50 protein-coding genes and 11 tRNA genes are annotated in these 55,239 nt (G+C 62.0%); 43 read left to right on the top strand and 18 right to left on the bottom strand.

The features are described 5' to 3' along the window. Positions 1–167 precede the first annotated feature (167 nt). The gene (locus C4K40_RS10265; RefSeq protein WP_053138699.1) at positions 168–1,724 is read left to right on the top strand and encodes a GGDEF domain-containing protein; all 1,557 of its coding nucleotides are present in this window, start codon (positions 168–170) and stop codon (positions 1,722–1,724) included. Positions 1,725–1,727: 3 nt separating this feature from the next. On the opposite strand, the gene C4K40_RS10270 is transcribed toward C4K40_RS10265, so the two are convergent. Both C4K40_RS10270 and C4K40_RS10275 read right to left on the bottom strand, forming a co-directional pair. Then, positions 1,728–2,252: a GNAT family N-acetyltransferase gene (locus C4K40_RS10270; protein WP_053138701.1), complete on the bottom strand. Its 525-nt coding sequence runs from the start codon at positions 2,250–2,252 to the stop codon at positions 1,728–1,730. A 30-nt stretch (positions 2,253–2,282) separates the two neighbouring features. Further along, positions 2,283–2,867, bottom strand: a complete 585-nt coding sequence (locus C4K40_RS10275) for a GNAT family N-acetyltransferase (RefSeq protein WP_053138703.1) — start codon at positions 2,865–2,867, stop codon at positions 2,283–2,285. Positions 2,868–3,100: 233 nt separating this feature from the next. Between C4K40_RS10275 and C4K40_RS10280 the strand changes: the two genes are divergently transcribed. Next, a complete protein-coding gene (locus C4K40_RS10280) occupies positions 3,101–3,940 on the top strand; it encodes an arylamine N-acetyltransferase (protein ID WP_022643418.1) in 840 nt (279 codons plus the stop codon). A gap of 389 nt (positions 3,941–4,329) precedes the next feature. Further along, positions 4,330–5,865 (top strand): nucleobase:cation symporter-2 family protein, encoded by a 1,536-nt coding sequence (locus C4K40_RS10285; protein ID WP_031321355.1) that lies wholly within the window; start codon positions 4,330–4,332, stop codon positions 5,863–5,865. A gap of 47 nt (positions 5,866–5,912) precedes the next feature. On the opposite strand, the gene C4K40_RS10290 is transcribed toward C4K40_RS10285, so the two are convergent. The 5 genes from C4K40_RS10290 to C4K40_RS10310 all read right to left on the bottom strand — a co-directional run bounded on the left by C4K40_RS10290 (position 5,913) and on the right by C4K40_RS10310 (position 9,987). Continuing rightward, a complete protein-coding gene (locus tag C4K40_RS10290; RefSeq protein ID WP_022643420.1) occupies positions 5,913–6,494 on the bottom strand; it encodes a hypothetical protein in 582 nt (193 codons plus the stop codon). 89 nt (positions 6,495–6,583) lie between these two features. Beyond that, positions 6,584–7,738, bottom strand: a complete 1,155-nt coding sequence (locus C4K40_RS10295) for an MFS transporter (protein WP_053138705.1) — start codon at positions 7,736–7,738, stop codon at positions 6,584–6,586. A 570-nt stretch (positions 7,739–8,308) separates the two neighbouring features. Continuing rightward, positions 8,309–8,384, bottom strand: a tRNA-Asn gene (locus tag C4K40_RS10300). An 87-nt stretch (positions 8,385–8,471) separates the two neighbouring features. Next, positions 8,472–8,669: a hypothetical protein gene (locus C4K40_RS10305; RefSeq protein ID WP_053138707.1), complete on the bottom strand. Its 198-nt coding sequence runs from the start codon at positions 8,667–8,669 to the stop codon at positions 8,472–8,474. 121 nt (positions 8,670–8,790) lie between these two features. Continuing rightward, positions 8,791–9,987, bottom strand: coding sequence for an amino acid aminotransferase (locus tag C4K40_RS10310; protein ID WP_022643423.1), 1,197 nt, complete (start codon positions 9,985–9,987; stop codon positions 8,791–8,793). A gap of 336 nt (positions 9,988–10,323) precedes the next feature. Between C4K40_RS10310 and uvrB the strand changes: the two genes are divergently transcribed. From uvrB to C4K40_RS10370, 12 genes are all read left to right on the top strand, one after another. Next, positions 10,324–12,339, top strand: a complete 2,016-nt coding sequence (gene uvrB, locus C4K40_RS10315; RefSeq protein ID WP_053138709.1) for an excinuclease ABC subunit UvrB — start codon at positions 10,324–10,326, stop codon at positions 12,337–12,339. A gap of 155 nt (positions 12,340–12,494) precedes the next feature. Then, entirely contained in the window at positions 12,495–13,976 is a 1,482-nt protein-coding gene (gene gltX, locus C4K40_RS10320; protein WP_053138712.1) for a glutamate--tRNA ligase, read from the top strand. Between the two features lie 280 nt (positions 13,977–14,256). Next, a tRNA-Ala gene (locus C4K40_RS10325) sits at positions 14,257–14,332 on the top strand. A gap of 79 nt (positions 14,333–14,411) precedes the next feature. Continuing rightward, positions 14,412–14,487 (top strand) — tRNA-Glu (locus C4K40_RS10330). Positions 14,488–14,540: 53 nt separating this feature from the next. Continuing rightward, positions 14,541–14,616 (top strand) — tRNA-Ala (locus tag C4K40_RS10335). Positions 14,617–14,694: 78 nt separating this feature from the next. Next, positions 14,695–14,770 (top strand) — tRNA-Glu (locus C4K40_RS10340). Between the two features lie 53 nt (positions 14,771–14,823). Next, positions 14,824–14,899, top strand: a tRNA-Ala gene (locus tag C4K40_RS10345). Between the two features lie 78 nt (positions 14,900–14,977). After that, positions 14,978–15,053, top strand: a tRNA-Glu gene (locus tag C4K40_RS10350). 183 nt (positions 15,054–15,236) lie between these two features. After that, positions 15,237–15,776, top strand: coding sequence for a TetR/AcrR family transcriptional regulator (locus tag C4K40_RS10355; RefSeq protein ID WP_022643430.1), 540 nt, complete (start codon positions 15,237–15,239; stop codon positions 15,774–15,776). A gap of 212 nt (positions 15,777–15,988) precedes the next feature. Next, entirely contained in the window at positions 15,989–16,423 is a 435-nt protein-coding gene (locus C4K40_RS10360; protein WP_053138900.1) for a thioesterase family protein, read from the top strand. A gap of 125 nt (positions 16,424–16,548) precedes the next feature. Then, positions 16,549–17,508: a tRNA-dihydrouridine synthase gene (locus C4K40_RS10365; RefSeq protein ID WP_022643432.1), complete on the top strand. Its 960-nt coding sequence runs from the start codon at positions 16,549–16,551 to the stop codon at positions 17,506–17,508. A gap of 114 nt (positions 17,509–17,622) precedes the next feature. After that, complete coding sequence (locus C4K40_RS10370) at positions 17,623–18,069, top strand: Hsp20 family protein (protein WP_022643433.1); 447 nt, start codon at positions 17,623–17,625, stop codon at positions 18,067–18,069. Between the two features lie 48 nt (positions 18,070–18,117). Here C4K40_RS10370 and C4K40_RS10375 read toward each other — a convergent pair whose 3' ends face one another. Together C4K40_RS10375 and C4K40_RS10380 are read right to left on the bottom strand one after the other, a co-directional pair. Beyond that, positions 18,118–21,396: an EAL domain-containing protein gene (locus C4K40_RS10375; protein ID WP_022643436.1), complete on the bottom strand. Its 3,279-nt coding sequence runs from the start codon at positions 21,394–21,396 to the stop codon at positions 18,118–18,120. Between the two features lie 85 nt (positions 21,397–21,481). Continuing rightward, the gene (locus tag C4K40_RS10380) at positions 21,482–22,372 is read right to left on the bottom strand and encodes a LysR family transcriptional regulator (protein WP_053138897.1); all 891 of its coding nucleotides are present in this window, start codon (positions 22,370–22,372) and stop codon (positions 21,482–21,484) included. Positions 22,373–22,524: 152 nt separating this feature from the next. Here C4K40_RS10380 and leuC point away from each other — a divergent pair, with 152 nt between their 5' ends. The 7 genes from leuC to C4K40_RS10415 all read left to right on the top strand — a co-directional run bounded on the left by leuC (position 22,525) and on the right by C4K40_RS10415 (position 31,694). Further along, a complete protein-coding gene (leuC, locus tag C4K40_RS10385; RefSeq protein ID WP_053138894.1) occupies positions 22,525–23,952 on the top strand; it encodes a 3-isopropylmalate dehydratase large subunit in 1,428 nt (475 codons plus the stop codon). A gap of 11 nt (positions 23,953–23,963) precedes the next feature. After that, entirely contained in the window at positions 23,964–24,608 is a 645-nt protein-coding gene (gene leuD / locus C4K40_RS10390) for a 3-isopropylmalate dehydratase small subunit (RefSeq protein ID WP_022643438.1), read from the top strand. A gap of 78 nt (positions 24,609–24,686) precedes the next feature. Then, complete coding sequence (locus tag C4K40_RS10395) at positions 24,687–25,451, top strand: class I SAM-dependent methyltransferase (protein WP_053138891.1); 765 nt, start codon at positions 24,687–24,689, stop codon at positions 25,449–25,451. A gap of 51 nt (positions 25,452–25,502) precedes the next feature. Continuing rightward, on the top strand, positions 25,503–26,585 hold the full coding sequence (gene leuB / locus C4K40_RS10400; protein WP_053138888.1) for a 3-isopropylmalate dehydrogenase: 1,083 nt from the start codon (positions 25,503–25,505) through the stop codon (positions 26,583–26,585). Positions 26,586–26,639: 54 nt separating this feature from the next. Then, positions 26,640–27,752, top strand: coding sequence for an aspartate-semialdehyde dehydrogenase (gene asd, locus C4K40_RS10405; protein ID WP_053138885.1), 1,113 nt, complete (start codon positions 26,640–26,642; stop codon positions 27,750–27,752). A 147-nt stretch (positions 27,753–27,899) separates the two neighbouring features. After that, on the top strand, positions 27,900–28,910 hold the full coding sequence (locus C4K40_RS10410) for an aspartate-semialdehyde dehydrogenase (protein WP_053138882.1): 1,011 nt from the start codon (positions 27,900–27,902) through the stop codon (positions 28,908–28,910). Positions 28,911–29,114: 204 nt separating this feature from the next. Further along, the gene (locus tag C4K40_RS10415; protein ID WP_053138878.1) at positions 29,115–31,694 is read left to right on the top strand and encodes a FimV/HubP family polar landmark protein; all 2,580 of its coding nucleotides are present in this window, start codon (positions 29,115–29,117) and stop codon (positions 31,692–31,694) included. A 67-nt stretch (positions 31,695–31,761) separates the two neighbouring features. Here the strand turns inward: C4K40_RS10415 and C4K40_RS10420 are convergent, their stop codons facing one another. Further along, the gene (locus C4K40_RS10420) at positions 31,762–32,421 is read right to left on the bottom strand and encodes a M24 family metallopeptidase (RefSeq protein ID WP_022643443.1); all 660 of its coding nucleotides are present in this window, start codon (positions 32,419–32,421) and stop codon (positions 31,762–31,764) included. 196 nt (positions 32,422–32,617) lie between these two features. Between C4K40_RS10420 and truA the strand changes: the two genes are divergently transcribed. From truA to C4K40_RS10480, 12 genes are all read left to right on the top strand, one after another. Beyond that, on the top strand, positions 32,618–33,442 hold the full coding sequence (gene truA, locus C4K40_RS10425) for a tRNA pseudouridine(38-40) synthase TruA (protein WP_022643444.1): 825 nt from the start codon (positions 32,618–32,620) through the stop codon (positions 33,440–33,442). Positions 33,443–33,505: 63 nt separating this feature from the next. Further along, positions 33,506–34,138 carry a phosphoribosylanthranilate isomerase gene (locus C4K40_RS10430; RefSeq protein ID WP_022643445.1) on the top strand — a complete coding sequence of 211 codons (633 nt, stop codon included), beginning with the start codon at positions 33,506–33,508 and terminating at the stop codon, positions 34,136–34,138. A 259-nt stretch (positions 34,139–34,397) separates the two neighbouring features. Further along, positions 34,398–35,318 (top strand): acetyl-CoA carboxylase, carboxyltransferase subunit beta, encoded by a 921-nt coding sequence (gene accD, locus C4K40_RS10435; protein WP_053138124.1) that lies wholly within the window; start codon positions 34,398–34,400, stop codon positions 35,316–35,318. Further along, positions 35,315–36,622 (top strand): bifunctional tetrahydrofolate synthase/dihydrofolate synthase, encoded by a 1,308-nt coding sequence (folC, locus tag C4K40_RS10440; RefSeq protein WP_053138127.1) that lies wholly within the window; start codon positions 35,315–35,317, stop codon positions 36,620–36,622. The genes accD and folC overlap by 4 nt, the downstream gene beginning before the upstream one ends. After that, positions 36,606–37,256, top strand: a complete 651-nt coding sequence (locus C4K40_RS10445) for an SPOR domain-containing protein (RefSeq protein WP_031321372.1) — start codon at positions 36,606–36,608, stop codon at positions 37,254–37,256. The genes folC and C4K40_RS10445 overlap by 17 nt, the downstream gene beginning before the upstream one ends. Before the next feature lie 84 nt (positions 37,257–37,340). Further along, positions 37,341–37,898, top strand: coding sequence for a CvpA family protein (locus C4K40_RS10450; protein WP_022643449.1), 558 nt, complete (start codon positions 37,341–37,343; stop codon positions 37,896–37,898). A gap of 41 nt (positions 37,899–37,939) precedes the next feature. Then, positions 37,940–39,445 (top strand): amidophosphoribosyltransferase, encoded by a 1,506-nt coding sequence (gene purF / locus C4K40_RS10455; protein ID WP_031321374.1) that lies wholly within the window; start codon positions 37,940–37,942, stop codon positions 39,443–39,445. A 36-nt stretch (positions 39,446–39,481) separates the two neighbouring features. Continuing rightward, positions 39,482–40,693 carry an O-succinylhomoserine sulfhydrylase gene (locus C4K40_RS10460; protein ID WP_053138130.1) on the top strand — a complete coding sequence of 404 codons (1,212 nt, stop codon included), beginning with the start codon at positions 39,482–39,484 and terminating at the stop codon, positions 40,691–40,693. Between the two features lie 5 nt (positions 40,694–40,698). Next, entirely contained in the window at positions 40,699–41,466 is a 768-nt protein-coding gene (locus C4K40_RS10465; RefSeq protein ID WP_053138390.1) for an SDR family oxidoreductase, read from the top strand. A 157-nt stretch (positions 41,467–41,623) separates the two neighbouring features. Beyond that, positions 41,624–41,699, top strand: a tRNA-Val gene (locus tag C4K40_RS10470). Between the two features lie 59 nt (positions 41,700–41,758). Next, positions 41,759–41,835: transfer RNA gene (locus tag C4K40_RS10475), tRNA-Asp, on the top strand. A 98-nt stretch (positions 41,836–41,933) separates the two neighbouring features. Further along, positions 41,934–42,010, top strand: a tRNA-Asp gene (locus C4K40_RS10480). 165 nt (positions 42,011–42,175) lie between these two features. Here C4K40_RS10480 and C4K40_RS10485 read toward each other — a convergent pair. Continuing rightward, the gene (locus tag C4K40_RS10485) at positions 42,176–43,459 is read right to left on the bottom strand and encodes an FAD-binding oxidoreductase (RefSeq protein WP_053138133.1); all 1,284 of its coding nucleotides are present in this window, start codon (positions 43,457–43,459) and stop codon (positions 42,176–42,178) included. Positions 43,460–43,645: 186 nt separating this feature from the next. Here C4K40_RS10485 and C4K40_RS10490 point away from each other — a divergent pair. Together C4K40_RS10490 and C4K40_RS10495 are read left to right on the top strand one after the other, a co-directional pair. After that, positions 43,646–43,722, top strand: a tRNA-Val gene (locus C4K40_RS10490). A gap of 166 nt (positions 43,723–43,888) precedes the next feature. Then, the gene (locus C4K40_RS10495) at positions 43,889–44,140 is read left to right on the top strand and encodes a hypothetical protein (RefSeq protein ID WP_124421282.1); all 252 of its coding nucleotides are present in this window, start codon (positions 43,889–43,891) and stop codon (positions 44,138–44,140) included. A 301-nt stretch (positions 44,141–44,441) separates the two neighbouring features. Here C4K40_RS10495 and pseH read toward each other — a convergent pair whose 3' ends face one another. From pseH to C4K40_RS10510, 3 genes are all read right to left on the bottom strand, one after another. Beyond that, entirely contained in the window at positions 44,442–45,005 is a 564-nt protein-coding gene (gene pseH / locus C4K40_RS10500) for a UDP-4-amino-4,6-dideoxy-N-acetyl-beta-L-altrosamine N-acetyltransferase (RefSeq protein ID WP_053138135.1), read from the bottom strand. Between the two features lie 203 nt (positions 45,006–45,208). Beyond that, on the bottom strand, positions 45,209–45,826 hold the full coding sequence (prfH, locus tag C4K40_RS10505; RefSeq protein ID WP_053138392.1) for a peptide chain release factor H: 618 nt from the start codon (positions 45,824–45,826) through the stop codon (positions 45,209–45,211). Further along, positions 45,826–46,959: an RNA ligase RtcB family protein gene (locus tag C4K40_RS10510; protein WP_053138138.1), complete on the bottom strand. Its 1,134-nt coding sequence runs from the start codon at positions 46,957–46,959 to the stop codon at positions 45,826–45,828. Before C4K40_RS10510 ends, prfH begins: the two co-directional genes overlap by 1 nt. Before the next feature lie 275 nt (positions 46,960–47,234). On the opposite strand from C4K40_RS10510, the gene C4K40_RS10515 reads away from it, so the two are divergent. The 6 genes from C4K40_RS10515 to C4K40_RS10540 all read left to right on the top strand — a co-directional run bounded on the left by C4K40_RS10515 (position 47,235) and on the right by C4K40_RS10540 (position 51,631). Continuing rightward, positions 47,235–47,555: a helix-turn-helix domain-containing protein gene (locus C4K40_RS10515; protein WP_053138141.1), complete on the top strand. Its 321-nt coding sequence runs from the start codon at positions 47,235–47,237 to the stop codon at positions 47,553–47,555. 87 nt (positions 47,556–47,642) lie between these two features. Beyond that, the gene (locus C4K40_RS10520) at positions 47,643–47,993 is read left to right on the top strand and encodes a hypothetical protein (protein ID WP_053138143.1); all 351 of its coding nucleotides are present in this window, start codon (positions 47,643–47,645) and stop codon (positions 47,991–47,993) included. Positions 47,994–48,328: 335 nt separating this feature from the next. Continuing rightward, positions 48,329–48,958 (top strand): lytic polysaccharide monooxygenase auxiliary activity family 9 protein, encoded by a 630-nt coding sequence (locus C4K40_RS10525; RefSeq protein WP_031321399.1) that lies wholly within the window; start codon positions 48,329–48,331, stop codon positions 48,956–48,958. Between the two features lie 45 nt (positions 48,959–49,003). Further along, positions 49,004–50,470 carry a carbohydrate-binding protein gene (locus C4K40_RS10530; RefSeq protein WP_053138145.1) on the top strand — a complete coding sequence of 489 codons (1,467 nt, stop codon included), beginning with the start codon at positions 49,004–49,006 and terminating at the stop codon, positions 50,468–50,470. Positions 50,471–50,645: 175 nt separating this feature from the next. Next, positions 50,646–51,107, top strand: a complete 462-nt coding sequence (locus tag C4K40_RS10535) for a DUF2214 family protein (protein WP_031321401.1) — start codon at positions 50,646–50,648, stop codon at positions 51,105–51,107. A 92-nt stretch (positions 51,108–51,199) separates the two neighbouring features. Next, positions 51,200–51,631: a VOC family protein gene (locus C4K40_RS10540; protein WP_053138147.1), complete on the top strand. Its 432-nt coding sequence runs from the start codon at positions 51,200–51,202 to the stop codon at positions 51,629–51,631. A 234-nt stretch (positions 51,632–51,865) separates the two neighbouring features. On the opposite strand, the gene csrA is transcribed toward C4K40_RS10540, so the two are convergent. Next, positions 51,866–52,060, bottom strand: coding sequence for a carbon storage regulator CsrA (gene csrA, locus C4K40_RS10545; protein WP_007920550.1), 195 nt, complete (start codon positions 52,058–52,060; stop codon positions 51,866–51,868). A 267-nt stretch (positions 52,061–52,327) separates the two neighbouring features. Here csrA and C4K40_RS10550 point away from each other — a divergent pair, with 267 nt between their 5' ends. Then, positions 52,328–52,690, top strand: a complete 363-nt coding sequence (locus C4K40_RS10550; RefSeq protein WP_371263527.1) for an SPOR domain-containing protein — start codon at positions 52,328–52,330, stop codon at positions 52,688–52,690. Between the two features lie 50 nt (positions 52,691–52,740). Here the strand turns inward: C4K40_RS10550 and C4K40_RS10555 are convergent, their stop codons facing one another. The 3 genes from C4K40_RS10555 to C4K40_RS10565 form a co-directional block, all read right to left on the bottom strand. Beyond that, on the bottom strand, positions 52,741–53,430 hold the full coding sequence (locus C4K40_RS10555; RefSeq protein ID WP_053138151.1) for an endonuclease: 690 nt from the start codon (positions 53,428–53,430) through the stop codon (positions 52,741–52,743). A 4-nt stretch (positions 53,431–53,434) separates the two neighbouring features. Next, positions 53,435–53,704, bottom strand: a complete 270-nt coding sequence (locus C4K40_RS10560; RefSeq protein ID WP_053138153.1) for a DUF1654 domain-containing protein — start codon at positions 53,702–53,704, stop codon at positions 53,435–53,437. 201 nt (positions 53,705–53,905) lie between these two features. Then, positions 53,906–54,994, bottom strand: a complete 1,089-nt coding sequence (locus C4K40_RS10565; protein WP_053138156.1) for an asparaginase — start codon at positions 54,992–54,994, stop codon at positions 53,906–53,908. Positions 54,995–55,239 lie beyond the last annotated feature (245 nt).

Genomic DNA, 55,239 nt, shown 5'->3' on the forward strand with positions numbered 1-55,239 from the left:
AATACCGCCATGGCGATCTATGCTTCAGGCATTGCCAGGCGCTGCCGATAACCCTCGATGTGCCGATCCGCTCGCTTCCCAGCCGGTTGCCGCGTATCCGGTCTGGCCAAGACAACAACAAAGGGATTTGCGTCGCAAATTACGCCTTTTCCCGTCAGGACGACCCATTGCCTGTCCCCATATACGATGTAAATGCCCCTGGTGGCACCTTGAAACGCCTGCCCTTGCTCAAGGCGGCGGTAGGTTTCATCTCCATGGTTTTCCTCTGCCTGTGCGGCTTGCTGTACTTGCAGTTGGAGCAGTCTTGGCGCCATGACCTGGCCCAGGCCGAGGTCAACTCCACCAACTTGACCCAGGCCATGGCCCAGCAGGCCGAAGACACCTTCATGGAGGCCGACCTGGTGCTGATGAGCCTCTCCGAATGGATCGAGGCGTTGGGCGAGGGGGCGGAGCAACGTCAGCGGCTGCAGAAGATCTTCGCCCGGCGGGTGCTGGCCCTGAGTCAGCTCAGCGGGGTATTCCTCTATGACCGGCAGGGCCAGTGGGTAGTCAGCTCTTTCAACGATTCACCCCATGGCAAGGACGTGGCCGATCGTGACTACTTCCGTTTCCACCAGCAGAACGCTTCGTTGCAGGCCCATATCAGCCCGGCGATCCGCAGTCGTGCCAATGGCGAATGGATCATCCCGATTTCCCGCCGCATCAACGACGAGGCTGGGAACTTCCAGGGCGTGTTGATGGCCGGCATCAAGCTGACCTACTTCGACCAGTTCTTCAAAAGCTTCAATATCGACGAGCAGGGGACGATGTTCCTCGCGCTCTCCGATGGCACCCTGATCGCCCGGCGGCCATTCGAGGCTCGCCAGGTCGGGGCTTCACTGTCCCGGGGCGAGATCTTTTCCAAATACCTGCCTGAAGCCCCGGCAGGCAATGCCATGATCACTTCGATCGTCGATGGAGTGCCGCGCCTGTATGGCTATCGCCAGTTGCAGGCGTACCCGTTGGTGGTGGCTGCCGCCAATTCCAAGGATTCGATTCTCAAGGGCTGGTATGCCTCGGCCTACCAGTCGACGGCCATCGTCGCCCTGGTGTTGCTGGGAGTCGGGTTGTTCGGCTGGGTCTTCGTCAACCAGGTGCGCAACAACGAACAGATCGAGGCCGACTTGCGCGAGGCACAAGAGGCGCTGGAGGTGATCGCCACCCATGACAGCCTGACCGGCCTGGCCAACCGGCGTTTGTTCGAGCGGGCCCTGGTGATCGAGTTCGGCCGAGGGGCCCGGCAGAGTAGTCCGCTGGCCCTGATCATGGTCGATATCGATTACTTCAAGCGCTACAACGACACCTACGGCCACGTTGCCGGCGACCACTGCCTGACGCAGGTGGCCCAGGCGCTGCAAGCCTGCTGCCAGCGCCAGGCCGACCTTGCGGTGCGCTACGGTGGCGAGGAGTTCGCGGTGTTGCTGCCCGACACCGATATCCACGGTGCGGTGGCCATGGCCGAGCAGATCCGCCAGAGCGTCATGGCGCACAACATTCCCCATAGCGGTTCGGCGGCCGGTTGCGTGACGGTCAGCCTGGGTTGCTATGCCTTCGTGCCCAGCGGCCGCGACAGTACCGAGGTGTTCATCGAGCGGGCGGATGCGGCGCTGTATCAGGCCAAGGCCACGGGGCGCAACCGGGTCTCGGCGCTGTCCGCCCAGCCACTGCAGCGTTCCGATCGCTGAGCCTTACCAGGCCTTGCAGAACACCTGGTTGCCATAGCTATTGCCGCCGAACTCATAGCTCGTGACACCCACCGCGTCATAGCCCTGGGCCAGGTAAAAGGCCAGGGCCGGCTGGTTGCCCTCCCAGGCGCAGAGCCACAGGCAGCTGGCGCCACGTCCCCGGGCGAGGTTTTCCGCCTGGCTCAGCAGGGCCTGGCCGATGCCTTGGCGCTGGGCATGGCGCTGGACGTACAAGCGCACCAGTTCCATGCCGTCGGCCAGTTGTTCCAGGGGCGGGCGGGTGCCGCTGGCGGCGAGCTCGGCGAACCCCTGCAGGTGCCCCTCACTTTCGGCCAGCAGCAGGATTCGCCGGGGATCGGCCAGGCGTTGGCGGAACTGCTCCGGGGCGTAGACGCTCAGGGCCTCCTCGGCCAGGTCGGCACGCATGCCATCCAGGGCGTAGGTATCGAAGAAGACCTGGGTGGCCAGGCCGCCGAGGCACAGGGCGTCCTCGTGGCGAGCATGGCGAAAGGTCAGGGTGGTGGGCATGACTGCATCCTTGTAGTTGATTGCCGGTAGTCAGTGGGCGGCGGATCGCTCGAGCAACTGTTCCAGGTGCTGGCGTACCGCCGGCCATTCGTCGTCGATGATGCTGAAGCGCACGGAGTTGCGCTTGCGGCCATCGGGCATGATGCGTTCGTGGCGCACTATGCCCTCCTGCTGTGCGCCCAGGCGCAGGATCGCCGCGCGGGACTTGTGGTTGATCTCGTCGGTGGTGAACTGTACCCGCACGCAGGCCATATCCTCGAAGGCATGACGCAGCATCAGGTACTTGGCTTCGGTATTGACGAAGCTGCGCTGCCAGCGGCTGGCTATCCAGGTACTGCCGATTTCCAGCTTGCGGTTGTGCCGGTCGATCTTCCAGAACCGTGTGCAGCCGATGACCTGGCCAGTGGCGCGCAGCAGGGTGGCGAAGGGTTGCACGCTGCCGGCGGCGCGGCCCTCCAGGGCGCTGGCCAGGTAGTGGCCGACCGTGCTGGGTGAGGGCACCACGGTAAAGGGCAGGTTCCACAGTTCGCCGTCCCGGGCCGCTTCGACCAGGGCGTCGGCGTCGCTCTCTTGCAGGGGGCGCAGGATGATCCGCGGGCCTTCCAGTGGGCGCATGGCGGGGGATTCTCCAGGTCTGGGCTGGGCGGTCGGCTATTACAGGACCCCGGACACGGCTTGGCAAGGGCCAATCCGGGACCAATGCGATAAAAAATATCAGCCGAATCGATTGTCGATCCGTGTCTGTTCTGGCTTATACATAAACCCGACATGCAGGGGCTGGCGTTGCTCGAATGGATCGGCACGCGGATTGCCGGAGCCTTGCGCGACACTCAATCAAGGACCCGTGCATGAGCCAGCCGCACCTGATGAACTTCGACCTCTACCTGCACCGTCTCGGCTACGACCGAGCGCCAGCGCCCACCCTGGAAACCCTGCAGGAGCTGCAGCTGCGCCATGTCTGCCGGTTCACTTTCGAGAGTCTCTCGACCTTGCTGCATGCACCGGTACCCATCGATCTGGCGGCGGTGGAGCGCAAGATCTTGCAGGACGGACGCGGCGGCTACTGCTATGAGCTCAATCAGCTCTTCCTGGAGCTGCTGCAGCACTTGGGCTACGAGGTCCGGGGCATCACCGGACGGGTAGTGATGGGGGGACCGGAAGATGCGCTCACGCCTCGCAGTCATCGCCTGACGCTGCTGCAACTCGATGGCCGGCGCTATATCGTCGATGTGGGTTTCGGCGGCATGGTGCCGACCGCGCCCTTGCTGCTCGATACCGAGCAGGAGCAGGCCACGCCCCATGAGCCCTATCGCATCATCCGGCATGACGACAGCTACATCCTGCGGGCCAAGGTCGCTGATGAATGGCGCGCGATGTACGTGTTCGACCTGCAGGTGCAGGGCGAAGTGGATTACGAAATGGGCAATTGGTACGTCTCCACTCATCCGGCCTCGCCGTTTCTCGGCCAACTGATGGTGGCGCGGATCGGCCCGGGAGTACGCCATACCCTGCACAACCAGAGCTACGCCCTGCATCGCATGGGCCAGCCCAGCGAGCGCCGCCAGATCACCGAGGTCGAGGAATTGATGAGTCTGCTGCAGGGTGAGTTCGCCTTGCGCCTGCCGGACCATCCAGATCTGCCGCAGGTGCTGGAGCGACTGCTGCAAGCCGAAGTCGTACCCGCATGACGCAGGGCTGACCAGCACCTGGCGTCGCGCTGTGATGTGCCGCGACTGTGTACAGAATCCAGGTGCCGTTGCCTCGGTGGGTTGGCTGATCGCGCCCAAGGGCTGATTCGTTTGTCGGATCGGCCCTTTTTTATTGGGCCGCCAGGTGAGGCTGGCCAGTCCATGACTTTGCTTGCCCAGGGTTTCGGTGGCCCTGAAGCGAGGGCTCTGCAACGGCTTTTTCCCGGTGTGGCCGGGGCATCGACAGAATCGCGAGCAGCAGTTTGGGCGATGGTTTTGCGAGCCGAAGACGCCGGAAAGTTGGCGGATAAACTGTATACAATTCTATGGACAGTTCTCTTTGATGTTGCATACAGTGTGCGCATAACAAAAACAGGGAACCCCAAACCATGACTACCCCTCAGGTTTCACAGCAGCGGCCCGAAGACGAAAACTTGGGTGTTGGCGCGAATATGGCCTATGGCCTGCAACACGTGCTGACCATGTATGGCGGCATCGTCGCGGTACCGCTGATCATCGGCCAGGCTGCCGGCCTGGCGCCGGCGGAAATCGGCCTGCTGGTCGCCGCCTCGTTGTTCGCCGGGGGGCTGGCCACGTTGCTGCAGACCCTGGGGGTGCCGTTCTTCGGCTGCCGCCTGCCGTTGGTGCAGGGGGTGTCCTTCGCGGGTGTGTCGACCATGGTGGCGATCGTCACCAGTGGCGGCGAGGGTGGTTTCCAGTCGGTGCTCGGCGCGGTGATCGCTGCATCCCTGATCGGGCTGCTGATCACCCCGGTGTTTTCCCGCATCACCAAGTTCTTCCCGCCCCTGGTCACCGGTATCGTCATCACCACCATCGGCCTGACGCTGATGCCCGTGGCGGCGCGCTGGGCCATGGGCGGCAATAGCCGTTCGGCGGATTTTGGCAGCATGTCGAACATCGGCCTGGCTGCCGTCACCCTGGTCCTGGTGCTGCTGCTGAGCAAGGTCGGCAGTGCGGCGATCTCTCGACTCTCGATTCTCCTGGCGATGGTCATCGGCACCGTGGTCGCGGTGTTCCTGGGCATGGCTGACTTTTCCGGAGTGACCCAGGGACCGATGTTCGGCTTGCCCACGCCGTTCCATTTCGGCATGCCGACCTTCCATCTCGCGGCGATCCTGTCGATGTGCATCGTGGTCATGGTGACCCTGGTGGAAACCTCGGCGGATATCCTCGCAGTAGGGGAGATCATCCATACCAAGGTCGACTCCAAGCGCCTGGGCAATGGCCTGCGGGCCGACATGCTGTCAAGCATGATCGCGCCGATCTTCGGCTCCTTCACCCAGAGCGCCTTCGCCCAGAACGTCGGGCTGGTAGCGGTCACCGGGATCAAGAGTCGCTTCGTGGTGGCCACCGGTGGCCTGTTCCTGGTGATCCTCGGCCTGTTGCCGTTCATGGGGCGGGTCATCGCCGCCGTACCGACCTCGGTGCTTGGCGGGGCCGGCATCGTGCTGTTCGGCACCGTGGCCGCCAGTGGTATCCGCACCTTGTCCAAGGTCGACTACCGCAACAACATGAACCTGATCATCGTCGCTACCTCCATCGGCTTCGGCATGATCCCCATTGCCGCACCGAGCTTCTATGATCATTTCCCCAGCTGGTTCGCAACGATATTCCACTCGGGCATCAGTTCCTCGGCGATCATGGCGATCCTGCTGAACCTGGCGTTCAACCATTTCACCACTGGCAACTCGGACCAGCAGTCGGTGTTCGTCGCCGGTACCGAGCGCAGCCTGCGCTTCCAGGACATCGCCGGCCTGCGGGAGGGGGACTATTTCAGCGGGGGCAAGCTGCATGATGCCGAGGGCAAGGAAGTACCGCTGCTGGCCGATGGTCCGGCGGTCGGGGCGGAAGGCGAAGCGACGCCACCCAGCCAGGTTCGTGGCAGCGTCGAAACCACCCATTGAGTGGCTCCGTGGTTACTGACGACCGGCGCCCAGGCGCCGGTTTTTGCTTATTCCAGGTTCTCCAGGGGCGCCAGGGCCTGGAGGACCTCGGGGTCGTCCTTGTATTGCTGGCGCAGTGTCGCCAGTTGGCGATCCACGCCGGTGCAGCTCTCCTTCACCGCCTTTTCAAGCTCGGCTCGGCGCTCGGCGTCATAAGGCTCCTCGCCGGCGAAGTGCTGGCATTCCTCGTGGCGCTGGATCAGGGCGCTGGCGTCGGCCGGCAGTTGAGCGCCGCCGTAGTGCCCTCCCAGTTTCAGGCGCTGTTCCTCGACCCAGCCGCTGTAGTCCTCCCCATCCTTGGCGATGTACATGACCTGGGCCCAACCGTCCTCGGTGGCGGCGTACACCGTCAGGCCATCGCCGGGAATCACGAACAGCTTCTTGTCCATGCAGGCCGCGTGCGGGGCGCTGTGAAAATGCAGGCGCCCGGTGCCGATCACCTTGGCCTCCAGGGGCGGGCGATAGTCGCCGGCTTCCCGGGAGGCTTTTTCGCCCAGGGCGGCGCAGTCCACCGCAGGTTCGGCCAGGGCTGGCAGGGATAAAGGCAACAGCAGGCCGCACAGCGGCAGGAGGCGCAGGGTTCGGTCCATCGCAAAGGTGTCCATGGGCGGGGAGGGAGGGGTGATGGTAATGACAAAGACGCGACCTGTGAATGATCACTGGCCGCGCCCGCAGATGCTTATTGTGCGACCTTGAACTGGCCCTGCCGCACCAGGGACAGGGCGAACAGCACCACGATGGCGGCGGCTGCCGATAGGGTCAGGGGCAGACCGTAGCTGCCGCCGCCCATGGCCGCGCCGCTGAGCAGCGGTCCGAGCAGGCTGCCGATGCCCCAGAGCAGGCCGGCGCTGGCGTTGGCGGTGACCAGGTCCGGGCCGCTGAAGGACTGCCCGATCAGGACGATCGCCAGGGTGTAGATGCCACCCGCCGCGGCTCCGAGGATCAGCAGGCTCGGCCAGAGCAGGCCGGGGGTTTGCATCAACACCGGCAGGCCCAGGCCGATCAGCAGCGAGATGATGCCGCATCCCAGGTAGATTCCGGGGCGTCCGAGCTTGTCCGAGAGCCAGCCCAGGGGGAATTGGAACGCCGTGTCGCCCAGGAGAATGACGGTCACCATCAGGGCGGCGAGCTTGATGCTGTAGCCATGGTCGGCGGCATAGACCGGGAATAGCGAGAGCACCATGCTGTCGAAGAAGGCGAAGAACAGGATGCCCACGCACAGTGCCGGGGCGACGCGGATGAAGCCCAGTACCGAGAAGGTCCGGCTTTCGGAGTGGGAGCTCGGGGCATCTTCCCGGGGCAGGGTCAGCCAGACCACGGCGATGGCCAGCGCATAACCGATGGTGACGATGCCCAGCACGGCCGGTCCTTCGGTGCCCAGTACCGACACCAGGCCCGGTCCCAGCAGCTGGAAAAAGGTGAAGCAGGTGGTATAGACCGCCACCAGGCGTCCCCGGCTGCTGTCTTCGGCCATTTCATTGACCCAGGTTTCCCCGAGGATAATGATCAGCCCGGCGCCCAGGCCCATGCTGATACGCGCCAGGCCCAGGCTGTAGAGATCAAGGCCCGGCAACTCCAGGGCGGCCACGCTCAGGGCGCAGAGGCTGAAGCACAGCAGGTAGATCTGGCGGCGTGTCAGGCGTTGGCACAGGATGTTGACCAGGAAGGCCGAGAGCATCATGCCGGCGGCGGGCAGGGCCGACATGAGGCCGATCTGGTTGTTGGAGGCCCCGGCCTGGTATAGGCGCAGGGCCAGGATCGGCACGCTGGAGCCGATGCTCAGGCCGACGATGGAAATGCCCAGGATCAGGGCGGCTAACAAGGCTTTGTTCATTGCTCGAGACCTGCACCCGGATTTCCAGGTGCCTAGATAAAGTAAAGAGGTGCAGTCATGCGTCGTGACGCCGGCGGCGGTGCAGACGATTGCCGGACGAACCCTGGTGGCGCGCGCAGGTCTTGGGGCAAGCGAGTTGTTTTCAGGTCGCTTGCGCCAGGTTCGGATCGCAGGGGGTTACGGGTGCCGGGGCAGTCGCGGTCAGCGCAGGCCTTGGGGCGGAGAGAAGGTGAAGGCGAACAGCACGCTGCGACGCCGACGATTGATCGCGCAGTCATGCTGGACAATGGCCAGGCTGGCCGAAGGGGAGTTAGAGGAAGAACTGCACGCTAACTGTGCTGGCACGGACATCATTGTCTGACTGGTTGGAAAAAGAGGCGCACAGCCTACGTCAGGCCCTTGCGCCAAAGCAACCAGGCATGTGCATGGGGTTTTCAGGGATACATGAATAGCTTGGCCGCATGCCTGGCTGGCATGCGGAGGAGGTATCTGAGGAGATATTGCTTGAGCCGATTTGCCTGAGGAGCAGGGCGCTCTTCGTGGATTGCGTGGCAAATCAGTCTTGGAAGATGGCTCCACGACCTGGACTCGAACCAGGGACCCAGTGATTAACAGTCACTTGCTCTACCAACTGAGCTATCGCGGAATGCGCCGTATCTTACTGATTCAAAAAGGGAAGTCAAGCGCTTGAAGAAAAAAGGCGAATTTTTCTTCCGGTGTGCAGACGCTGCCCTCAGCCACCGAAGGTCAAGGTGCCAAGCATCAGCCTGGCCATCAGCGCATTGGCCGCCAGTTGCACCAGCCACAACGCCAGGCCCCCGAGGAATACGCCCAGGGCGATCTGCAGCACCAGGCTTTTTTCGCGTTTCTGCGAGCGGGGCAGGTAATGTTCGGGGTCGTCGCGTTCGGCCCGCAGGTCATCGTTTTTCATTGGCGGCTCTCGCTTGGCAAGACACGGTTTGAGTCTAGAGGGCGTGGGGGAGAATGCCGGGCGCCCATGAAAAAGGGGAAGCCGTGGCTTCCCCTCTTGTTTACAGGCTACCGGCAGTGGCTCAGATCACCTGGAGGATGGCCTTGGTCACCGCGCCGATATTGCTCTGGTTCAGCGCGGCAACGCAGATGCGGCCGGTGTCCAGGGCATAGATGCCGAACTCGTTGCGCAGCCGGCCCACTTGCTCGGCGCTCAGGCCGGAGTAGGAGAACATGCCGCGTTGGCGGCCAACGAAGCTGAAGTCGTGCTGTGGGGCGCCCTTGGCCAGCAGGTCGACCATCTGGGTGCGCATGCCGCGAATCCGCAGGCGCATTTCCGCCAGTTCCTGCTCCCACTGGGCACGCAGTTCCGGGTTGTTGAGCACCGCGGCGACGATGGTGGCGCCATGGGTCGGTGGGTTGGAGTAGTTGGTGCGGATCACGCGCTTGACCTGGGACAGCACGCGGGCGCTTTCTTCCTTCGAGCTGCTGATGATGGACAGCGCGCCGACACGCTCGCCGTACAGCGAGAACGACTTGGAGAAAGAGCTGGAAACGAAGAAGGTCAGGCCCGAGTCGGCGAACAGGCGGACAGCGGCGGCATCTTCGTCGATGCCATCGCCGAAGCCCTGGTAGGCCATGTCCAGGAACGGCACCAGGTTCTTGGCCTTGACCACTTCCAGGACGTTCTTCCAGTCCTCGGGGCTCAGGTCGACGCCGGTCGGGTTGTGGCAGCAGGCGTGCAGCACCACGATCGACTGCTCTGGCAGGGCGTTCAGGTCTTCCAGCAGGCCGGTACGGTTCACATCATGGGTGGCCGCGTCGTAGTAGCGGTAGTTCTGCACCGCAAAACCTGCGGTCTCGAACAGCGCGCGATGGTTCTCCCAGCTCGGGTCGCTGATGGCGACCACGGCATTGGGCAGCAGTTGCTTGAGGAAGTCGGCACCGATCTTCAGGGCGCCAGTGCCGCCGACGGCCTGGGTGGTGACTACGCGGCCAGCGGCCAGCAGTGGCGAGTCGGCACCGAACAGCAGCTTCTGTACCGCCTGGTCGTAGGCGGCGATGCCGTCGATCGGCAGGTAACCACGGGAGGCATGCTGGGCTGCGCGGATCGTCTCGGCTTCGACAACGGCGCGCAGGAGTGGAATGCGTCCCTCCTCATTGCAGTACACGCCCACCCCAAGGTTGACCTTGTCGGTACGGGTGTCGGCGTTGAATGCTTCGTTGAGGCCCAGGATTGGATCGCGTGGTGCCATTTCGACAGCGGAGAACAGGCTCATTTTACGGCGGCTCTGAATGGAGTGTGGAGGGACGTGTCGCGCTCCAGCCGAATGCACTAGAGCGGTGCACAAACGGGGAGCTAGTATAGAGGCCATCATCGCGGCGGGCGACAGGCTATTAGCCTTTTGCGACAAGTTTTTCGGGTTATTTTCTGACCGTTAGTCTTATTGCAACATTCGGCGTGTTAGCGGGTGTAGGACCTTTACCTTGAAAGCTGTGGGATTTGGCTCCACATTCTGAATATTCCCGTTTTCTTTCCTCGACGACCTGGGTCGTACGTGGTCTTTCCCATTGCTGTCCGGTCGCGCCGCGCAGGATGATTCCAGAGGTAGGTTATGTCTGAGTTCCAGCTCGTTACCCGTTTCCAGCCTGCCGGCGACCAGCCGGAGGCCATCCGCCTGATGGTCGAAGGCATCGAGGCCGGCCTGGCGCACCAGACCCTGCTCGGTGTGACCGGTTCAGGCAAGACCTTCAGCATCGCCAACGTCATCCAGCAAGTGCAGCGGCCGACCCTGGTACTGGCCCCGAACAAGACCCTGGCGGCGCAGTTGTACGGCGAGTTCAAGGCGTTTTTCCCGAACAACGCAGTGGAGTACTTCGTTTCCTACTACGACTACTACCAGCCCGAAGCCTATGTGCCGTCCTCCGATACCTTCATCGAGAAGGACGCCTCGATCAACGACCATATCGAGCAGATGCGCCTGTCGGCGACCAAGGCGTTGCTGGAGCGCAAGGACGCGATCATCGTCACCACGGTGTCCTGCATCTATGGCCTGGGCAGCCCCGAAACCTACCTGAAGATGGTCTTGCACGTGGATCGCGGCGACAAGCTCGACCAGCGTGCCTTGCTGCGGCGCCTGGCGGACCTGCAATACACCCGCAACGACATGGACTTCGCCCGCGCGACCTTCCGGGTCCGCGGCGACGTGATCGATATCTACCCGGCGGAATCCGACCTGGAGGCGATCCGCATCGAGTTGTTCGACGACGAAGTGGAAAGCATCAGTGCCTTCGACCCGTTGACCGGCGAGGTGATCCGCAAGCTGCCACGCTTCACCTTCTATCCCAAGAGCCACTACGTGACCCCGCGCGAGACCCTGCTGGAGGCCGTCGATGGAATCAAGGAGGAGCTGCAGGAGCGCCTGGAGTACCTGCGTTCCAACAACAAGCTGGTGGAAGCCCAGCGCCTGGAGCAGCGCACTCGCTTCGACCTGGAGATGATCCTCGAGCTGGGCTACTGCAATGGTATCGAAAACTACTCGCGCTACCTGTCCGGGCGTCCGGCCGGGGCGCCGCCGCCGACCCTGTATGACTACCTGCCGCCCGATGCCCTGTTGGTGATCGACGAGTCCCATGTCAGCGTGCCCCAGGTCGGCGCGATGTATAAGGGCGATCGTTCGCGCAAGGAAACCCTGGTGGAATATGGCTTCCGCCTGCCTTCGGCGCTGGATAACCGGCCGATGCGCTTCGACGAATGGGAAGGCGTCAGCCCGCAGACCATCTTCGTCTCCGCCACTCCCGGCAACTACGAGGCCGAGCACGCCGGCCGGGTGGTGGAGCAGGTGGTACGCCCCACCGGCCTGGTGGACCCCCTGGTGGAGGTGCGCCCGGCGTTGACCCAGGTCGACGACCTGCTGTCGGAAATCACCAAGCGCGTGGCCCTGGAGGAGCGGGTGCTGGTGACCACGCTGACCAAGCGCATGGCCGAGGATCTCACCGACTACCTGGCTGACCACGGCGTCCGTGTGCGCTACCTGCACTCGGACATCGATACCGTGGAGCGGGTGGAGATCATCCGCGACCTGCGGCTGGGGACTTTCGACGTGCTGGTGGGGATCAACCTGCTGCGCGAAGGCCTGGACATGCCCGAGGTGTCGCTGGTGGCGATCCTCGATGCCGACAAAGAAGGCTTCCTGCGCTCCGAGCGCTCGCTGATCCAGACCATCGGCCGCGCTGCGCGTAACCTCAATGGCAAGGCGATCCTCTACGCCGACAACATCACCGGCTCCATGCAGCGCGCCATCGGCGAGACCGAGCGCCGGCGCGACAAGCAACTGGCTTTCAACCAGGCCAATGGCATCACCCCAAAGGGGGTGGTCAAGGACATCACCGACATCATGGAAGGTGCCACCGTGCCAGGTTCGCGCAGCAAGAAGCGCAAGGGCATGGCCAAGGCCGCGGAGGAGAGCGCTCGCTACGAAAACGAGCTGCGTTCGCCGAGCGAGATCACCAAGCGCATCCGCCAGCTCGAGGAAAAGATGTACCAGTTGGCCCGGGACCTGGAGTTCGAGGCGGCAGCCCAGCTGCGGGACGAGATCGGCAAGCTGCGTGAGCGCCTGCTCAACGTCTGAGCGGTGCGCGCCCCATGGCAGCGGCCATGGGGCGCGATCGTCCGTAACCGTGACCTGAGCTTAAATGCCCTCCTTACTGGAGCGCGCCTGGTATCGCCTGTTACCATTCGCCCCTTGTTTGTTCCTTAGCTTTTCTATTCTTTCCGAGACATGCCATGACCACCGTCCGTACGCGCATCGCGCCATCGCCTACCGGGGATCCCCACGTAGGTACTGCTTATATCGCTTTGTTCAACTATTGCTTTGCCAAGCAGCACGGCGGTGAGTTCATCCTGCGTATCGAAGACACCGACCAACTGCGTTCCACTCGCGAGTCCGAACAGCAGATCTTCGATGCCTTGCGCTGGCTGGGGATCAACTGGAGCGAAGGCCCGGATGTCGGCGGTCCCCATGGCCCGTATCGCCAGAGCGAACGTGGCGATATCTACCAGAAGTACGTCCAGCAACTGGTGGACATGGGGCACGCGTTCCCATGCTTCTGTACCGCCGAGGAACTGGACCAGATGCGTGCCGAGCAGATGGCCCGCGGCGAAACCCCGCGCTACGACGGGCGCGCATTGTTGCTGTCCAAGGAAGAAGTGGCCCAGCGCCTGGCGGCCGGTGAGCCCCATGTGATCCGCATGAAGGTGCCCAGCGAAGGTGTCTGCGTGGTACCGGACATGTTGCGTGGCGATGTCGAGATCCCGTGGGATCGCATGGACATGCAGGTCCTGATGAAGACCGATGGCTTGCCGACCTACTTCCTGGCCAACGTGGTCGACGATCACTTGATGGGCATCACCCACGTGCTGCGTGGCGAAGAATGGCTGCCGTCGGCGCCGAAACTGATCCTGCTTTACGAGTACTTCGGCTGGGAGCAACCGCAGTTGTGCTACATGCCGCTGCTGCGTAACCCGGACAAGAGCAAGCTGTCCAAGCGCAAGAACCCGACTTCGGTGACCTTCTACGAGCGCATGGGCTTCATGCCCGAGGCCATGCTCAACTACCTGGGGCGCATGGGCTGGTCGATGCCGGACGAGCGCGAGAAGTTCTCGTTGCAGGAAATGGTCGACAACTTCGACCTGTCGCGGGTCTCCCTGGGCGGGCCGATCTTCGATATCGAGAAACTGTCCTGGCTCAACGGTCAGTGGCTGCGTGACCTGCCGGTGGAGGAGTTCGCCACTCGCGTGCAGAAGTGGGCGTTCAACAGCGACTACATGATGAAGATCGCCCCCCATGTCCAGGGTCGGGTCGAAACCTTCAGCCAGATCGCGCCGCTGGCCGGGTTCTTCTTCGCTGGTGGAGTCACTCCGGATGCCAAGCTGTTCGAATCCAAGAAGCTGTCGGGCGATCAGGTGCGCCAGCTGATGCAGCTGATCCTGTGGAAGCTTGAAAGCCTGCGCCAGTGGGAAAAGGACAACATCACCGCGACTATCCAGGCCGTGGTCGAATCCCTGGAGCTGAAGCTGCGCGATGCCATGCCGCTGATGTTCGCCGCCATCACCGGCCAGGCCAGTTCGGTGTCGGTGCTCGATGCCATGGAAATCCTTGGTCCGGACCTGACTCGCTTCCGTCTGCGCCAGGCTATCGATCTGCTCGGTGGCGTGTCGAAGAAAGAGAACAAGGAGTGGGAAAAACTGCTGGGCGCCATCGCCTGAGGCGGCGTGGCGCCGCAGTAGTGCTGCCAGGAGCGGCGAGCTTTTCGACTACGCTTGAATCTCTGGCGTCAGGCGAATTGGTTGCCGCGACCGGCAATTCTCCAGGCTTGGCTCAACTCTTTTGCGGGAGTCGGCACAAGTCGGGAAGGGCGCAAAAGCCCGGTTTTTCAGGGCGGGCCGGTAAGTGATTGTTATCCCGGCAAATTTTTTTGCAAAAAGCTGAAAAAAAATTGACAGCTTTGCGAACGCCCCTTAAGATTCGCCCCGTCCTCACCGACGAGGGGCTATAGCTCAGCTGGGAGAGCGCTTGCATGGCATGCAAGAGGTCGACGGTTCGATCCCGTCTAGCTCCACCAATTTACAGTTCAAGGTCTGGCCACACCGGCCTTGAATCGATCGGCACTCAGCGCCGGTCAGTTGTATAGAAGGGTTTGCGTCCCCTTCGTCTAGTGGCCTAGGACACCGCCCTTTCACGGCGGTAACAGGGGTTCGAGTCCCCTAGGGGACGCCAGTTTTACACAAGCGATGTTGCAGGATGTCGCTGCGCCGCGAGGCGAAAAATCCGGGGCTATAGCTCAGCTGGGAGAGCGCTTGCATGGCATGCAAGAGGTCGACGGTTCGATCCCGTCTAGCTCCACCAATTTACAGTTCAAGGTCTGGCCACACCGGCCTTGAATCGATCGGTACTCAGCGCCGGTCAGTTGTATAGAAGGTTTGTGTCCCCTTCGTCTAGTGGCCTAGGACACCGCCCTTTCACGGCGGTAACAGGGGTTCGAGTCCCCTAGGGGACGCCAGTTTTACACAAGCGATGTTGCAGGATGTCGCTGCGCCGCGAGGCGAAAAATCCGGGGCTATAGCTCAGCTGGGAGAGCGCTTGCATGGCATGCAAGAGGTCGACGGTTCGATCCCGTCTAGCTCCACCAATTTACAGTTCAAGGTCTGGCCACACCGGCCTTGAATCGATCGGTACTCAGCGCCGGTCAGTTGTATAGAAGGTTTGTGTCCCCTTCGTCTAGTGGCCTAGGACACCGCCCTTTCACGGCGGTAACAGGGGTTCGAGTCCCCTAGGGGACGCCAGGTTTGCCCGCTTTGCGGGATTTCAAGGGTCATTCGATTATTGAATGACCCTTTTGTTTTTCTGGCGTCCGGCAATTTCTCTCTCTTCTTTTCCCAGCTTGCTCCTCTGACCGACGGTCACGCTAGCGACTTGCGGAAAATTATTATGGGAATAATATTTTTTCGTGATATTCGGAGGCAACGATGAACGATAAAAAAGCTCAGACCCGGGAGCGCATTCTCCAGGCTGCCAGTTCCGCGTTGATCCAGCGTGGTCCGGCCGAGCCGAGCGTAGGTGAGGTGATGGGGGCGGCCGGGCTCACGGTCGGTGGTTTCTACGCGCACTTCGAGAGCAAGGACGCGCTGATGCTGGAGGCCTTCACCCAGTTGCTCGCGCACCGGCGCGGCCTGCTCGATGAAATGGACAGCAACCTGAGCGGTGTGGAGCGTCGGGCGTTGACCGCCGCCTTCTACCTGTCGCGCAAGCATCGCGACTCCACCGAGCTGGCCTGCCCGATCCCCGCCTCGGTAGGGGAGTTGGGACGTCTGCCGGAGAGCTTCCGCAAGGCCCTGAACGAGCATATGGAGTTGATGGTGGCGCAACTGGCCGAGACTCCTGAGGACACGGACAAGGCCCTGGCGGACATGGCCTTGATGATCGGCGGCCTGTCCTTGGCGCGTGCCCTGGGACCGGGGGAGCTGTCCGATCGCCTGCTGCGCGCTGCCAAGTCCGCCGTGCTCTGACCCGGAACCGTGGCGAGCCCTGTCGCCACCTGGTCATTCACATCGCGAATGATCATCCAATCAAGGTTCGATACGCCCCGCGAGCCCCGGTTCGCCAAGCCCTCGAGATAGCAAAGCCTCGAGCCAGAGCGAGCCGGTCCCGGGATGGGTGCGCCAATCGGGCTGGCCATCCGTTACACTGCATCGGTCAAAAAACTGACCGGGAGTCGGGCATGAGTTGGGATCTGGCAACGCCGTTCGTCATCGATCTGCAGGTGGCGGCCGAAGATATCGATGGCTTGGGGCACGCCAACAATGCGGTCTACGTTACTTGGCTGGAGCGTTGTGCCTGGCGTCATTCCCAGCGCCTGGGGCTGGACCTGGCTGAATATCGCCGCCTGGACCGGGCCATGGCCGTGGTGCGGCATGAAATCGACTACCTGGCCGCCGCCTACGAGGGCGACGAGCTGCAATTGGCCACCTGGATCGTCGATTGGGATCAGCGCTTGAAGATGACCCGGCGTTTCCAGCTGGTGCGCCCGAGCGATGGCACGACCCTGCTGCGGGCCCAGACCACCTTCGTCTGCATCGAGCTGTCCAGCGGCAAGCCCAAGCGCATGCCCGCCGAGTTCCTCGACGGCTATGGGCCGGCCCTGCAATCCTGCTGAATCTTTAGTCGTTGCGTGGAATGCTGGCCCCGTTCGCCGGCAGTTGCTAACGGCAAGGTACTGCCAGCGTTTGAAACCCAGTAAACTGGCGCCCGTTTTTCGCCCGTTTTCGTCGAGTGTGTTTCATGCAAATTGCCCTGGCGCCCATGGAGGGGTTGGTCGACAACATCCTGCGCGATGTACTGACCCGTGTTGGCGGGATCGACTGGTGTGTCACCGAGTTCATCCGTGTCAACGACCGTCTGCTGACGCCTGCCTATTTCCACAAGCTTGCCCCCGAATTGCTGCAAGGCGCGCAGACTGCGGCCGGGGTGCCGCTGCGCGTGCAACTGCTCGGTTCCGATCCTGTGTGCCTGGCCGAGAACGCCGCGCTGGCCTGCGAGCTGGGGAGCGAAGTCATCGACCTGAACTTCGGTTGCCCGGCCAAGACCGTCAACAAGTCCCGTGGCGGCGCGGTGCTGCTCAAGGAGCCCGAGCTACTCAACCAGATCGTCGAGCATGTACGACGTGCGGTTCCGGCGCATATCCCGGTCACGGCCAAGATGCGCCTGGGTTTCGATAGCCCGGATGGTGCCCTGGTATGCGCCACCGCGTTGGCCGAAGGTGGCGCCGAGCATATCGTGGTGCATGCGCGGACCAAGGTTGACGGCTACAAGCCTCCGGCCCATTGGGAGTGGATTCCTCGGGTCCAGGAAGTGGTCAAGGTGCCGGTGTTCGCCAACGGTGATATCTGGAGCGTCGAGGACTGGCGGCGCTGCCGGGAAATCAGCGGGGTCGAGGACATCATGCTGGGGCGTGGGCTGGTTTCGCGTCCGGACCTGGCTCGGCAGATCGCCGCGGCTCGGGCTGGCGAAGAAGTGGTGCAGATGTCCTGGGCCGAGTTGCTGCCGCTGATCCATGACTTCTGGGCCCAGGTGGTTACGCAATTGACCCCGCGCTCGGCTCCGGGTCGGTTGAAGCAGTGGTTGGCGATGTTGACTCGCAACTACCCCGAGGCGGTCGAGTTGTTCACCGCGCTGCGGCGCGAAACCGAGCTGGACCAGGTCGGCAGGTTGCTGGGTATGCCGTGCAGCGAGGCGGCCTGAAGAAATTTCCATGGCCGCTCTTGAAATGCCTCCGGCGGTCCTTATCTCTTGGGTACGCGATGCCGAATTCGGGTCGCGTAGATAACCACTCGCTGAATATCAGGAGATTTACCCATGAGTACTGCATTTTCCCTGGCCCCATTGTTCCGTTCCTCTGTCGGCTTCGACCGTTTCAACGACCTGTTCGAATCGGCACTGCGCAACGAACCAGGCAGCAGCTACCCACCCTACAACGTTGAAAAGCATGCCGATGACCAGTACCGCATCGTCATCGCCGCTGCCGGCTTCCAGGAGCAAGACCTGGAGCTGCAGGTGGAAAAAGGCGTGTTGACCGTGAGCGGTGGCAAGCGCGATGCCAACGAAGGCGTCACCTACCTGCACCAGGGCATCGCCCAGCGGGCTTTCAAGCTGTCTTTCCGCCTGGCCGACCATATCGAGGTCAAGGCCGCGGCCCTGAACAACGGCCTGCTGAACATCGACCTGCTGCGGGTCGTGCCGGAAGAGGCCAAGCCCAAGCGCATCCCGATCAGCGGCATGCAGCAAGCGGCCCTGCAACACTAAGACCGCAAGCAGAAAAGGGCGCCCGAGTGGCGCCCTTTTTCGTGCCTGTCATTCCAGCAGTTTCTTGAATTCGCCTAGCGGGAGCGGTCGGCTGTGCAGGTAGCCCTGGTACAGGTGGCACTCCAGGCCCCGCAGGAACTCCAGTTGTTGCAAGGTCTCGACGCCTTCGGCGATCACCTTCAATTCCAGGCTGCGGGCCATGGCCACGATGGCCCGGATGATCTCCGCGTCGTTGGGGTCGTGGGTGGCATCGCGGACGAAGGACTGGTCGATCTTCAACGTGTCCACCGGCAGGCGCTTGAGGTAGGTCAGGGATGAATAGCCCGTGCCGAAATCATCCATGGCGAAGCTGACCCCGAGCTTCTTCAGGCGACGCATCTTGCTGATGGTGTCTTCCAGGTTCTGGATCACGATGCCTTCGGTGATCTCCAGCTTCAGCAGCGAGGAAGGCAGGGCGTAGGCCGCCAAGCTGTGCTCGATCCGTTCGACGAAATCGTTCTGGCGGAACTGCCGGGGGCTGATGTTCACGCACAGGCTGAACTGGTGCGGGTCCACCAGGCCTTCTTCGATCAACTGGCTGAAAGCCAGGCAGGACTCATCGAGGATCCAGGTGCCCACCTCGAGGATCAGCCCGCTGTCTTCGAGCACCTTGATGAACTCGGTCGGTGACTGCGCCCCCAGTTCCGGGTGCTGCCAGCGCACCAGCGCCTCGGCGCCGACGATGCGATTGTCGCGGGCATCCACCTGGGGCTGGAAGTGCACGCTGAATTCGCCCCGGGACAGGGCCAGGCGCAGGTCGGTTTCCATGCGCAAGCGTTCGCTGGCGGCCTTCTGCATGGTGTTGTGGTACATCTGCGTGGTGTTGCGCCCCGAGTCCTTGGCGCGATACAGGGCGATATCGGCACGCTTGAGCAGGTCGGTGGGGGTCGAGCCGTGATCGGGAATCAGCGCCACGCCGATGCTGGGCGTGACCTGCAGGCGCTGACCGTCGAGGAACATCGGCTCCGACAGCAATTCGCGCAAGGTGCCCGCCAGTTGCCGGACCTGTTCGCTGACGTCGTTGCGCGAGCCTTCCAGGCCGCTGAGCAGGACCACGAACTCGTCGCCGCCCAGGCGCGCCACCGTGTCCTCCATGCGTACGCTGGCTTCCAGCCGTGCGGTGATGATCTTCAGGACCGTGTCACCCACCGGATGCCCCAGGGAATCGTTGATGTGCTTGAAGTGGTCCAGATCGAGGAACAGCAGGGCGCCGCGCAGGTTGTGCCGCTTGAGCAGGGCGATCTGCTGGCTCAGGCGGTCCATCAGCAGGGCGCGGTTGGGCAGGTTGGTCAGAGGGTCGTGGTAGGCCAGGTGGCGGATCTGCGCCTGGGCGTTCTTCAGCAAGCTGACGTCCCGGGCGGTCAGCAGCAGGCAAGGGGTTTCATTGAGGGTGATGGGCTCCACTGAAACCTCGAGGGTGAAGATTTCCCCGCGCTTGTTGCGCCCGAGCATCTCCATATGGTGCACCCGACCCTTGAGCTTGAGTTCGGCCAGCAACGTGGCCAGCTGGGCCTCCTCGGCCCAGATCCCGACTTCGTACAGGGTATGGCCCATCACCTCGTCGGTGCGGTAGCCGGTCAGGCGGCAGAAGCCGTCGTTGACCTCCAGGTAGCGTCCGGTATCGCGCTCGGTGATGGTGATGGCGTCGGGGCTTGAGTGGAAGGCCTTGGCGAACTTCTCCTCGCTGGCCTTGAGCGCCGCTTCCGAGCGTTGTTGCTGGGTGATGTCGCGCAGAGTGGTGACGATGCACGGTTGTTTGTCGACGATGATCTGGCGGCTGGAGATGATGCAGGTCAAAGGCTGGCCATCCTTGTGGTTGACCACCACCGCGACATTGTTCAGCGCTTGTTCGCGGATTACCTGTTCGATTCGCCGCAAGCGCGGCGCGGGGTCTTCCCAGAGGCCGATCTGCTCGGCGCTGCGGTTGATCACGTCGTCCAGGGTCCAGCCGAAGGTCTGGGTGAAGCTGGAGTTGATCTCGATGAACTGGCCGGTTTCCAGCAGGGTGACGCAGATCGGATCCGGGCTGACCTGGAACAGGCTGGCGAATTTCTCCTCGGAGGTGATCAGGCGCTGCTCGCGCTCCACCTGTTCGGTGATGTCCAGCAGGGTTCCGGCCATGCGCAGCGGGTTGCCTTGCTCGTCGCGATACAGGCGGGCACGGCTCTCCAGGTAGCGCGAGCTGCCATCGGCCAGTTGCACGCGATAGGTCAGCTGGTAGTTGCCCGCCGGGCCTTCGCGCAGGCTGCGATAGGCGTCGCGCATGGAGTTGCGCTCCTCGGTGGGCACACCCTCGAAGAAGGCATCGAAGGACTCGTGAAACGGCGCTGGCTCCAGGCCATGCAACTGCGCAGCTCGGGCCGAGCCATAGAGCATGCCGCTGGGGATGTGCCAGTCCCAGGTGCCCAGTTGCGCGGAGTCCAGGGCCAGGTCCAGGCGCTCCTGGCTATCCTTGAGGGCCTGTTCGGCGCGCTTGCGCTCGCTGGTATCGAGGAAGGTGCTGAGCAGGAAGGCCTTGCCCTCCAGTTCGACCTTCTGTGCGCTGAGGATGCCGTCGTGGATCTGCCCGTTGCTGGCACGCAATTGCACTTCGAGGCTGGCGGCCTGGCCCTTCTTCTGTACGGCCTTGATCAGTTGGGCGCGCTGCTCGGGGTTGACCCACAAGCCGATTTCCAGGGTGGTGCGGCCGATCACATGCTCGGCGGGCCAGCCGAACTGGCTTTCGAAGTACTGGTTGGCTTCGCTGATCAGGCCGTCTTCGAGGCGGGTCAGCAGCACCATGTTGGGGCAGAGGTGGAAGAGGGTGGCAAAACGCTTTTCCGAGCTGCTCAGGGCTTCTTCGCGCTGGCGCTGGTGGGTGATTTCGCGGATCACCCCGATCATCCGGGGCTTGCCGTGTTTGTCAGGCAGCACGCTGCCGTTGATTTCCAGCCAGTGCAGGCTGCCATCGGGCCAGCGGATGCGATGGTGCATGGCTTGTTCCAGGGGCGCGCCGGCCAGCACCGAGTGAAAGGCGCGTACGGTTCGGGCCCGGTCCTCGATGGGTAGCAGGTCGAGGTATTCGAGGTTTTCCGGCAGGGGTTGGCGCGGATCGAAGCCGAACAGCGCCTGGGTGCCCCGGGACCAGCTGATTTGCCCGCTTTCGATATCCCAATACCAGGCTCCCAGCCTCGCGCCGTTGAGCGCGGCGAGCAGTTGTGGCGCACTTTCCCAGCTCTGTTCCGACTCCCTGGGGTCGACGGCGTGGATGCGTGGCATGGGCGGAATACGGTCAGCGGGTTTGGGCATGGTGATCAGGCCTTGTGCTGAGTAGTTCGTTTGGCGCGAGGGCTCATGGCGGGAGGCGACAGGGCACGGGCAAAACCCGGAATACTTATGCCGGGTTCCCTGGCCAATCGACCTGTGCGTCCAATAAGGCCATGAAAGCCCGCGCAGCATTCGACAGCGTCCGTTCGGTATGCAGGATATAGCCTAGCTGGCGGTGTAGTTGTATGCCCGGTAAAGGGATGCGCGCCACTTGTTCGTCGAGCATTGTGCGCGGCAGCACACTCCAGGCCAGGCCGATGGAGACCATCATCTTTATGGTTTCCAGATAGTTAGTGCTCATGGCGATGTTCGGCGTCAGGCCCTGGGCCTGGAACAATCGCTGCACGATGTGGTGGGTAAAGGTGTTGCCGCCGGGAAAAACCGCCGGGTGCAGGGCGATATCCGCCAGGCTGACCTGGCCGTTGCTGACCAGCGGGTGTTCCGGGGCGGCGACGAAGTCCAGTGGGTCGTCCCAGACCGCGGTGGCCTTGACCAGGCCGTGTGGCTCGGGAGCCAGGGTGATGACGGCCAGCTCGGCGCGGCCGTGGAGGATTTCCTCATAGGCCACCTCCGAATCGAGGAACTGGATGTCCAGGGCCACTTGTGGGTAGCGCCGGGTATAGGCTCGCAGCAGGGGCGGCAGGCGATGCAGGCCGATGTGATGGCTGGTGGCCAGTGTCAGGCGCCCGCTGACTTCGCCCGTGAGGTTGGTCAGGGCCCGGCGAGTGTCGTCCAGCACGTTGATGATCTGATAGGCCCGGGGCAACAGGGCCCGGCCAGCCTCTGTAAGACCGACTTCACGGCCCAGGCGATCGAACAGTCGCACATTGAGCTGCTGTTCCAGCGCGGCGATGCGCTTGCTGATGGCCGGTTGGGTCAAGTACAGGCGCTCGCCCGCTCCAGAGAAGCTGCCGGTTTCGGCGATGGCGATGAAGGCATTGAGATTGGCCTGGTCCATCTTGCATTCCTATTGGTTATCCAAATCATGAAAAATATGAATTTGAGTTATTTAATCTAACGCCATAGCATCAGCCTCACAAGCCAAGTGGTTATTGATCGATGCTCGATCAGGGCCCGGGGCATAGAAACAAGCTGATGAGGAAAGGTCCGATGGCTGGCAAGACGCTCTACGACAAGCTCTGGGAAATGCACGAGGTGAAGCGCCGTGACGATGGTTCGTCGCTCATCTACATCGATCGTCACATTCTTCACGAGGTGACCTCGCCGCAGGCCTTCGAAGGCTTGCGCCTGGCTGCACGCCAGCCATGGCGCATCGATGCCAACATCGCCACCCCGGACCACAACGTGCCGACTACCCAGGCCGAGCGCAAAGGTGGCCTCGACGCCATCGCCGACGAAGTGTCGCGTATCCAGGTCAAGACCCTGGATGAGAACTGCGACGATTTCGGCATCCTCGAATTCAAGATGAACGATATCCGCCAGGGCATCGTCCATGTGGTCGGTCCGGAGCAGGGGGCCACCTTGCCGGGCATGACCGTGGTCTGTGGCGACTCGCACACCTCGACCCATGGCGCCTTCGGCGCGTTGGCCCACGGTATCGGCACTTCTGAGGTGGAGCACGTGCTCGCCACCCAGTGCCTGGTGGCCAAGAAGATGAAGAACATGCAGGTGCGCGTCGAGGGCCGGTTGCCCTTCGGCGTGACCGCCAAGGACATCGTCCTCGCGGTGATCGGCAGGATCGGCACCGCTGGCGGCAACGGCCACGCCCTGGAGTTCGCCGGCAGCGCCATTCGCGATCTGTCCATGGAAGGCCGCATGACCATTTGCAACATGTCCATCGAGGCGGGCGCCCGCGTCGGCATGGTGGCCTGCGATGAAAAGACCATCGACTACGTGAAGGGTCGCCCGTTCTCGCCGCAAGGCAGCGACTGGGACAAGGCCGTGGAGGCCTGGAGCGACCTGGTATCCGATGCCGACGCGCATTTCGACACCGTCATCGAGCTGCGTGCCGAGGACATCAAGCCGCAGGTCAGCTGGGGCACTTCCCCGGAGATGGTGCTCGCGGTGGACCAGAACGTACCGGATCCGAGCACCGAAGCCGATGCGGTCAAGCGCGATTCCATCGTCCGGGCGTTGAAGTACATGGGCTTGAACGCCAACCAGGCGATCACCGATATCCAGCTGGATCGGGTATTCATCGGTTCCTGCACCAACTCGCGCATCGAAGACTTGCGCGCCGCCGCCGCCGTGGCCAAGGGGCGCAAGGTCGCCTCCACCGTGAAGCAGGCGCTGGTGGTACCAGGCTCGGGCCTGGTGAAGGCCCAGGCCGAGCAGGAAGGCCTGGACAAGATCTTCCTCGAAGCCGGCTTCGAATGGCGTGAGCCGGGCTGCTCCATGTGCCTGGCGATGAACCCGGACCGCCTGGAGAGTGGCGAGCATTGCGCGTCCACCTCCAACCGCAACTTCGAAGGCCGCCAGGGCGCCGGCGGGCGTACCCACCTGGTGAGCCCGGCCATGGCCGCGGCTGCCGCGGTGACCGGTCGTTTCATCGATGTACGTGAATTGATGCAGGCCTGAGGAGACCAGAGATGAAAGCATTCACCCAGCACACAGGCCTCGTCGCACCGCTCGACCGCGCCAACGTCGACACCGACCAGATCATTCCCAAGCAATTCCTCAAGTCGATCAAGCGTACCGGCTTCGGCCCGAACCTGTTCGACGAGTGGCGCTACCTCGATGTGGGTCAGCCCAACCAGGACAATTCCAAGCGTCCGGTGAACCAGGACTTCGTGCTCAACTTCCCGCGCTACCAGGGCGCCAGCGTGCTGCTGGCCCGTGAGAACTTCGGCTGCGGCTCTTCCCGCGAGCATGCGCCGTGGGCGCTGGACGAGTACGGTTTCCGCACCGTGATCGCGCCGAGCTTCGCCGACATCTTCTTCAACAACAGCTTCAAGAACGGCTTGTTGCCGATCATCCTCAAGGATGAAGAAGTCGACGAACTGTTCCAGCAGAGCGAAGCCACCGAGGGTTACCAGCTGACCGTCGATCTCGCCGCGCAGACCGTGACCCGCCCGGACGGCAAGCAGTACAGCTTCGAGGTGGATGCGTTCCGCAAGCACTGCCTGCTCAATGGCCTGGACGACATCGGCCTGACCCTGCAGGACGCCGACGCCATCCGCAGTTTCGAGGTCGGCTACAAGCAGCGCCAGCCCTGGTTGTTCCGCGACGCCTGAGTGCCCTTGGTCCGGCCCTTGCCGTTTGTTGCAGGGTCGGTCAGTGAGCACCGTTCTCTACGCCCCAAGGAGCCAAGCATGACCAGCAATGCCCATACCCAGGTGGTACAGCAGCAATTCGGCGGACAAGCCGTGGCCTACCTCAACAGCGCAGTGCATGCCCAGGGTGCCGAATTCGCGTTGCTACAGGCCGAGGTAGCGGGCAAGAACGAGGCCCGGGTGCTGGACCTGGGCTGTGGTGCCGGGCACGTCAGCTTCCATGTGGCGCCGTTGGTCGCGCAGGTAGTGGCCTATGACCTTTCGCAGCAGATGCTGGATGTGGTGGCGGCGGCGGCCAGGGAGCGTAGCCTGGAGAACATCCGCACGGTAGCGGGCGCCGCGGAGCGCCTGCCGTTCGCCGATGGCGAGTTCGACTTCGTCTTCAGTCGCTATTCGGCCCACCACTGGAGCGACCTGGGCCTGGCCCTGCGGGAGGTGCGCCGGGTCCTGAAGCCTGGCGGCGTGGCGGCGTTCATCGATGTCCTGTCACCTGGCAGTCCATTGCTGGATACCTACCTGCAGAGCGTCGAAGTGCTGCGCGACACCAGCCATGTCCGCGACTATTCGGCCGGGGAATGGCTGCACCAGATCAACGAGGCCGGTTTGCAGGCCCGCAGCAGCGCCCGGCAGCGCCTGCGCCTGGAATACGCCTCCTGGGTCGAGCGCATGCGCACCCCGGAGCCGCTGAGGGTAGCTATTCGCCAGTTGCAGCAGGCGATGGGCAATGAAGTGCGCGAATATTTTCAGATTGAGGCCGATGGTTCGTTCAGTACAGATGTACTGGTACTGTGGGCCGAACGATAGAATTTTTCCGGGTGCGCCCAAGGGCGTGCCGACAGAACGAACGAGGAATGCATGAGCAAGCAGATTCTGATTCTCCCTGGTGACGGTATTGGCCCGGAAATCATGGCCGAAGCGGTCAAGGTCCTGGAATTGGCCAATGACAAGTACGGCCTGGGTTTCGAGCTGAGCCACGATGTGATCGGCGGCGCGGCCATCGACAAGCATGGCGTGCCCCTGGCCGACGAGACCCTGGACCGGGCCCGTGCCGCCGATGCGGTGCTGCTGGGTGCGGTGGGCGGTCCGAAGTGGGACAAGATCGAGCGCGACATCCGTCCGGAGCGCGGGCTGTTGAAGATTCGCGCGCAACTGGGGCTGTTCGGCAACCTGCGGCCGGCGATCCTCTATCCGCAACTGGCCGATGCCTCGAGCCTGAAACCGGAAATCGTCTCCGGCCTGGACATCCTCATCGTCCGCGAACTGACCGGCGGTATCTACTTCGGTGCTCCTCGCGGCACCCGCGAGCTGGAGAACGGCGAGCGCCAGTCCTATGACACCTTGCCCTACAGCGAGAGCGAGATCCGCCGGATCGCCCGGGTCGGCTTCGACATGGCGCGGGTGCGCGGCAAGAAGCTCTGCTCGGTGGACAAGGCCAACGTCCTGGCGTCCAGCCAGCTTTGGCGTGAAGTGGTCGAGCAGGTGGCCAAGGACTATCCGGACGTCGAGCTCAGCCACATGTACGTCGACAACGCGGCCATGCAGCTGGTGCGCGCGCCCAAGCAGTTCGATGTGATCGTCACCGACAACATGTTTGGCGATATTCTCTCCGACGAGGCCTCGATGCTCACCGGTTCCATCGGCATGCTGCCTTCGGCGTCCCTGGACGCCAACAACAAGGGCATGTACGAGCCTTGCCACGGTTCGGCGCCGGACATTGCCGGGCAGGGCATCGCCAACCCGCTGGCGACCATCCTCTCGGTGTCGATGATGCTGCGCTACAGCTTCAACCTGACCGCAGCGGCGGACGCCATCGAGCAAGCCGTCAGCCGAGTGCTGGACCAGGGCTTGCGTACCGGTGACATCTGGTCGGCCGGTTGCACCCGGGTCGGTACGCAGGAAATGGGCGATGCAGTAGTCGCGGCGCTGCGGAATCTGTAATCTTTCGGGCCCACTGCACTGACAGTGGCCCACTTTTGTATAGGTGTAGTTGCGATGAAACGTGTAGGTCTGATCGGTTGGCGCGGTATGGTCGGTTCCGTGCTCATGCAGCGGATGCTTGAAGAGCAGGACTTCGATCTTATTGAACCGGTGTTTTTCACCACTTCCAATGTCGGTGGCCAGGGTCCGTCGGTAGGCAAGGATATTGCCCCGCTCAAGGACGCCTACAGCATTGAAGAGCTGAAAACCCTCGACGTGATCCTGACCTGCCAGGGTGGCGACTACACCAGCGAAGTCTTCCCCAAGCTGCGCGAAGCCGGCTGGCAGGGTTACTGGATCGACGCTGCTTCCAGCCTGCGCATGCAGGACGACGCAGTGATCATCCTCGATCCGGTGAACCGCAAGGTCATCGACCAGCAACTGGACGCCGGGACCAAGAACTACGTCGGCGGCAACTGCACCGTCAGCCTGATGCTGATGGGCCTGGGTGGCCTGTTCGAAGCCGGCCTGGTGGAGTGGATGAGCGCCATGACCTACCAGGCGGCCTCCGGCGCCGGCGCGCAGAACATGCGCGAGCTGATCAAGCAGATGGGCGCCACCCATGCTGCGGTCGCCGATGACCTGGCCAACCCGGCCAGCGCCATCCTCGATATCGACCGCAAGGTGGCCGAGGCCATGCGCAGCGATGCCTATCCAACCGAGAACTTCGGCGTACCGCTGGCCGGCAGCCTGATTCCGTGGATCGACAAGGAGCTGCCCAACGGCCAGAGCCGCGAAGAGTGGAAGGCCCAGGCCGAGACCAACAAGATCCTCGGTCGCTTCAAGAACCCGATTCCGGTGGACGGTATCTGCGTACGTATCGGCGCCATGCGCTGCCACAGCCAGGCGCTGACCATCAAGCTCAACAAGGACGTGCCGATCGCCGATATCGAAGGGCTGATCAGCCAGCACAACCCTTGGGTCAAGCTGGTGCCGAACCAGCGTGAGATCAGCATGCAGGAGCTGAGCCCGACCAAGGTCACCGGTACCCTGAACATTCCGGTGGGCCGTCTGCGCAAGCTGAACATGGGCTCGCAGTTCCTCGGCGCCTTCACTGTGGGTGACCAACTGCTGTGGGGCGCGGCCGAGCCGCTGCGCCGCATGCTGCGGATCCTGCTGGAGCGCTGATTCTTCTGCATCGCCGCGAAAAACCCGCGTTCCCTCAAAGGGCGCGGGTTTTTTCATGGGCCGCAAGTTGTGGTCGCTCCGGCGAATTGCCTCGTCCCCGCGTGCCGGGTAAAGTGCCGCTCCCCCCGTTTTGCCTGAGGTAGCACCATGACTCCGTCCTTTGATATTGCCGTGATCGGTGCCACCGGTACCGTCGGCGAAACCCTGGTGCAGATTCTCGAAGAGCGTGATTTTCCGGTCGGCAACCTCTACTTGCTGGCCAGCAGCGAGTCGGCAGGACATTCGGTGCCGTTTCGCGGCAAGAACCTGCGTGTACGCGAGGTCGACGAGTTCGACTTCGGCAAGGCCCAGCTGGCGTTCTTCGCCGCAGGTCCGGCCGTGACCCTGAGTTTTGCGCCGCGGGCGACGGCGGCCAATTGCGCGGTGATCGATCTTTCCGGGGCCTTGCCCTCGGCGCAGGCCCCCAGCGTGGTGCCCGAAGTCAATGCCAAGGTGCTGGCCGGCCTGGGTAAACCGGTGCAACTGAGCAGTCCCAGTGCCTCGGCCACGGCGCTGGCGGTCGCGCTGGCGCCATTGCAGGATCTGCTGGACATCCAGCGGGTGGGCCTGAGCGCCAGCCTGGCGGTTTCCAGCCAGGGCCGCGAGGCGGTCAGCGAACTGGCCCGGCAGACCGCCGAACTGTTGAATGCACGTCCCCTGGAACCGCGTTTCTTCGACCGGCAGATGGCCTTCAACCTGCTGGCCCAGGTCGGCACGCCGGATGCCCAGGGCCATACCCTGCTGGAAAAACGCCTGGTCAGGGAGCTGCGCGAGGTGCTGGGGCTACCTTTGCTGAAGATTTCTGTCACATGCATTCAAGCGCCGGTGTTTTTTGGCGATAGCTATAGCGTGACTCTGCAGTCGGCTGCCGATATCGACCTTGCGGCGGTGAATGCCGCGCTGGAAGCGGCGCCTGGCCTGGAGCTGGTGGACGTTGGCGACTATCCGACGGCCGTCGGTGACGCCGTGGGCCAGGATGTGGTCTACGTTGGCCGGGTTCGCAGCGGGGTCGACGATCCGGCGGAGCTCAACCTGTGGCTGACCTCGGACAACGTCCGCAAAGGCGCGGCGTTGAACGCGGTGCAGCTGGCTGAATTGTTGATAAAAGACCTGCTGTAAAAGATACTTGGCAACAATTTGCAGAATGAATCTAGCTGGGCGCTATGCTTGGCAAGTTGCTGGAGGTGAGTGGCCGTCAGGTGCTCCCGGGGCATGCAAGAATTAATCGCGCGTCGTGGCCATCCTGGCCCCGCGCAATGCCTTATGGCAGCCGCTACAAAACCTTCTCGCTAGCCGAGGAAAGTTCAAACAAAGGATGAGGCTATGGTTCAAGTTCGCAAACTGGTGTTAGCAATAGCGGCCGCCTCGGCGCTGTCCTCCGGTATGGCGCAGGCGCTTGGGCTTGGGGAGCTGACCCTGAAGTCGAGTCTGAACCAGCCTCTGGTAGCAGAAATCGAATTGCTCGATGTAAAGGACCTCACTGCCGCCGAAGTGGTGCCAAGCCTGGCCCCGGCAGATGAGTTCGCCAAGGCCGGCGTCGATCGCCAGGCCTTTCTCAACGACCTGAGCTTTACCCCTGTTCTCAATCCCGGCGGCAAGAGTGTGCTGCGGGTAACGTCCAGCCGCCCGCTGTCCGAGCCGATGGTCAAGTTCCTGGTGCAGGTGATGTGGCCCAACGGTCGCCTGTTGCGCGACTACAGCGTCCTGCTGGACCCTTCCAAGTTCTCTCCCGAGGCCGCGCAAGCTGCCCAGGGCGCACCGGTTTCCGGTCCTGCGGTGAATGCTCCGGTCACGTCGGCCAGCAAGATCAGCAAGCCCGAGCAATACACCACCTCGGCCCGTGACACCCTCTGGGAAATCGCGGCCAGGAACCGTAATGGTGCGTCGATCCAGCAGACCATGCTGGCGATCCAGGCGCTGAACCCGGATGCATTCATCGACGGCAATATCAACCGCTTGAAAACCGGCAAGGTGTTGCGCCTGCCGGATGTGGTCCAGAGCACCGCGTTGCCGCAGCCCAAGGCGATCGCCGAAGTGGCCGCGCAAAATGCTGCTTGGCGCCAGGGGCGGCGTGGCGGAGCCCGTGGCCAGCAACAAGTGGACGCGACCCGCCGTGCGGGTGCCGACAAGGCGCCCAAGCAGGCCAATACCCGGGACAACCTGAGTCTGGTCTCCGCCGAGAGTGGCAAGACCCGCGGCAAGGGCGCCGCAGGCGACAGCAAGGCGCTGAGCAACAAGCTGGCGGTCACCCAGGAAAGCCTGGATTCGACTCGGCGCGACAATGCCGAGTTGAAAGATCGCATGGCGGATCTGCAGAGCCAGCTGGACAAGCTGCAGCGCTTGATCGAGTTGAAGAACAACCAGTTGGCCAAGTTGCAGGCCGAGGGTGCGGCTCCGGCGGCGCCTGCAGCGCAGCCGGCGCCAGCCATGCCGGCGGAACTGGTGAGCAAGCCCGAGGCTCCGGCCCCGGTGGCTCCAGTGGCGCCAGCCAGCGAGCCCGCAGCTGCACCTGAGGCGCAGGCGGCCAAGGCCGACGAAGACAAGTACGGCGATCTGTTGACCAATCCGATCCTCTTGGGCCTTATCGCCGGTAGCGTGGTGGCGGCCCTGTTGCTGTTGCTGCTGTTGCTGGCGCGTCGCCGCAAGGCCCAGCAGGAGGCGGAGAAGCACCTGCGCATGGCCCGGGCATTGTCCGAGGAGAACAATTTTTCCGAAGAGATGGATCTGCCGGAAAGCAGCTTCGAAGGTCTTGAGGTGCCGCCGCCGAGCGTCAAGCTGGCTCCAGCTCCAGCTCCAGCTCCGGTAGCGGAGCCGATCGTGGCGCCAGCCGCGCCGCAGGAACGGGCGACCGATGTCCTGGGCCAGGCGCAGAACCATATCGACGGCGGCCGCCTGAACCAGGCAGCGGCGATTCTCGAAGAAGCGGTCAAGATGGAGCCGCAGCGCAGTGAGCTGCGCCTGAAGCTGATGGAAGTCTATGCCCGCCAGGGCGATCGCAGCGCCTTCGTCGCCGAAGAGCGCCAGCTGGTGGCCAATGGCGATAACCATGCGCAGGTCGAGCAGCTCAAGAGCCGTTATCCGGCCATGGTCGCAGTGGCGGCCGCGGCAGGCCTGGCTACCGCAGCCGCAGCGGCGGAACTGGATGCCGAGTACGTCAAGGAATTGCTCCAGGATGAGCCGCCGGCAGTTGAGCCAAAAGCCCCGGTGGAAGGCCTGGATGAAGATTTCGACCTGAGCCTGGATGACCTGGAGGCCGCTTCGCCGGCAGCGGTGGTGGCGCCAGAGCCCACGCCCGAGCCTGAAGTCGAGCTGGAGGATTTTCCGCTCGATGACGACCTGAGCTTCGGTTCGGTGCTCGAGCAGCAGATCGCACCCGAGGAGAACCTGGACGACCTGGGAGATTTCGATCTCGACCTGGGCACGGATCTGCCTGCGGCCACCCAGAGCGATGACGATTTCCTGCTGAGCCTGGAGGACGATCTCAAGGACCTTCCGGCTGGCGAAGTGCCTACAGTGACCGAGTCGGCCCTGGATGACCTTGACCTGTCGGCGGATTTTGACTTGTCCCTGGCAGATGAGATGACCGCGGACGAACCCAAGGATGCCTTCAGTTCCGAGCTGGACGACGTCAATGCCGAGCTCGAGCGACTCGCCCAGACTCTCGATCAGCCGGAAGCGGGGAGCCCGACCTTCACTGCCGAGGATGCCGCGGCGGCACCTGAGGACACTGAGTTCGACTTCCTCGCCGGTAGCGATGAAGTGGCGACCAAGCTCGATCTGGCCCAGGCCTACATCGACATGGGCGACAACGACGGAGCCCGGGATATTCTTGGTGAAGTGCTGAGCGAAGGTAACGAAGGGCAGAAGAGCGAGGCGCAGGAAATGCTCGCACGGCTGGCTTGATTCGACCTGAAGCTTGAGTGCAACGGCAGCCCATGAGGCTGCCGTTTTTGTTGGTGCTGCGCGGGACTCAGGCCAGCAGGTCCTCGTAGAACGCGCCGAAAGGGCGGGTAGGGTGGGCGATCTGGATTTCCAGGATCCACAGGCCGACCTGCGGGCAGGCGGCGAAATCCCCCAGGTCGCCGGCACGGTAGATGGCGTGGGGGAAGTCGCTGACGCGATGCCCCTTGATGTCCAGGTTCAGCAGCCAGCCCATGGCATGGGCCTGTTCCTCGGCATATCGATACAGTTCGGGGCCGGCCACCCGGTGGGTTTTCCAGTGCTCGTACACCAGGTCGAACAGGCTTTTGGCGGCAGCGGCGCAGGCATGCATTTCGGCGTCGTCACCGACGACGAAGGTTGCTCCACAGTCGCCCTCATGGCGATCCCAGACCACTCCCAGGTCAATGAAGAACAGATCGTTTTCTCCCAGCCGCGGGTCGCCCTCGGAGCGTTGCTTGAAGGTCTTGAGGGTATTGCTGCCAAAGCGGATCAGCAGCGGATGCCAGATCCGCTCCATGCCCAGTTCCTGCAATACCTCAAGGCCCATTTCCCTGGCTGCGGACTCCAGCATGCCCGGCTCGATCCGGCGGGCCATCTCGACCACGGCCTCCCAGGTCATGCGCTTGGCGTGGAGCATGCCTTCCAGGCTATAGGCCAGGCCGACGGCCTCTTTGTTGACTGCGTTCATTCATCAGGTCCCGATCAGGTTTTTGTTATCATTCGCTATATAGCTTTATATATAACGCTTGATAGATGATCGCTGCAATCTGCAACTAAACCCCCGTGGCGCATGGCGTCCGCTTGCTCTGGCCTTATAATGGGCGCCTTTGCGCATATCAGCAGGCTGTAAGTTCTTGGCAAATATAGATAACGCGGCCGCCGAAATGGCGGCCGCAGGCTTTTCCCGGATCGCCCTGGGCGTCGAATACAAAGGCTCGCGCTATCACGGCTGGCAGCGCCAGTCGTCCGGCGTCCCCAGTGTCCAGGAGACTCTGGAGAAGGCCCTGTCCAGGGTCGCGGACTCCCCGATAACCCTGACTTGCGCCGGGCGTACCGATGCCGGGGTGCATGCCAGCGGCCAGGTGGTGCACTTCGACACCCAGGTCGTGCGCCCGATGAAGGCCTGGGTCATGGGGGCCAATATCAACTTGCCCCATGACATCAGCGTCAGCTGGGCTCGGGAGATGCCGGCGCATTTCCATGCACGTTTCAAGGCGATCGCCCGGCGCTATCGCTACGTCATCTACAACGACCAGATCCGCCCGGCCCACCTCAACGAAGAAATCACCTGGAATCATCGGCCACTGGACACCGAGCGGATGGCCGAGGCTGCTGCCTACCTGGTGGGCACTCACGACTTCAGTGCTTTCCGGGCCGGGCAATGCCAGGCGAAGTCGCCGGTCAAGGAGATCCATCACCTGCAGGTCATCCGCTGCGGCAAGATGATCGTCCTGGATATTCGCGCCAGCGCGTTCCTGCATCACATGGTGCGCAATATCGCTGGGGTATTGATGACCATTGGGGCCGGCGAACGCCCGGTGGAGTGGGCCAGGGAGGTCCTGGAAAGCCGGGTGCGCCGAGCTGGCGGCGTTACCGCCCATCCTTTCGGGCTGTATCTGGTACAGGTCGAATACCGGGATGAGTTCCAGTTGCCCGAGCGCTACATCGGGCCGCATTTCCTCACCGGATTCCCGGAATTTGGCGGCTGACGCCCGGAAAAGCATTTGCTACCATCCGGGACTTTCCGGATTTACCCCAGGGGTTCACACGATATGTCGGCCGTTCGCAGCAAGATTTGTGGGATTACCCGCATAGAAGACGCGCTGGCGGCGGTGGAGGCGGGGGCCGATGCCATTGGCCTGGTGTTCTACGCCAAGAGCCCGCGGGCGGTGAGTGTGCAGCAGGCGCGGGCAATCATCGCCGCCCTGCCGCCGTTCGTGACCACGGTCGGGTTGTTCGTCAATGCCAGCCGCTGCGAGCTGGGGGAAATCCTCGACGCCGTGCCGCTGGATCTCTTGCAGTTCCATGGCGATGAATCGGCTGCTGCCTGCGAGGGCTACCATCGCCCCTATATCAAGGCGCTACGGGTCAAGGCGGGTGATGACATCGCTGCGGCCTGCCAGGCCTATCCTGGGGCCAGCGGGATTCTCCTGGATACCTATGTCGAAGGCGTGCCCGGGGGAACCGGAGAGGCCTTCGACTGGTCCCTGGTTCCGCAGGGGCTGAGCAAGCCGATCATCCTCGCCGGTGGCCTGTCGGCCGATAACGTCGCCCTGGCCATTGCCCAGGTGCGTCCTTATGCGGTGGATGTCAGCGGCGGGGTGGAGCAGAGCAAGGGCATCAAGGATCCAGCGAGAATCCAGGCGTTTATGCAGGCTGTACGTCGCAGCAGTGAGTCGATGTGACGGCTGGCAGTCTGCCGCCGTCCATAAGACCACTGTACAAAACAGGCAGGCGCCGCCGTGAGGCGGAGTCGTAATCGAGTGGCAACCGCTCTATCGCGGGTTGTCGGGATGGCGCAGGAGGGGTTCGCTGCGGGCAGGTCGAGCCAAGTGCTGACCGCGGTAGCGAGCCGATCATCGCCGCATACATGAATTTGGCTCAAGGGCATACGCGGGGTCGCGAACCACAGCGTTCGGGCCGCCGGTACTGGAGAAAGAAAGCATGAGCAACTGGTTAGTAGACAAACTGATCCCTTCGATCATGCGTTCCGAGGTGAAGAAGAGCTCGGTGCCCGAAGGTCTTTGGCACAAGTGCCCGTCCTGCGAGGCCGTGCTCTATCGTCCGGAGCTGGAAAAGACCCTGGATGTTTGCCCCAAGTGCAACCACCACATGCGGATCGGCGCACGTGCCCGCATCGATATCTTCCTTGATGCTGAAGGCCGCACCGAACTGGGTGCCGACCTGGAGCCAGTGGACCGCCTGAAATTCCGCGACGGCAAGAAGTACAAGGACCGCCTGAGCGCAGCCCAGAAGCAGACCGGCGAGAAAGACGCGCTGGTTTCCATGAGCGGTACGCTGCTGGGTATGCCAGTGGTGGTTTCGGCTTTCGAATTCTCCTTCATGGGCGGTTCCATGGGGGCCATCGTCGGCGAGCGTTTCGTGCGTGCGGCCAACTACGCCCTGGAAAACCGCTGCCCGATGGTCTGCTTCTCCGCCTCCGGTGGTGCGCGGATGCAGGAGGCGCTGATCTCCCTGATGCAGATGGCCAAGACCTCCGCGGTGCTGGCGCGCTTGCGTGAAGAAGGCCTGCCGTTCATTTCCGTGCTGACCGACCCTGTCTACGGCGGCGTATCCGCCAGCTTGGCGATGCTGGGTGATGTAATCGTCGGTGAACCCAAGGCGCTGGTAGGTTTCGCCGGCCCTCGAGTGATCGAGCAGACCGTGCGCGAGAAGCTGCCTGAAGGCTTCCAGCGCAGCGAGTTCCTGCTGGAGCACGGTGCGATCGACATGATCATTTCTCGTCAGGAGCTGCGTCCACGCCTGGGCAACCTGCTGGCCCAGCTGATGGGGCTGCCGACGCCGGAGTTCGTGGCTGCACCGGTCGAGCCGATCGTGGTTCCCCCGGCTCCTGCAAGCCTATGACCCAACGTACCCTGGGCGAGTGGCTCGCCTACCTCGAGCAGTTGCATCCTTCGGCCATCGACATGGGGCTGGAGCGCTCGCAGCAGGTAGTGTCCCGGATGGGGCTGGGCAAGCCGGCGCCCCGGGTGATAACCGTTACCGGTACCAACGGCAAGGGCTCCACCTGTGCCTTCATCGCTTCCCTGCTGCGGGCCCAGGGCCTGCAGGTCGGGGTCTACAGTTCGCCGCACCTGTTGCGCTACAACGAGCGGGTGCAGGTCAATGGCATCGAGGCCACGGACCAGCAGCTGTGCGAGGCCTTCGCTGCGGTGGAGGCCGGGCGTGGCGATGTCTCCCTGACCTATTTCGAAATGGGCACCCTGGCGGCGTTCTGGCTGTTCCAGCGCGCGGCCCTGGATGCCGTGGTGCTTGAGGTGGGCCTGGGAGGGCGCCTGGATGCGGTCAACCTGGTGGATGCCGATATCGCCCTGGTGACCAGCATCGGTGTCGATCATGTGGAGTATCTCGGGGACTCCCGCGAGTCCGTGGCCTTTGAGAAGGCCGGGATCTTCCGTCCTGGCGCCCCGGCGTTGTGCGGCGACCTCGAGCCGCCGCAGCCTTTGCTGGACAAGGCGCGAGAGCTGGGTTGTGCGTTTTTCCTCCGTGGCCGGGATTTCGATCTGGGAATCACCGATACCCATTGGCAATGGCGTGGCCTGGATAACCAGGGCAATCCGGTGCAATTGCGTGACCTGCCGCTACTCGACCTGCCCATGGAAAACGCGGCACTGGCGCTGCAGGCCTATCTGCTGACCGGGTTGCGCTGGCAGCCTGAGCGGATCGCCAGCGCGTTGCAGCAGACCCGGGTGACCGGGCGCCTGGATCGTCGCCGGATCAACTGGCAGGGCAAATCCCTCAACCTGTTGCTGGATGTCGGGCACAACCCCCATGCGGCGCAGTACCTGGCCGAGCGCCTGGCGCGCCGGCCGGTGGCTGGCCGGCGCCTGGCGGTGTTCGGACTGTTGGCCGACAAGGACCTGGCGGGCGTGGTGGCCTGCCTGCAGGCGTCGATCCAGCACTGGGCCGTAGCTCCACTGGACTCGCCCCGGGCGCGTCCGGCCGAGGAGCTGCAGGCGGCGCTGGAGAACCTTGGCGCTCCCGTGGCGTCTTATGCCAGCGTGGCGGCGGCGCTGGAGGCGCAATGCGCGCAGGCCACCGCCGATGACGAAATACTGCTGTTCGGGTCTTTTTATTGTGTTGCCGAGGCCCTTGAGTGGCTTGCCCGGCGCGCCACGGAGGAAGCTGCACATGGCTATGCTGGATAACGTCTACAAGCAGCGGATGGTCGGGGCGTTGGTGCTGGTGGCACTGGCAGTGATCTTCTTGCCGATGCTGTTCTCGCGAGAAGACGAGCAGCGCCACGTGGTGGTCGAGGCGCCTGCTGCGCCGCAGCCATCGGCGTTGCCCCAGGTCCAGGTCGAGCCGGTGGTGGTCCCGGAGCCGCAGCCATTGCCGCAAGGTTCCGTGCCTGCCGATGATCCGGTGGTGCAGCAGGCTGCCCCTGCGGCGCCGATCGCCCCCAGTGTGCCAGCGACTCCGGCTCCGGTAGTGGTCAACAAGCCGGCCCCGACGCCCAAGCCCGCGCCAGTGCCGGCGCCAGCGCAGCCGGTGGTGAGCGCCAAGCCCGATACCAGCCAGAGCCGTGTCGATGCCAATGGCTTGTCCGTCAGCTGGTCGGTGCAACTGGCCAGCCTGTCGAGCCGGGAAAGCGCGGAAAACCTGCAAAAGACCCTGCGTAGCCAAGGCTATAACGCTTACATCCGTTCGGCCGAAGGCAAGAACCGGGTATTCGTCGGGCCGCTGATCGAGCGTGCCGAAGCGGATCGCCTGCGTGACCTGTTGGGCCGCCAGCAGAACCTCAAGGGCTTCGTGGTGCGCTTCCAGCCAGAGCGCGGTTGATTTGTACGGCACAGTGAATCGCAGCTTACCGACAGCCAAGCGCTCTGTTAAAATGCGCCGCCTTATCCGTCTGTAGGCTGCACTGTGCCATTTACCCTGGTTGACTGGGCGATCGTTGCAATAATCGCCATTTCCGCTTTGATCAGCTTGAGCCGTGGTTTCGTCAAAGAAGCCTTGTCGTTGCTTACCTGGATCATCGCAGGAGTCGTCGCCTGGATGTTCGGTGGCTCACTGTCCGAGTACCTCGGCGCTTATATCGAAACTCCTTCGGCTCGCGTGATCGCGGGCTGCGCAATCATGTTTGTCGCCACCTTGCTGGTGGGCGCAATGGTCAACTATCTCATCGGCGAATTGATTCGCGTCACCGGCCTGTCCGGCACCGATCGATTCCTCGGCATGGCCTTCGGCGCGGCGCGTGGCGCGTTGCTGGTGGTCGTGGCGGTCGGGCTTCTGAGCCTGGGGCCGGTTCAGCAGGATTCCTGGTGGCAGCAGTCGCGACTGGTGCCACAATTTCTATTGGTTGCAGATTGGTCCAAGAACCTCATATTGGGGTGGAGCAGTCAGTGGCTGGCCAGCGGTATCAGCGTACCCGCTGAAATACCTTTCAAGGAGCACCTCTTACCGGCCCAGGCGCCTCAGTAAGATGAGCTCAGTTCAGTTCCATTAAGTAGGGGTTGCGTCGCATGTGTGGCATCGTCGGTATCGTCGGTAAGTCGAACGTTAATCAGGCGCTGTATGACGCGCTAACCGTCCTCCAACACCGCGGCCAGGACGCGGCCGGTATCGTGACCAGTCATGATGGCCGGTTGTTCCTGCGCAAGGACAATGGCCTGGTCCGTGACGTGTTCCAGCAGCGCCACATGCAGCGCCTGGTCGGCCACATGGGCATCGGCCACGTGCGTTACCCGACCGCCGGTAGCTCCACTTCGGCCGAGGCCCAGCCGTTCTACGTCAACTCGCCTTACGGCATCACTTTGGCGCACAACGGCAACCTGACCAACGTCGAGCAGTTGGCCAAGGAGATCTACGAGTCCGACCTGCGTCACGTCAACACCAGTTCCGATTCCGAAGTGCTGCTCAACGTTTTCGCCCACGAGCTGGCCCAGCGCGGCAAGCTGCAGCCCACCGAGGAAGATGTATTCGCCGCCGTGACCGACGTGCACAACCGTTGTGTGGGTGGTTATGCGGTGGTGGCGATGATCACCGGCTACGGCATCGTCGGTTTCCGCGATCCCCATGGCATCCGTCCGATCGTGTTCGGCCAGCGCCATACCGACGAGGGCGTGGAGTACATGATCGCCTCCGAAAGCGTGTCCCTGGATGTGCTGGGCTTCACCCTGATCCGCGACCTCGCGCCGGGCGAGGCGGTCTACATCACTGAGGAAGGCAAGCTCTACACCCGCCAGTGCGCCACCAATCCGCAGCTCACCCCGTGCATCTTCGAGCATGTATACCTGGCCCGTCCTGATTCGATCATCGATGGCGTCTCGGTATACAAGGCGCGCCTGCGCATGGGTGAGAAGCTGGCCGAGAAGATCCTGCGCGAGCGTCCCGAGCACGATATCGACGTGGTGATCCCGATTCCGGACACCAGCCGCACCGCGGCACTGGAACTGGCCAATCACCTGGGCGTGAAGTTCCGCGAAGGTTTCGTGAAGAACCGCTATATCGGCCGGACCTTCATCATGCCGGGCCAGGCCGCCCGCAAGAAGTCGGTACGCCAGAAGCTCAATGCCATCGAGCTGGAATTCCGCGGCAAGAACGTGATGCTGGTGGACGATTCCATCGTGCGTGGCACCACCTGCAAGCAGATCATCCAGATGGCCCGTGAGGCCGGTGCGAAGAATGTCTACTTCTGCTCCGCCGCCCCGGCCGTGCGTTATCCGAACGTGTACGGCATCGACATGCCGAGCGCCCACGAGCTGATCGCCCACAATCGTTCCACCCAGGATGTGGCCGACCTGATCGGTGCCGATTGGCTGATCTACCAGGACCTGCCGGACCTGATCGAGGCGGTCGGTGGTGGCAAGATCAAGATCGAAAGCTTCGACTGCGCAGTGTTCGACGGCAAGTACGTTACTGGTGATGTCGACGAGGCCTATCTGAACAAGATCGAGAATGCCCGTAACGATGCCTCCAAGGCCAAGACCCAGGCGGTCAGCGCGATCATCGATCTGTACAACAACTGATCCAGAGCATTCACGAAGAGATTAGGAGTAGGCGGCATGAGTCAGGATTGGGATGCCGGTCGGCTGGATAGCGACCTTGAAGGCGTAGCGTTCGATACCCTGGCGGTGCGCGCTGGTCAGCACCGTTCGCCGGAGAGCGAGCATGGTGATCCGATGTTCTTCACCTCCAGCTATGTGTTCCGCACGGCCGCCGATGCGGCCGCGCGTTTCGCTGGCGAGGTGGCGGGCAACGTCTATTCGCGCTACACCAACCCTACGGTGCGTTCTTTCGAGGAGCGCATCGCGGCCCTCGAGGGGGCGGAGCAGGCGGTGGCTACCGCGACTGGCATGGCAGCGATCCTCTCGGTGGTCATGAGCCTGTGCAGCGCCGGTGACCACGTATTGGTTTCGCGCAGCGTGTTCGGCTCCACCATCAGTCTGTTCGAGAAGTACTTCAAGCGTTTCGGCGTCGAAGTCGACTACGTGCCCCTGGCGGACCTGTCCGGCTGGGATGCGGCGATCAAGAGCAATACCCGATTGCTGTTCGTCGAGTCGCCCTCCAATCCTCTGGCCGAACTGGTGGATATCGCCGCACTGGCTGAGGTGGCCCATGCCAAGGGGGCGATGCTGGTGGTGGACAACTGCTTCTGCACCCCGGCGTTGCAGCAGCCGCTCAAGCTTGGTGCGGACGTGGTGGTGCATTCGGCCACCAAGTTCATCGATGGCCAGGGTCGCTGCATGGGCGGTGTGGTGGCCGGGCGCAGCGAACAGATGAAAGAAGTGGTGGGTTTCCTGCGTACCGCGGGGCCGACCCTGAGTCCGTTCAATGCCTGGGTCTTCCTCAAGGGGCTGGAGACCCTCAGCCTGCGCATGCGTGCCCATTGTGCCAATGCCCAGGCCCTGGCCGAGTGGCTGGAGCGCCAGGAAGGGATCGAGAAGGTACATTACGCCGGGCTCGCCAGTCATCCGCAGCATGAATTGGCCAAGCGCCAGCAACGTGGCTTCGGCGCGGTGGTGAGTTTCGAGGTCAAGGGGGGCAAGGAGGGCGCCTGGCGCTTCATCGATGCCACTCGCCTGGTCTCGATCACCGCCAACCTGGGTGACAGCAAGACCACCATTACCCATCCAAGCACCACCTCCCACGGGCGCCTGGCGCCGCAGGAGCGTGAGGCTGCGGGTATTCGCGACAGCCTGATCCGTATTGCGGTCGGCCTGGAAGACGTTGCCGACCTGCAAGCCGACCTGGCTCGCGGCCTGGCAGCCTTGTGATCGAGTTGTCGACGCCCCCGGGGGCGGGCAATGGTCGTGTTGCGCTGGTTACCGGCGCGGCACGGGGTATCGGCCTGGGCATCGCCGCCTGGCTGATCAGCGAAGGCTGGCAGGTGGTCCTCACCGACCTAGATCGCGAGCGCGGCTCCAAGGTGGCCAAGGTGCTGGGCGACAACGCCTGGTTCATCACCATGGATGTGGCCGATGAGGAGCAGGTGGCTGAAGCGGTCGCCGAGGTGCTGGGGCAGTTCGGGCGTCTCGATGCCCTGGTTTGCAATGCTGCCGTGGCCGATCCGCACAATATGACCCTGGAAAGCCTCGACCTGGGCCATTGGAATCGGGTGTTGGCGGTGAATCTTGGCGGGCCGATGCTGCTGGCCAAGCACTGCGCGCCCTATCTGCGGGCCCACGGCGGTGCGATCGTCAACCTTGCCTCTACCCGTGCCCGCCAATCGGAGCCGGACAGCGAAGCCTATGCTGCGAGCAAGGGGGGCTTGTTGGCCCTGACCCATGCTCTGGCGATCAGCCTCGGGCCGGAGATTCGCGTCAATGCGGTAAGCCCGGGCTGGATCGATGCTCGTGACCCGGCCGTGCGGCGCGCGGAGCCCTTGTCCGATGCCGACCATGCCCAGCATCCGGCAGGTCGGGTGGGCACCGTTGAAGATGTGGCGGCGATGGTGGCCTGGCTGCTTTCACGCAGTTCGGGATTCGTCACCGGCCAGGAGTTCGTGGTGGACGGTGGCATGTCCAAGAAGATGATTTACCAGGATTGAATTCTTTCGCGGGCAAGGAGCGGAGCGCTTGCCAATCGCTGGGGATTTTTCTTGGGGCTTGAAGCGTGTCGTTTACAGCTCTTTTGAAAAAAACTTCAATCCTGCTATTGACTTAGCTTCGATACGTGCGTAAATTTCGCGGCCTCAGCGAAGCAAAGGGTGATTAGCTCAGCCGGGAGAGCATCTGCCTTACAAGCAGAGGGTCGGCGGTTCGATCCCGTCATCACCCACCACTTCCTGAGTGTCTTTCGAAAGAAAGGCGGAAGCTTCCAAGGAAGCCTCCAACCGACGCGCAGCGGTAGTTCAGTCGGTTAGAATACCGGCCTGTCACGCCGGGGGTCGCGGGTTCGAGTCCCGTCCGCTGCGCCATATTTTCAAGATCAGGTTTTCCTGGTTTGAGATTGAAAGCCTTAGGGCCTCGATCAGACGATTTAAAAGTTTCACCTGGATGTAAGTCCAAGCGATACGCAGCGGTAGTTCAGTCGGTTAGAATACCGGCCTGTCACGCCGGGGGTCGCGGGTTCGAGTCCCGTCCGCTGCGCCATATATGCTTCAAGGACCACTGAACGCCTTGATGCAGCGAAACAGCAAAGACCCTGGTCGCAAGACCGGGGTTTTTTGTTTTTCGCCTCTGTGGTTTCTGTCGTTATGATTCGCCCACAAAAAACCGCCTGGCTGGCGGTTTTTTTGTCGGTGATGAAAAGCCACGTCAGAAGCCGAGCTTGTCCCGCAGGCTGTAATACCAGGCCCCCAGGGCGCTGAATGGGACGCGCAGTGCGTGCCCGCCAGGGAAGGGGTAGTGGGGCAGGTTGGCGAAGGCGTCGAAGCGCTCTGCCTGGCCTCTCAGGGCCTCTGCCAGGACCTTGCCGGCCAGATGGGTATAGGTCACGCCATGGCCGCTGCAGCCCTGGGAGTAATAGATGTTGTCCCCCAGGCGGCCAACTTGCGGCAAGCGCGACAACGTCAGTAGGAAGTTGCCGGTCCAGGCATAGTCGATCTTCACATCCTTGAGCTGCGGGAAAGCCTTGAGCATTTTCGGGCGGATGATTGCCTCGATGTTCGCTGGATCCCGGGCGCCATATACCACGCCGCCGCCGAAGATCAGTCGCTTGTCGCCGGAGAGTCGATAGTAATCGAGCAGGTAATTGCAGTCTTCGACGCAATAGTCCTGGGGCAGCAGGCTGGCTGCCAGTTCGTCGCCCAGGGGCTCGGTGGTGACCACCTGGGTGCCGCAAGGCATGGACTTGGCTGCGAGCTCCGGAATCAGGTTGCCCAGGTAGGCGTTGCCGGCAACGATGACGAACTTGGCGCGGACCCTGCCCTGGGGGGTGTGCACCACGGGAGAGGCTCCACGCTCGATGCGCACTGCCGGGGATTGTTCGTGGATGACACCGCCCAGGGACTCGACGGCGGCCGCTTCGCCCAATGCCAGGTTCAGTGGGTGGATGTGGCCACCGCTCATATCAAGCATGCCACCCTGGTACTGGTCGCTGGCCACGACTTCGCGAATCCGGCGCTCATCCAGCAGTTCCAGTTGAGTGTGGCCGTAACGCTCCCACAGGCGCTTCTGTGACTCCAGGTGAGCCATCTGCTTGCCCGTCAGGGCTGCGAACACGCCACCGTCCTTCAAGTCGCACTGGATCTTGTGCTTGGCGATGCGCTCGCGAATGATCTTGCCGCCCTCGAATGCCATCTGTCCCAGCAGTTGCGCTTGCTTGGGGCCGACGCTGCGCTCGATCACATCGATGTCGCGGCTGTAGCTGTTGACGATCTGGCCGCCGTTGCGTCCGGATGCGCCGAAGCCGACCCTGGCGGCCTCCAGCACGGTGACGCGAAAGCCGCTCTCCAGGAGGAAGAGGGCGCTGGACAGGCCTGTGTAACCCGCACCGATCACGCATACGTCGGTTTCCATCTCGCCTTGCAGTTGGGGGCGTTCCGGGGCGGCGTTGGCTGAAGCGGCGTAATAGGACTGTGGGTATGGAATGTGCGCCATCCTGCGGCCTCTTGTGTTTAATATATTTTACGAGTGCGGCGATGCTACCTGAGTTGCAAATGGGCTGCCAGAGCAGAAGAAAAACTTCTTCGCCCTCGGGAAATTAAAAAATTCGCATATTCATAGGCTTAGCTGAAAAAAGGTGTTGACACCCCTCCGGAATTCCGTAGAATGCCGCCTCACAGCAGGCACGTAGCTCAGTTGGTTAGAGCACCACCTTGACATGGTGGGGGTCGTTGGTTCGAGTCCAATCGCGCCTACCAAACAAAATCCGCTCTGCTGGGCGGTCTGAAAAAGGGTTCACCGAAAGGTGAACCCTTTTTTCGTTATGGGGCTTTTTCACGGCCTTTGCCAAATCCCTCCGATCTTCCCGGTGCCCGCTGCATAGGCTGTCTTGCCCACGCTGAGCTGATGCCTGGTGTTGCTCTGATGACGCCTCAGGTTCCTTTTATTCCTCGTTACCTGGCCGTTTGTACGCGTGGCGTGATGGCGCGTGTAGCCACTTGGTGGATGCTGGTGCGGCTGGCACATGCATTTTGCTGCGCAAATATGAAAGGTGGCGAACAAGCCGTGAAAATAAAACAGCGGTGGCTGTATCGCTGGCAGCCATTTCTGTCTGTGTTTTTCCCCGAGGACAGCAAAAAAAATCATAACTCCGTGTTTTTTATGGCGAAAATTTAGCGTCCTGGTTCTTCTGATAGATGAAAGATGGCTTTCGATGAACGCATTCTTGGGATCTTCGTCGTTGGCTAGGCAGCGAGCGCAGGTGGCTCCAGAGCGGCAGCAAACGAGACGCTTGCGTTAATTATCATCATCAGATGCCAGGGGAGGGTGCGGGGCAGCGTCGGTCGTCGCCCAAGCCCTGAGGATGCGTCTGCTGCAGTTGATTGAAAGCGTCGACAGATTGCCTGCCGGTGCTGCCAGGCTAGGGGGAGGGGCGGCCATTACCCCGTGACCTGGCTGGTGATCAATGATTGATGGGTTAGAGGTTGGCCTCTGGGTTGCCCAGGCGTTTGAGCAGGGGTTCGAGTTCTGGGCGCTTGCTCGCCCATTCATCTTTTGTGATGCCAAGCAATGCCACGTCAATCCGCACACCTTCCTTGAGAATGTGCTTGCGGCGGGTGCCTTCAAGCTTGAAACCAAACTTCAAATGCATGTTGATCACAGCGGTATTTGTTTCCAGTACCTCGCAATTGAGTTTCTCCAGGCCTGCTTCATTGAATGAGTAATCAAGCATCCAGAATTCCACCCTGCTCCCGAGGCCTTTTCCCTGTCGCTCGGAGTCCAGGTAGAAGGCCCAGTCCGCGGTTCGGTGCAGGCTATTGATGGCATTGAGTGAAACGACACCGACCGCCTGTTCATCCTGGATAACGACAAATACCTTTTGCCGCAGGTTGCCCTGGAGGGAAGCCAGCCAATCCTGGTGTTCGCTTTCGGTGATTTCGTGGGAGGTGTACATGTGCTTTCGAACGGGCTCCTGGTTACGCAAGTTGCGTATATGTGCTTGAAGCTCGGAGCTGGCGTCGAGCAGCGGCAGGAATCGCATGCAAATATCCTTATATGAACCGAGGAAGCCGGGAGGGAATCTTGCCATGATCGAGGCAGGATTTATCTGACCGGGCGCACCTCCGGGGCTGTCGCCGGATAAACTTTTCGAGTCGAGGGCAAAGGGCAGGCATGGTGCCTGCCTTTGTCTTGTTGCGGTGGGAGGGAGCTGGCCGATGACCGACTCCCCGTGCCGGCAGGGTTTCAGTTGCCTGGCGTGAAAGCGCTGCCGTTGAAGGTGCGCACCGGATTGCCGCGTTCCACCTGGTGGTGGGCGTAGCGGCGATCCTGGCGCAGCTGCTCCTGGTCTTGCTGTTGCCGGGCTTCCAGGCGCTGCTGGATCAACAGGCGCGCCAGGCGCTTGTTGTCATGCTGGCTGCGCTCGGATTGCACCTTCACGCTGATGCCGGTAGCCAGGTGCGTGGCACGCACGGCGGAGTCCGTGGTGTTCACATGCTGGCCGCCGGGACCTGAGGCACGCATGGCTTCGAAGCGGATCTCGCTGTCCTGGGCGCCCTGGGGCGGATTGAACAGCTGGCCGGCGAAATACCAGTTCTTGCGCTTGTGGCCGGGCCGCGAAGGGCTCTTGCAGCTCCACAGCAGGGTGCCGGTCCAGCGCCGGGCAAGCTCCTCGGCCTGCTCGCCGTCGAGGCTGGTCAGGACCGACTTGCAGTGGTTGCCGCCATACCCGGCAACCTGCTCCACGATATCGATACGAACGCCCAGGATCTGGGCCTCGCGATACAGTTGGCGTAAGGCCTTGCTCACGGCGATTTCACACTCCACCGGGCCCTGGGCGGAGGAGAGTTGCAGCAACAACATCAGCAGCACCCCCGGCGCTTGTAGGTCAGTACCGGCTTGAGCCGGGCGATGATCTTCACCAGTCCGGCATCTCGCAGGCTACCTACTACGCTATCGATGCTCTTGTAGGCCTCGGGGGCCTCCTCGTACATCAAGCCGCGGTCTTCGCAGATCACCCGGCTGCCCAGTTGGGTGCGCTTGAGCTGCTCGAAACTGAAGCGTGCATCCAGGCGGCCCTTGCAGTCGCTGCGCAGCCATTTGCGCCCGGCCCCATGGGCCAGGGAATAGAGGCTGGCGGTTGCCGGGATGGGTTGTACCAGGTAGCTGTAGTCGCCCCGGGAGCCCGGGATGACCACCGGTCCCACGTCAGAAGGCGTGGCCCCTTTGCGATGCAGCCAGCCACTGACTCCGTCGACGTTGGCCGGCGATACCAGGTTGTGGTTGATGTCCAGTACGGCATGTCCCTTGGCCCGCAGGTTGCAAAGCAGCCGCTCGGCGATCAGTCGGCGATTGGCCTCGGCGAAGCGCAAGGCCTCATTGTGCTGCTGCAGATACTGGGCGCCGGCGACGCTGTCGACTTCCAGGGGCTGATGCCCATGCTGGTCCACATGGCGGCGCAGAATGGCTTCCCCCAGGCCCCGGGAGCCGCTGTGCACCAGCAGGAGCAGGGCCTTGGAGTTCAGATCCAGTGCTTGCAGGGCCTCGGTGTCGTACACCTGGTCGAGTTGCTGCAGCTCGGCGAAGTGGTTGCCACCCCCAATGGTGCCCAGGGAGTGCTCGTGGCCAGTCACCGGTAGGCCCAATTGCGCACGTTCTTCATCCCACTGCTCATCCAGCGGAAGGTCGATGTTGCCGATCTTCTTTTCCAGCTTGTCGAGGTTCGGGCGAATGCTGGAAATATCGGTTTGCCACAGCGCCATGCCGCAGCCGATGTCGTTGCCCACCAGGGCTGGGTAGATCACCTCGGTGGAGAAAAATGCCGCGCCTACCGGGTAGCCTCGGCCGGGATGCAAGTCGGGCATGCCGACGACCTGGCGCATGCCGGGCAGTTGGGCGGTGGTATGCAGTTGCTGGAGCGCTTTGTCTTCGATCCAGGTGGTGTCGGAGGCGATCAGAGAGACGCCGCTCGACAAATGACGGATGCAAGTGTCCATGTCCAATTCCTGATTGGAAAAAATATTCAGGTAATGGCAGGACGAAGCGGGATTAAGCGAAGGCGCTAACGAATAGCGGATGCAGCGTTTAAACCAGGCACGTCCTGCAAGGGGTGATCAGCTGTTCCATGATGAGTCTCCTTGTCAAAAGTGTGGGAAGGGGCGCGAAGGTTAATCGTTTGTCCCGTGGCTGGCAATGGGCCATTTTTCAGAATGGGCACCTTCGCCAATGGCCGTGGTCGTAACAACCATCACATTGTCGAATGAGGATGGTTATGCAGACCTTCGGTGAGCGCTTGAAAGAACAGCGCAAGGCGCTGGGGCTCTCCCAGCAGGAGTTCGGGGCTATCGGTGGAGTCGAGGCCAATGCCCAGGGGCGCTATGAGAGCGGTGAACGGGTACCCAAGTCGGATTACCTGATGGCGATCGGACGCCATGGGGTAGATCTGCTCTACGTATTGACCGGCGAGCCTTCACGCCTGCCCGAGGGCAGCCTGAGCGCCGATGAAAGCAGCATCATCCAGAACTACCGCCATCTTGGCGACGACGACCAGGAGGCTATTGCCCAGCTGGCGTCGTCCCTGGCCGAATGCTGAAGCCTGGTGCGGGTTTTTTCTCGGCCCTGGACGGCTTTTTTCCAGCGCCTGGGCGATACTCTCGCGTTTCACGGACCAGGAGGCAGCATGCGGGTTTTGATGGCGGTAACGGTGGCGGCCCTGTTGGCCGGCTGCGCGAGCTCTAACATGGATGATGCGCGGGCCAAAGCTCCCGCCAAGACCTTGAGCTCGGCCAAGGCCGATCAGTTGGTGGCGCAGTGTGTGCAGTTCGCCTGGCAGGATGAGGCGGTATTCGGTGTCGATGCCGCAGCCTATCTGGAGTCGGGCAAGGGCGGTGGCTATACGGTGTATAGCCGGTCCGCCGAATCCTTCGTGGATATCAAGGCGGAGGCGGCGGCGACTACCGTTCGCTTCTACGCCGTCGAAGACAATTTCGTCTCCAAGCGCCGCCTGGCGGCTTTGGCCACCTGCTTGTAGTTTTCCCTGGCGCAGCCTTCAACGCGTTTCCTGCAAACCCGGCCCTGGCCGGGTTTTGTCGTTTCTGGAACTTGGATTTTTCGGGATTAGTTTCAAGTTCTTCTCTGGAATAAATCGGGGAGAAGTCATTTTTACTCCAGAAAAGCGTGTAATACATTGACTCTTCAAATTGTCAGCGCAAATAAGGAAGTCCAGGGTTTAGTGGGGTTTGCGCTGTTTTTTGCAAATTGTCCGAAGTGGTTACTTGTCGAGCGCATGAAAAAAGAAGGAAAAAGTGCGCTAAGTTAAAGGTGCTCGCCAAGAGCGAGTTTTAATTAATCAATGGAGTGAAAGAAATGAATAAGCCACAAACTCAACTTAAACATGGTCGTGTCGTATCTCCTTCCAGCCGCGGTGCGGTCGCGGTGGATCTGGGTCTCCTGGGCACCTGGCAGGTCAACGAAATGGAAGGCGGAAAGAACTTGCCGGCCCTGGGCGCTGGACCGTTCCCGGCCCCTTACGGCAGCGACGAACCCAGTGTCGCACCGCCTGCAGATGGCCATATCCTCAGCGGCGGCAAGACCGATGCGCGTGATTGTGTCAACTTCACCGACGAAGAAATGTCGAAGAAACTCAATCGTCCATTCAGCTGGCCGCTGGTGAACGTGGAGCCTGGGCAAGTATTCCGGGTGCAGTGGGTTTACAGCGCTCCACACGTTACCCGTGGGTATAGCTGGTTCATCACCAAAGATGGTTGGGATCCGAAACAACGGATCAGCCGTGCGCAACTTGAGCCCAAGGCTTTTTACCAGGATTTCTATACTCAAGTTCCGTATCACGCTCATGGCCCGGAATTGAAAGCCAAGACCGAACATGAAGTCGTGCTGCCCAAGAACAAGAAGGGGCACCATGTTGTAGTTCTGGCCTGGATTGTGGCCAATACCGGTAACGCTTTCTATCAGGCCTTCGATCTGGACTTCAAGTAAGTTGCAGTGGAAGAAACTCTTTTAATAGTTCTGAAGGAATAGAACATGGATAAAATCGACTTTTCCTTGATCAAGAGTCAAGCCGCCGATGCCGCATCGCTGATGCCCAGCCTCGCCGGCAAGAAGATCCTCATGGGCTTCTGGCACAACTGGGCCGCTGGCGCCGCCGATGGTTACCAGCGCGGGCAGTTCGCCAACCTGAGCCTGCTGGATGTACCCAAGGAGTACAACGTGGTGGCGGTGGCCTTCATGAAAGGCAACGGCATTCCCACCTTCAAGCCCTACAACCTGTCTGACGTCGAGTTCCGGCGTCAGGTGGGCGTACTCAACAGCCAGGGGCGGGCAGTGTTGATTTCCCTGGGTGGCGCCGATGCGCATATCGAGTTGCACAAGGGCAACGAGCAGCCTTTGGCCAACGAGATCATCCGCCTGGTCGAAACCTATGGCTTCGATGGCCTGGACATCGACCTGGAGCAGAGCGCCATCGACTTCGCCGATAACAAGAGCGTGCTGCCAGCGGCATTGAAACTGGTAAAGGATCATTACGCCGGCCAGGGCAAGCACTTCATCATCAGCATGGCGCCGGAGTTCCCGTACCTGACCAGCAGTGGCAAGTACCTGCCGTACTTGCAGGCGCTGGAGGGCTACTACGACTTCATCGCCCCGCAGTACTACAACCAGGGCGGTGATGGCCTGTGGGTAGCGGAGGCCAACGGTGGTCGTGGGGCCTGGCTTGCCCAGAGCAACGACCAGGTGAAGGAGGACTTCCTGTTCTACCTCACCGACAGCCTGGCTTCCGGCACTCGTGGCTTCACTCGCATCCCGGCGGACAAGCTGGCGATCGGCCTGCCAAGCAACGTCGATGCGGCGGCTACCGGGTACGTCATCGATCCGGCGGCGTTGACCAATACCTTCAAGCGCTTGCATAAGGCTGGCCATGCCATCAAGGGGCTGATGACCTGGTCGGTGAACTGGGATGCCGGCACCAGCCGGCAGGGAGCGCACTACAACTGGGAGTTTTGCAATCGCTACGCGCCGCTGATCCATGGCGATGGCGGTGAACCGGAGCGCCCACCGGCACCTGGCAACCTGGCGGTATCGGGCCGTAGCCGCAACAGCATCAGCCTGGGCTGGAGCGTGGTCGGCGGCGAACGTCCGGTGGAGTTCTATTCCCTGTATCGCGACGGTCGGCCAGTGGCCAAGACGCCTGCTCCAGGCGTCGAGGACCAGGGCCTGCAACCTGATACCGAGTACAGCTACTTCGTCACTGCCACCGATATCCAGGGGCAGGAGTCGTTACCCAGTCGCAGCGTGACAGCCAGGACTGCCGGTGGCGAGGTAGACCCGGGCTTCCCGCAGTGGCGCGTCAGCCAGCACTACCGCAAGGAAGACGGTGTGAGCTTTGAGGGCAATCGCTACCTGTGCCTTCAGGAGCACACCTCCAACCCGGCGTGGACGCCTTCGGTGGCTTTCACCTTGTGGCGCAAGGTATTGCTGGAGCGCCATGCTTGAGCATGGCGGGTCATTGCTGGATTGGATGGCCAGGCGACCCAGGTGCGGATCTTGCGATCCGTGCCTGGGTCGTTTTTTTTGTCTTGCACATTTCCCGGAGGCGGCGGATGCCGCGCCCATGGACTATTAATTGAGCTGCCCGGATTTCTCGATCAACCAGATGGAGGTGAGCGCGATGCTGATGCAGTGGATGTTGGCGGCTGTGCACTTGCTGGCGTTTGCCGGCGCTTTCGCGGCGGTGCTGGCCCGTGCCGCAGCCTTGGGGCGCCTGGTCCGTGGCGAGTCCAGCTACCGATCGGTGTTGCTGGTCGACAATGCCTGGGGGCTGACCGCGCTGGTGCTGCTGGTGACCGGCTTGTTGCGGGCTTTCGGCGGTTACGGCAAGGGCACCGACTACTATCTGCAGCAGCCGTTGTTCCATCTGAAAATGGCCTTGTTCATCGGCATCCTGCTGCTGGAGGTCTTTCCCATGTTGAGTCTGGTCCGCTGGCGTATCGCCCTGGCACGCGGGACGCAGCCGGATATCGCCCGGGCTTCTTCGTTCGTCCGGACCAGCCAGTTGCAGGCGCTGTTGCTGGTGCTGCTGGTGGTCGCGGCCAGCGGTATGGCGCGGGGAGTAGGGCTGGCGCAGCTGTAGGCTGGAACTTTGTAATCAATGGTAAGCGCTACTGCATTGGCCTGGGCTTGGGAGTAGTCTCGCGACTCGATCAATGAACGATGGATGCCGCGATGACCCCAGGGTTTCAGATGAACAAGCTGGTCCCGGAACTGCTGGTCACGAACCTGGACCGCAGCCTGGAATTTTATTGCACCATCCTGGGCTTCAGGGTCGAGTACCAGCGACCGGAGTCCGGCTTTGCCTTTCTTGATTTCAACGGTGCCCAGCTGATGCTGGAGGAGGACGACCAGGAGCCGTCTCCCTGGCGCGTGGAGCCCTTGGAGGCGCCTTTCGGGCGCGGGATGAACCTGTCGATCGAGTGCCCGGACATTCGCGTCTTGGCGCAGGCCCTGGTCCACGCCGGCATCATGCTGCGCCGGGATATCCAGGAGTGCTGGTATCGGCAAGATGATCGCCTTTGCGGACAGTCGAACCTGCTGGTGCTCGACCCGGATGGCTACCTGCTGCGTTTCACCCAGGCGCTGGGTTTCAGGCCGGCCTAGTCCTGGTCTGGGGCGACGCCTGCAGAGCGGGGCGTCGCGTATCGGGAGTCAGGGATGGAGTGTGAGTCGGGGAGGAGAGTCGTCAGTGATGAGGGGTGGTCTGGTGCCTGGGAGTCTGTGGTGCTTGCCGCCCTGTCGGGGCATGCAGCGGGATTGCGGGAAAAAGCTCAAGGCGAACAAGGTATACGCCGCGCCAATCGTAGCGCGCGGGCCGAAGACTGATGCTCATGGGGCTCAAGGGGTTTCGCGTTTGTCCGGTGCGGTGAGGCCCGCCTGGATACGTTGGTAGATTTCTTCACGGTGGACCGCGACGTCTTTTGGCGCATTGATGCCGATGCGGACTTGCTGGCCGCTGACGCCGAGGATGGTGATCGTAATGTCGTCACCGATGTTGATGCTTTCACCGACTTTGCGGGTGAGTATCAGCATGATCTTCTCCTTGATAGCTTGGTAGGGCACCAGATTGAAACAGTGCAGAGGTCGGTCTTAGGTATAGATTAGTGCGAAGTTCCACTAAGTGGGTGCCTCTTTCTGACGCGCAGAAGATCTATAAATTCCCAAGGCGCAACTATACAGATGCAATAAAATTCATTCTTCCTGTTTCGGCTCGATTTTGTGACGAGGTCTCTCGAGCCTTGGGTGGTAAAATCGCCGAGTCAGATTTTCTAGGGGTAGGTTGTGCGCACGATAGCGATGATGTTAGCCGCATTGGCGGTAGTGGGTTTGGCCGGTTGTGGCGAAGGCAAGCGAGCCGAGGTGAGCAAGAATGTCGCGGCTGCGGAGCAGGGTCCCCCGGCGGTGGCCGCCACTTCTGCGCAATGGGATGTGCTGGTGGGTAGCGAGCTGCCCCAGGCGGTGAGCGACCTCACCGGCTGGTTGATCGAGCACGGGATCATCTCCAGCGTGGTGACGGTGGACGGCAAGCAGCGAGTGCTGGTCGGACCTTTTGCATCCCAGGCCGAAGCCGAGGCGAAGAAGACCGAAGTGGTCGAGAAGCTGGTCAAGGCGAAGAAGCGCGATATCGATGTCACGGTGATCGAGCACCAGAGCGCGCAGTAGGCCGGGTTTCCTTCCTGGAGTATCGCCCGCGTCCTGCGGGCGATTGCAGGTCAGCCGCAGGCCTTGAGGTTGACCGTTCCGACGAATTCGTTGCCGCGTCCCATCACGCACGCCACGCTCTGGTTGCGTTGGCGCTCCCAGTCCTGCACCGGATAGGTCTTGTTCCAGGCTTCGAAAAGTTGCCGGTCCTGCTTTGACAGGCGCAAGCCGTATTGCTTGCTCATATAGAAGTAGGTACGGGCGATCATGCCGCGGATCGACGGCCTGGGCATGACCTTCTTGGCCTTGAAGTCCACCTGGGTCAGGCAGGACCCGTATTGGCCAGACTGCTCCGGCAGCCAGCCGAAGCTGAAGTTGCTGCGATCGCCATTCACCTCGCCGATGCTCGGTACCAGGTTGTGCAGGTCGGCTTCGGCTCGCTGGTAGACGGTGTCGTTGCGCGAACAATTCTTGCGGCCGCCTTGCTGCCAGCACTGGCGCTGATGGCCGATCTGCCAGGCCGGCACTATGTGTTCCCACTCGATGCGCTCGGCGCGCTTGGCATTCTTGCGGGGTACGTAGCCGCAGGCGGCCAGGTTCACTCGATTGCCCCTGTACTTGCAGCCGCAATAGAACTCGGTGGACTGGGGGGCGTAGAGTTTCCAGGCAACCTTCTTGGCCTCGCTGAAAGTGCGGGGGGCGTCGGCCTGGACGGTGGAGCTAAGGAGCAACAGCAGTACAGCGAAACAACGAACGATCATCAGCTCAATCTTCCTTCGGTACGACCCAGAAAATCTGCACGCCACCATCGTCGCGATAGGCGAGGGTGACGTTGTCGTTTTCGGCGATCTCTTCCAGCAGGCGCTCCCATTCGTCCTGGGGTTCATCGGCGAGGCGGAAGATCAAGGCGGCTTTGGCTTTTTGAGCGGTAGGAGAGTTGATGATCTTTTGGATGCGTACACCCAGGCGTTCGTAGGAGCTGAGGGGTGTTTGGGATGAGGCCACGGAACAATCCTTATTAAGCTGTACGTGCATACAGTATTTAACTGTAGGGCATTTCGCAACTGCTTAAAATTCAAGAAGTTCCTCTGACAACGCTTTGCGCGTTTGTCTCATACATGCTGGAAATTTTTTAAGGCGGGACAAGAAGCAGCGTGATCTGGGATCAAGGACCACTCGCCCGGGCGGGCGAGTGGAGGCAAGCCTGCTCGACCGGGGCCGGTCGAGCAGCGGGAATCAGTATTCCCAGAACATGCGTTGCAGTTCCTTGCTGTCCTGGGTCTTGGTCAGGGCGACCATGGCCAGGATGCGGGCTTTCTGCGGGTTCAGGTCGTGAGCCACGACCCAGTCGTTCTTGTCGTCAGGCTGTTCGGCGTTACGCAGTACGAAACCACCAGCATTGACGTGGGAAGAACGGATGATCTGCACGCCGTTCTTGCGCAGTTCCTGCAGGGCCGGTACCACGCGGGAAGATACCGAGCCGTTGCCGGTGCCAGCGTGGATGATGGCCTTGGCGCCGCTCTGGGCCAGGGCCTTGTAGGCGGTGTCGCTGACGTTGCCGTAGCCGTAGGCGATTTCTACGTCAGGCAGGCTCTTGATGTTCTTGATGTCGAATTCCGAGTCCATGGTGTGGCGCTTGGCTGGCAGGCGGAACCAGTAGGACTTGCCTTCCACCACCATGCCCAGCGGGCCCCATGGGCTCTTGAAGGCTTCGGTCTTGATGTTGATCATCTTGCTGACGTCGCGACCGGACTGGATCTCGTCGTTCATGGTCACCAGTACGCCTTTGCCCCGGGAGCTTTTGTTGCCGGCCACGGATACGGCGTTGTACAGGTTGAGCATGCCGTCCGCGGACATGGCGGTGCCTGGGCGCATGGAGCCGACTACGACGATTGGCTTGTCGGTTTTTTCCACCAGGTTGAGGAAGTAGGCAGTCTCTTCCAGGGTGTCGGTACCGTGGGTGATGACGATACCGTCCACGTCCTTGCTGTCGGCCAGCTCGGCTACGCGGCGACCCAGTTGCAGCAGGTTTTCATTGGTGATGCTTTCCGAGGCGATCTGCATCACTTGCTCGCCACGTACGTTGGCCACTTGGCTCAACTCGGGGATGCCGGCGATCAGTTGTTCGATGCCGACCTTGGCTGCCTGGTAGGTGGCGCTGTTGGCCGCGCTGGCGCCGGCGCCGGCAATGGTGCCGCCGGTGGCAAGGATCACCACGTTGGAGAGCTTCTGTTGGGTTTCGGCTTCCTTGGCCTGCAGGGCTGCGGGCAGGAGCATGAGCAGGGCCAAAGCGCCCGGAACGAAGGTTTTGAAGGCAGATTTCATTGTTTTCTCTCTAGTAGTGAGACGGTGCTGGTGCAGGTTCATCTAGAAACACCTCGGCTGCAGATCTGTATGCGGCGGGGCATCGCGGGTTGAGCAGGATCTGTACCAGCGCTACCTTGGCCGGATAAGTATTTTAACTTACTGATTTATATCAATTTTATTTCTGTTTTTGGCGGGCCTCGGCAGGCTTGTGTCCGGGTTTCCGAACGTTTCGGAGTGTGGCGTTCGGCAATCCGAAAGCGACA

The organism is Pseudomonas sp. CMR5c, from assembly GCF_003850545.1.
In the GTDB taxonomy this organism is placed as follows: Bacteria; Pseudomonadota; Gammaproteobacteria; order Pseudomonadales; family Pseudomonadaceae; genus Aquipseudomonas; species Aquipseudomonas piscis.

Excerpts from the sequence above, each read along its gene's own strand:
- C4K40_RS10415 (WP_053138878.1), top strand. The coding sequence starts at position 29,115 with ATGGTTCAAGTTCGCAAACTGGTGTTAGCAATAGCGGCCGCCTCGGCG.
- purF (WP_031321374.1), top strand. The coding sequence starts at position 37,940 with ATGTGTGGCATCGTCGGTATCGTCGGTAAGTCGAACGTTAATCAGGCG.
- C4K40_RS10310 (WP_022643423.1), bottom strand. The coding sequence starts at position 9,987 with ATGAGCCTGTTCTCCGCTGTCGAAATGGCACCACGCGATCCAATCCTG.
- C4K40_RS10355 (WP_022643430.1), top strand. The coding sequence starts at position 15,237 with ATGAACGATAAAAAAGCTCAGACCCGGGAGCGCATTCTCCAGGCTGCC.
- C4K40_RS10290 (WP_022643420.1), bottom strand. The coding sequence starts at position 6,494 with ATGGACCGAACCCTGCGCCTCCTGCCGCTGTGCGGCCTGCTGTTGCCT.
- C4K40_RS10295 (WP_053138705.1), bottom strand. The coding sequence starts at position 7,738 with ATGAACAAAGCCTTGTTAGCCGCCCTGATCCTGGGCATTTCCATCGTC.
- C4K40_RS10565 (WP_053138156.1), bottom strand. The coding sequence starts at position 54,994 with ATGAAATCTGCCTTCAAAACCTTCGTTCCGGGCGCTTTGGCCCTGCTC.
- C4K40_RS10275 (WP_053138703.1), bottom strand. The coding sequence starts at position 2,867 with ATGCGCCCACTGGAAGGCCCGCGGATCATCCTGCGCCCCCTGCAAGAG.
- C4K40_RS10375 (WP_022643436.1), bottom strand. The coding sequence starts at position 21,396 with ATGCCCAAACCCGCTGACCGTATTCCGCCCATGCCACGCATCCACGCC.
- leuB (WP_053138888.1), top strand. The coding sequence starts at position 25,503 with ATGAGCAAGCAGATTCTGATTCTCCCTGGTGACGGTATTGGCCCGGAA.
- C4K40_RS10550 (WP_371263527.1), top strand. The coding sequence starts at position 52,328 with ATGTTAGCCGCATTGGCGGTAGTGGGTTTGGCCGGTTGTGGCGAAGGC.
- C4K40_RS10410 (WP_053138882.1), top strand. The coding sequence starts at position 27,900 with ATGACTCCGTCCTTTGATATTGCCGTGATCGGTGCCACCGGTACCGTC.
- csrA (WP_007920550.1), bottom strand. The coding sequence starts at position 52,060 with ATGCTGATACTCACCCGCAAAGTCGGTGAAAGCATCAACATCGGTGAC.
- C4K40_RS10270 (WP_053138701.1), bottom strand. The coding sequence starts at position 2,252 with ATGCCCACCACCCTGACCTTTCGCCATGCTCGCCACGAGGACGCCCTG.
- C4K40_RS10460 (WP_053138130.1), top strand. The coding sequence starts at position 39,482 with ATGAGTCAGGATTGGGATGCCGGTCGGCTGGATAGCGACCTTGAAGGC.
- C4K40_RS10360 (WP_053138900.1), top strand. The coding sequence starts at position 15,989 with ATGAGTTGGGATCTGGCAACGCCGTTCGTCATCGATCTGCAGGTGGCG.
- C4K40_RS10515 (WP_053138141.1), top strand. The coding sequence starts at position 47,235 with ATGCAGACCTTCGGTGAGCGCTTGAAAGAACAGCGCAAGGCGCTGGGG.
- C4K40_RS10280 (WP_022643418.1), top strand. The coding sequence starts at position 3,101 with ATGAGCCAGCCGCACCTGATGAACTTCGACCTCTACCTGCACCGTCTC.
- C4K40_RS10485 (WP_053138133.1), bottom strand. The coding sequence starts at position 43,459 with ATGGCGCACATTCCATACCCACAGTCCTATTACGCCGCTTCAGCCAAC.
- C4K40_RS10285 (WP_031321355.1), top strand. The coding sequence starts at position 4,330 with ATGACTACCCCTCAGGTTTCACAGCAGCGGCCCGAAGACGAAAACTTG.
- C4K40_RS10380 (WP_053138897.1), bottom strand. The coding sequence starts at position 22,372 with ATGGACCAGGCCAATCTCAATGCCTTCATCGCCATCGCCGAAACCGGC.
- C4K40_RS10430 (WP_022643445.1), top strand. The coding sequence starts at position 33,506 with ATGTCGGCCGTTCGCAGCAAGATTTGTGGGATTACCCGCATAGAAGAC.
- C4K40_RS10555 (WP_053138151.1), bottom strand. The coding sequence starts at position 53,430 with ATGATCGTTCGTTGTTTCGCTGTACTGCTGTTGCTCCTTAGCTCCACC.
- uvrB (WP_053138709.1), top strand. The coding sequence starts at position 10,324 with ATGTCTGAGTTCCAGCTCGTTACCCGTTTCCAGCCTGCCGGCGACCAG.
- C4K40_RS10530 (WP_053138145.1), top strand. The coding sequence starts at position 49,004 with ATGGATAAAATCGACTTTTCCTTGATCAAGAGTCAAGCCGCCGATGCC.
- C4K40_RS10535 (WP_031321401.1), top strand. The coding sequence starts at position 50,646 with ATGCTGATGCAGTGGATGTTGGCGGCTGTGCACTTGCTGGCGTTTGCC.
- C4K40_RS10525 (WP_031321399.1), top strand. The coding sequence starts at position 48,329 with ATGAATAAGCCACAAACTCAACTTAAACATGGTCGTGTCGTATCTCCT.
- C4K40_RS10510 (WP_053138138.1), bottom strand. The coding sequence starts at position 46,959 with ATGGACACTTGCATCCGTCATTTGTCGAGCGGCGTCTCTCTGATCGCC.
- folC (WP_053138127.1), top strand. The coding sequence starts at position 35,315 with ATGACCCAACGTACCCTGGGCGAGTGGCTCGCCTACCTCGAGCAGTTG.
- C4K40_RS10495 (WP_124421282.1), top strand. The coding sequence starts at position 43,889 with ATGACGCCTCAGGTTCCTTTTATTCCTCGTTACCTGGCCGTTTGTACG.
- leuC (WP_053138894.1), top strand. The coding sequence starts at position 22,525 with ATGGCTGGCAAGACGCTCTACGACAAGCTCTGGGAAATGCACGAGGTG.
- accD (WP_053138124.1), top strand. The coding sequence starts at position 34,398 with ATGAGCAACTGGTTAGTAGACAAACTGATCCCTTCGATCATGCGTTCC.
- truA (WP_022643444.1), top strand. The coding sequence starts at position 32,618 with ATGGCGGCCGCAGGCTTTTCCCGGATCGCCCTGGGCGTCGAATACAAA.
- pseH (WP_053138135.1), bottom strand. The coding sequence starts at position 45,005 with ATGCGATTCCTGCCGCTGCTCGACGCCAGCTCCGAGCTTCAAGCACAT.
- leuD (WP_022643438.1), top strand. The coding sequence starts at position 23,964 with ATGAAAGCATTCACCCAGCACACAGGCCTCGTCGCACCGCTCGACCGC.
- C4K40_RS10365 (WP_022643432.1), top strand. The coding sequence starts at position 16,549 with ATGCAAATTGCCCTGGCGCCCATGGAGGGGTTGGTCGACAACATCCTG.
- gltX (WP_053138712.1), top strand. The coding sequence starts at position 12,495 with ATGACCACCGTCCGTACGCGCATCGCGCCATCGCCTACCGGGGATCCC.
- C4K40_RS10305 (WP_053138707.1), bottom strand. The coding sequence starts at position 8,669 with ATGAAAAACGATGACCTGCGGGCCGAACGCGACGACCCCGAACATTAC.
- C4K40_RS10420 (WP_022643443.1), bottom strand. The coding sequence starts at position 32,421 with ATGAACGCAGTCAACAAAGAGGCCGTCGGCCTGGCCTATAGCCTGGAA.
- C4K40_RS10370 (WP_022643433.1), top strand. The coding sequence starts at position 17,623 with ATGAGTACTGCATTTTCCCTGGCCCCATTGTTCCGTTCCTCTGTCGGC.
- asd (WP_053138885.1), top strand. The coding sequence starts at position 26,640 with ATGAAACGTGTAGGTCTGATCGGTTGGCGCGGTATGGTCGGTTCCGTG.
- prfH (WP_053138392.1), bottom strand. The coding sequence starts at position 45,826 with ATGTTGTTGCTGCAACTCTCCTCCGCCCAGGGCCCGGTGGAGTGTGAA.
- C4K40_RS10560 (WP_053138153.1), bottom strand. The coding sequence starts at position 53,704 with ATGCACGTACAGCTTAATAAGGATTGTTCCGTGGCCTCATCCCAAACA.
- C4K40_RS10520 (WP_053138143.1), top strand. The coding sequence starts at position 47,643 with ATGCGGGTTTTGATGGCGGTAACGGTGGCGGCCCTGTTGGCCGGCTGC.
- C4K40_RS10395 (WP_053138891.1), top strand. The coding sequence starts at position 24,687 with ATGACCAGCAATGCCCATACCCAGGTGGTACAGCAGCAATTCGGCGGA.
- C4K40_RS10445 (WP_031321372.1), top strand. The coding sequence starts at position 36,606 with ATGGCTATGCTGGATAACGTCTACAAGCAGCGGATGGTCGGGGCGTTG.
- C4K40_RS10540 (WP_053138147.1), top strand. The coding sequence starts at position 51,200 with ATGACCCCAGGGTTTCAGATGAACAAGCTGGTCCCGGAACTGCTGGTC.